The sequence below is a fragment of the Paenibacillus sp. sgz302115 genome (assembly GCF_056120445.1).
Map to the genome: position 1 here is coordinate 1 of NZ_JBVYOK010000036.1, position 49,535 is coordinate 49,535.

43 protein-coding genes, 9 tRNA genes, 1 rRNA gene and 1 riboswitch are annotated in these 49,535 nt (G+C 52.0%); of the genes, 3 read left to right on the plus strand and 50 right to left on the minus strand.

The window, feature by feature from the left end:
* Window positions 1-463: 463 nt before the first annotated feature.
* The 8 genes from rnr to AC0LWN_RS31280 all read right to left on the minus strand — a co-directional run bounded on the left by rnr (window position 464) and on the right by AC0LWN_RS31280 (window position 11,091).
* The gene (rnr, locus tag AC0LWN_RS31245; protein WP_474672358.1) at window positions 464-3,274 is read right to left on the minus strand and encodes a ribonuclease R; all 2,811 of its coding nucleotides are present in this window, start codon (window positions 3,272-3,274) and stop codon (window positions 464-466) included.
* Window positions 3,275-3,504: 230 nt separating this feature from the next.
* A complete protein-coding gene (gene secG / locus AC0LWN_RS31250; RefSeq protein WP_019914346.1) occupies window positions 3,505-3,738 on the minus strand; it encodes a preprotein translocase subunit SecG in 234 nt (77 codons plus the stop codon).
* Between the two features lie 197 nt (window positions 3,739-3,935).
* Window positions 3,936-5,222 carry a phosphopyruvate hydratase gene (eno, locus tag AC0LWN_RS31255; protein WP_474672281.1) on the minus strand — a complete coding sequence of 429 codons (1,287 nt, stop codon included), beginning with the start codon at window positions 5,220-5,222 and terminating at the stop codon, window positions 3,936-3,938.
* A 59-nt stretch (window positions 5,223-5,281) separates the two neighbouring features.
* Complete coding sequence (gene gpmI / locus AC0LWN_RS31260; RefSeq protein ID WP_474672283.1) at window positions 5,282-6,826, minus strand: 2,3-bisphosphoglycerate-independent phosphoglycerate mutase; 1,545 nt, start codon at window positions 6,824-6,826, stop codon at window positions 5,282-5,284.
* A 2-nt stretch (window positions 6,827-6,828) separates the two neighbouring features.
* A complete protein-coding gene (gene tpiA, locus AC0LWN_RS31265; RefSeq protein ID WP_474672285.1) occupies window positions 6,829-7,584 on the minus strand; it encodes a triose-phosphate isomerase in 756 nt (251 codons plus the stop codon).
* Window positions 7,585-7,617: 33 nt separating this feature from the next.
* Complete coding sequence (locus AC0LWN_RS31270; RefSeq protein WP_474672287.1) at window positions 7,618-8,799, minus strand: phosphoglycerate kinase; 1,182 nt, start codon at window positions 8,797-8,799, stop codon at window positions 7,618-7,620.
* A 112-nt stretch (window positions 8,800-8,911) separates the two neighbouring features.
* Window positions 8,912-9,922: a type I glyceraldehyde-3-phosphate dehydrogenase gene (gene gap, locus AC0LWN_RS31275; RefSeq protein ID WP_458967110.1), complete on the minus strand. Its 1,011-nt coding sequence runs from the start codon at window positions 9,920-9,922 to the stop codon at window positions 8,912-8,914.
* A gap of 116 nt (window positions 9,923-10,038) precedes the next feature.
* The gene (locus AC0LWN_RS31280) at window positions 10,039-11,091 is read right to left on the minus strand and encodes a sugar-binding transcriptional regulator (protein WP_474672290.1); all 1,053 of its coding nucleotides are present in this window, start codon (window positions 11,089-11,091) and stop codon (window positions 10,039-10,041) included.
* A gap of 279 nt (window positions 11,092-11,370) precedes the next feature.
* Between AC0LWN_RS31280 and AC0LWN_RS31285 the strand changes: the two genes are divergently transcribed.
* Together AC0LWN_RS31285 and clpP are read left to right on the plus strand one after the other, a co-directional pair.
* Window positions 11,371-11,445 (plus strand) — tRNA-Arg (locus tag AC0LWN_RS31285).
* Window positions 11,446-11,605: 160 nt separating this feature from the next.
* Window positions 11,606-12,202 carry an ATP-dependent Clp endopeptidase proteolytic subunit ClpP gene (clpP, locus tag AC0LWN_RS31290; protein ID WP_458967108.1) on the plus strand — a complete coding sequence of 199 codons (597 nt, stop codon included), beginning with the start codon at window positions 11,606-11,608 and terminating at the stop codon, window positions 12,200-12,202.
* A 93-nt stretch (window positions 12,203-12,295) separates the two neighbouring features.
* Here clpP and AC0LWN_RS31295 read toward each other — a convergent pair whose 3' ends face one another.
* The 25 genes from AC0LWN_RS31295 to AC0LWN_RS31415 form a co-directional block, all read right to left on the minus strand.
* The gene (locus AC0LWN_RS31295; RefSeq protein ID WP_474672292.1) at window positions 12,296-12,934 is read right to left on the minus strand and encodes a GDSL-type esterase/lipase family protein; all 639 of its coding nucleotides are present in this window, start codon (window positions 12,932-12,934) and stop codon (window positions 12,296-12,298) included.
* 103 nt (window positions 12,935-13,037) lie between these two features.
* Complete coding sequence (locus AC0LWN_RS31300; RefSeq protein ID WP_474672294.1) at window positions 13,038-14,138, minus strand: PdaC/SigV domain-containing protein; 1,101 nt, start codon at window positions 14,136-14,138, stop codon at window positions 13,038-13,040.
* Window positions 14,139-14,387: 249 nt separating this feature from the next.
* Entirely contained in the window at window positions 14,388-15,143 is a 756-nt protein-coding gene (locus AC0LWN_RS31305) for an SIMPL domain-containing protein (RefSeq protein ID WP_474672296.1), read from the minus strand.
* A 133-nt stretch (window positions 15,144-15,276) separates the two neighbouring features.
* The gene (locus AC0LWN_RS31310) at window positions 15,277-16,233 is read right to left on the minus strand and encodes an aldo/keto reductase (protein WP_474672298.1); all 957 of its coding nucleotides are present in this window, start codon (window positions 16,231-16,233) and stop codon (window positions 15,277-15,279) included.
* Window positions 16,234-16,290: 57 nt separating this feature from the next.
* Window positions 16,291-16,668: a MerR family transcriptional regulator gene (locus AC0LWN_RS31315; RefSeq protein WP_474672301.1), complete on the minus strand. Its 378-nt coding sequence runs from the start codon at window positions 16,666-16,668 to the stop codon at window positions 16,291-16,293.
* A gap of 195 nt (window positions 16,669-16,863) precedes the next feature.
* The gene (locus AC0LWN_RS31320) at window positions 16,864-17,133 is read right to left on the minus strand and encodes an HPr family phosphocarrier protein (RefSeq protein WP_020425593.1); all 270 of its coding nucleotides are present in this window, start codon (window positions 17,131-17,133) and stop codon (window positions 16,864-16,866) included.
* Between the two features lie 97 nt (window positions 17,134-17,230).
* Entirely contained in the window at window positions 17,231-18,160 is a 930-nt protein-coding gene (gene whiA, locus AC0LWN_RS31325; protein ID WP_458967102.1) for a DNA-binding protein WhiA, read from the minus strand.
* 60 nt (window positions 18,161-18,220) lie between these two features.
* Window positions 18,221-19,156, minus strand: a complete 936-nt coding sequence (locus tag AC0LWN_RS31330; RefSeq protein WP_474672360.1) for a gluconeogenesis factor YvcK family protein — start codon at window positions 19,154-19,156, stop codon at window positions 18,221-18,223.
* Window positions 19,157-19,212: 56 nt separating this feature from the next.
* Entirely contained in the window at window positions 19,213-20,112 is a 900-nt protein-coding gene (gene rapZ / locus AC0LWN_RS31335; RefSeq protein WP_019914361.1) for an RNase adapter RapZ, read from the minus strand.
* Between the two features lie 46 nt (window positions 20,113-20,158).
* Window positions 20,159-21,109, minus strand: a complete 951-nt coding sequence (locus AC0LWN_RS31340) for an ROK family glucokinase (protein WP_474672304.1) — start codon at window positions 21,107-21,109, stop codon at window positions 20,159-20,161.
* 212 nt (window positions 21,110-21,321) lie between these two features.
* Window positions 21,322-22,581 carry a DUF438 domain-containing protein gene (locus AC0LWN_RS31345; protein WP_474672306.1) on the minus strand — a complete coding sequence of 420 codons (1,260 nt, stop codon included), beginning with the start codon at window positions 22,579-22,581 and terminating at the stop codon, window positions 21,322-21,324.
* A gap of 39 nt (window positions 22,582-22,620) precedes the next feature.
* Window positions 22,621-22,848: a DUF1858 domain-containing protein gene (locus AC0LWN_RS31350; protein WP_474672308.1), complete on the minus strand. Its 228-nt coding sequence runs from the start codon at window positions 22,846-22,848 to the stop codon at window positions 22,621-22,623.
* Window positions 22,849-23,135: 287 nt separating this feature from the next.
* Window positions 23,136-24,815 carry a phosphomethylpyrimidine synthase ThiC gene (gene thiC / locus AC0LWN_RS31355; protein WP_474672312.1) on the minus strand — a complete coding sequence of 560 codons (1,680 nt, stop codon included), beginning with the start codon at window positions 24,813-24,815 and terminating at the stop codon, window positions 23,136-23,138.
* 116 nt (window positions 24,816-24,931) lie between these two features.
* Window positions 24,932-25,038: riboswitch (TPP riboswitch) on the minus strand.
* 64 nt (window positions 25,039-25,102) lie between these two features.
* A complete protein-coding gene (gene trxB / locus AC0LWN_RS31360; RefSeq protein WP_474672316.1) occupies window positions 25,103-26,056 on the minus strand; it encodes a thioredoxin-disulfide reductase in 954 nt (317 codons plus the stop codon).
* Window positions 26,057-26,154: 98 nt separating this feature from the next.
* Complete coding sequence (locus AC0LWN_RS31365; protein WP_474672318.1) at window positions 26,155-27,888, minus strand: tetratricopeptide repeat protein; 1,734 nt, start codon at window positions 27,886-27,888, stop codon at window positions 26,155-26,157.
* Between the two features lie 228 nt (window positions 27,889-28,116).
* Window positions 28,117-29,067 carry a ribose-phosphate diphosphokinase gene (locus AC0LWN_RS31370; RefSeq protein ID WP_458967095.1) on the minus strand — a complete coding sequence of 317 codons (951 nt, stop codon included), beginning with the start codon at window positions 29,065-29,067 and terminating at the stop codon, window positions 28,117-28,119.
* Window positions 29,068-29,091: 24 nt separating this feature from the next.
* On the minus strand, window positions 29,092-29,919 hold the full coding sequence (gene hisJ, locus AC0LWN_RS31375; protein ID WP_474672321.1) for a histidinol-phosphatase HisJ: 828 nt from the start codon (window positions 29,917-29,919) through the stop codon (window positions 29,092-29,094).
* A 14-nt stretch (window positions 29,920-29,933) separates the two neighbouring features.
* Window positions 29,934-30,632 carry a bifunctional phosphoribosyl-AMP cyclohydrolase/phosphoribosyl-ATP diphosphatase HisIE gene (gene hisIE, locus AC0LWN_RS31380; RefSeq protein WP_474672324.1) on the minus strand — a complete coding sequence of 233 codons (699 nt, stop codon included), beginning with the start codon at window positions 30,630-30,632 and terminating at the stop codon, window positions 29,934-29,936.
* A complete protein-coding gene (gene hisF, locus AC0LWN_RS31385; RefSeq protein WP_474672326.1) occupies window positions 30,629-31,387 on the minus strand; it encodes an imidazole glycerol phosphate synthase subunit HisF in 759 nt (252 codons plus the stop codon). The genes hisIE and hisF overlap by 4 nt, the downstream gene beginning before the upstream one ends.
* 1,035 nt (window positions 31,388-32,422) lie before the next feature.
* Entirely contained in the window at window positions 32,423-33,160 is a 738-nt protein-coding gene (hisA, locus tag AC0LWN_RS31390) for a 1-(5-phosphoribosyl)-5-[(5-phosphoribosylamino)methylideneamino]imidazole-4-carboxamide isomerase (protein WP_474672328.1), read from the minus strand.
* Between the two features lie 93 nt (window positions 33,161-33,253).
* A complete protein-coding gene (gene hisH, locus AC0LWN_RS31395) occupies window positions 33,254-33,862 on the minus strand; it encodes an imidazole glycerol phosphate synthase subunit HisH (protein WP_474672331.1) in 609 nt (202 codons plus the stop codon).
* Between the two features lies 1 nt (window position 33,863).
* Window positions 33,864-34,475: an imidazoleglycerol-phosphate dehydratase HisB gene (hisB, locus tag AC0LWN_RS31400; RefSeq protein ID WP_474672333.1), complete on the minus strand. Its 612-nt coding sequence runs from the start codon at window positions 34,473-34,475 to the stop codon at window positions 33,864-33,866.
* Window positions 34,465-35,772 carry a histidinol dehydrogenase gene (gene hisD, locus AC0LWN_RS31405; protein ID WP_474672336.1) on the minus strand — a complete coding sequence of 436 codons (1,308 nt, stop codon included), beginning with the start codon at window positions 35,770-35,772 and terminating at the stop codon, window positions 34,465-34,467. Before hisD ends, hisB begins: the two co-directional genes overlap by 11 nt.
* A gap of 23 nt (window positions 35,773-35,795) precedes the next feature.
* Window positions 35,796-36,437, minus strand: coding sequence for an ATP phosphoribosyltransferase (hisG, locus tag AC0LWN_RS31410; protein WP_474672338.1), 642 nt, complete (start codon window positions 36,435-36,437; stop codon window positions 35,796-35,798).
* 2 nt (window positions 36,438-36,439) lie between these two features.
* A complete protein-coding gene (locus AC0LWN_RS31415; protein ID WP_474672340.1) occupies window positions 36,440-37,684 on the minus strand; it encodes an ATP phosphoribosyltransferase regulatory subunit in 1,245 nt (414 codons plus the stop codon).
* A gap of 322 nt (window positions 37,685-38,006) precedes the next feature.
* On the opposite strand from AC0LWN_RS31415, the gene gntK reads away from it, so the two are divergent.
* Window positions 38,007-39,536 (plus strand): gluconokinase, encoded by a 1,530-nt coding sequence (gene gntK / locus AC0LWN_RS31420; RefSeq protein WP_474672362.1) that lies wholly within the window; start codon window positions 38,007-38,009, stop codon window positions 39,534-39,536.
* A 108-nt stretch (window positions 39,537-39,644) separates the two neighbouring features.
* On the opposite strand, the gene AC0LWN_RS31425 is transcribed toward gntK, so the two are convergent.
* The 17 genes from AC0LWN_RS31425 to AC0LWN_RS31505 form a co-directional block, all read right to left on the minus strand.
* Window positions 39,645-40,796: an acyltransferase gene (locus AC0LWN_RS31425; RefSeq protein WP_474672342.1), complete on the minus strand. Its 1,152-nt coding sequence runs from the start codon at window positions 40,794-40,796 to the stop codon at window positions 39,645-39,647.
* Window positions 40,797-41,080: 284 nt separating this feature from the next.
* Complete coding sequence (locus tag AC0LWN_RS31430) at window positions 41,081-42,310, minus strand: acyltransferase (protein ID WP_474672344.1); 1,230 nt, start codon at window positions 42,308-42,310, stop codon at window positions 41,081-41,083.
* A gap of 310 nt (window positions 42,311-42,620) precedes the next feature.
* Window positions 42,621-43,133 carry an acyltransferase gene (locus AC0LWN_RS31435; protein ID WP_474672346.1) on the minus strand — a complete coding sequence of 171 codons (513 nt, stop codon included), beginning with the start codon at window positions 43,131-43,133 and terminating at the stop codon, window positions 42,621-42,623.
* Entirely contained in the window at window positions 43,130-43,783 is a 654-nt protein-coding gene (ppaX, locus tag AC0LWN_RS31440) for a pyrophosphatase PpaX (RefSeq protein WP_474672348.1), read from the minus strand. Before ppaX ends, AC0LWN_RS31435 begins: the two co-directional genes overlap by 4 nt.
* A gap of 8 nt (window positions 43,784-43,791) precedes the next feature.
* Complete coding sequence (gene lgt / locus AC0LWN_RS31445; protein WP_474672350.1) at window positions 43,792-44,835, minus strand: prolipoprotein diacylglyceryl transferase; 1,044 nt, start codon at window positions 44,833-44,835, stop codon at window positions 43,792-43,794.
* Between the two features lie 12 nt (window positions 44,836-44,847).
* Complete coding sequence (hprK, locus tag AC0LWN_RS31450) at window positions 44,848-45,786, minus strand: HPr(Ser) kinase/phosphatase (RefSeq protein ID WP_028531056.1); 939 nt, start codon at window positions 45,784-45,786, stop codon at window positions 44,848-44,850.
* A gap of 225 nt (window positions 45,787-46,011) precedes the next feature.
* Window positions 46,012-47,133, minus strand: a complete 1,122-nt coding sequence (locus AC0LWN_RS31455) for an ABC transporter ATP-binding protein (protein ID WP_474672355.1) — start codon at window positions 47,131-47,133, stop codon at window positions 46,012-46,014.
* Window positions 47,134-47,241: 108 nt separating this feature from the next.
* Complete coding sequence (locus AC0LWN_RS31460) at window positions 47,242-48,336, minus strand: PucR family transcriptional regulator (protein WP_474672356.1); 1,095 nt, start codon at window positions 48,334-48,336, stop codon at window positions 47,242-47,244.
* Window positions 48,337-48,491: 155 nt separating this feature from the next.
* Window positions 48,492-48,564, minus strand: a tRNA-Lys gene (locus AC0LWN_RS31465).
* Window positions 48,565-48,571: 7 nt separating this feature from the next.
* Window positions 48,572-48,657, minus strand: a tRNA-Tyr gene (locus AC0LWN_RS31470).
* 5 nt (window positions 48,658-48,662) lie between these two features.
* A tRNA-Phe gene (locus AC0LWN_RS31475) sits at window positions 48,663-48,738 on the minus strand.
* A 133-nt stretch (window positions 48,739-48,871) separates the two neighbouring features.
* Window positions 48,872-48,949: transfer RNA gene (locus AC0LWN_RS31480), tRNA-Asp, on the minus strand.
* A 14-nt stretch (window positions 48,950-48,963) separates the two neighbouring features.
* Window positions 48,964-49,039: transfer RNA gene (locus AC0LWN_RS31485), tRNA-Thr, on the minus strand.
* 33 nt (window positions 49,040-49,072) lie between these two features.
* Window positions 49,073-49,148, minus strand: a tRNA-Val gene (locus AC0LWN_RS31490).
* Between the two features lie 7 nt (window positions 49,149-49,155).
* Window positions 49,156-49,232 (minus strand) — tRNA-Met (locus AC0LWN_RS31495).
* 31 nt (window positions 49,233-49,263) lie between these two features.
* A tRNA-Ser gene (locus AC0LWN_RS31500) sits at window positions 49,264-49,355 on the minus strand.
* 80 nt (window positions 49,356-49,435) lie between these two features.
* Window positions 49,436-49,535 (minus strand): 23S ribosomal RNA (locus AC0LWN_RS31505); the annotation flags it as partial.

Here is a 49,535-nt window from a genome sequence, read left to right on the forward strand (position 1 = left end):
AAGGAGGCCCATGTTCTCCGTTTGTATATGAGTACCTGTGAAATTCATCTCATTGGACGCCGTTTGGATTTCCATTTAGCTTTTGCAGCTTAGAAATGGACTTTCTCAACAGTCTGAATTTCTCCACTTCATTCCGCTGAGTGACTCCTCCCCCGGATGGTTAGCAGGAAAAACTCCACTTATTTCCTTATAAAATCACTGAATGGATGGAAATGGAGAGAATTAAGTCTACTTTCTCCATCTAATCACCAAAAAATCAGTGAAATTCGCAGATTAGGTTTCCTTTTTCCACTTCTTCCAATCTCGTGATTCATTTCGTAAGCGATTGCTCTGAGATCCTCCCCTGCGCTGAGCAATTTTAACGATCATACAAGGGAGGCTATGATGACACAAGCGTTACTAATCATTTTCAAAAAAAGCGCTGCTCCCTCACAAAGGAAACAACGCTCTTATCGCATTCTGCTTATTCTTTCGTTTTTTTCTTCTTCTTGCGGCGGCCGCTGCCCTCAGAATTGCCGCTCTTGTCGCTCCGCTCGATGTTGCCTGGCGTCACGGAAGGGCTGATGAAGACGCCGCCCTTCTTCTTCTTTTTGCGGCGGCTCTTGTCTCCGCCGCCGCCCGCCTTTGCCCCGCTGCCGAGATCCTCGCGGCTGCGGAACCGCGTGCTGGCGTCTACGCCGCGTAGCTCGCTGCCCTCTGCTCCGCCTGTAGGGGCGCCGTAGCCGCCCTTGCCGGAGCCAAAGCCGAAGCTGATGCCGCGTCCCCCGGCACCGCCTCCGGCCTCACCGCCGCGGCTTCGCCCGCCGCTGCGGTCCCGGTCGCGCGCGCTGCCGCCGCCGCGCTCCACGGCCGCGAAGGCCCGGCGCGCTGCCTCTGCCGGGCCGCCGCCCCCGCGCTTGCCGCGCCCGCCAGCCGATGCACCGCCGCTGGCCTCTGCCGCTGCGCGCGGCTCTTCCCAGGCGCGTGCCCCCGCGCCGGACTTGCCTTTGCCCGCTGCTGCGCTGCCGGGCTTGCCCTTACCGCCGGCGCGGCCCTTGCCGCCGGCTTTGCCGAACGGCTTGGCGAAGCCGCCGTTACCCCCACGGCCGCCCTTGCCGGGGCGGCCGCCGTAGCTGCGGTGCTCGCCAGCCGCGCGCGGCTTCATGTCGACCAGCTCGAAGTCAATCGTGTAGTCGTCCATGTTGACCTTGGCGACGCGAATCTTCACCTCGTCGCCAATGCGGAACACCTTGGACGTGCGCTCGCCAATGAGCGCCATGTGGGCTTCGTCGAAGTGGTAATAATCATCGGTCAGCGCGCTGAGACGGATCAGGCCTTCGACGGTATTATCCAGCTCAATGAACATGCCGAAGTTGGTTACACTGCTGACCATGGCGTCGAATTCTTCGCCTACCTTGTCCTGCATATACTCAGCCTTCTTCAACTGCTCCGTATCACGCTCCGCCTCCACCGCCACACGCTCGCGTTCCGAGGACTGCTGGGCAATGTCAGGCATCCGGCTGGCGAGATATTCATGACGCTTTTCCGTCAGCGCTCCGCCGCTCTCCATGACCTCACGCATTACACGGTGAATGACCAAGTCGGGGTAACGGCGGATCGGCGAGGTGAAATGCGAGTAGAATTCCGCTGCCAGACCGAAGTGGCCCGTGTTCTCCGCATCATATTTCGCCTGCTTCATGGAGCGCAGCATCATGGTGCTGATTACCGTCTGTTCCTTCGTGCCTTGAATCTGCTCCAGTAAATCCTGCAGGGCGCGCGGATGCACCGAGTTGCCCCGGCCTTTGACATGATAGCCAAAGTTAGCCGCGAAGGCCATGAAGTTCTGCAGCTTCTCCGGGTCCGGATCTTCGTGAATCCGGTATAGGAAAGGCACCTTCAGCCAGTGGAAATGCTCCGCCACCGTCTCATTTGCCGCCAGCATGAATTCCTCGATAATCTGCTCCGCCACCGAGCGCTCACGTTTTACGATATCAACTGCTTTGCCGGTCTCGTCGACGATGATTTTGCTCTCCTCGAAGTCAAAATCAACCGCACCGCGCCGCATCCGTGCATCGCGAAGCTTCATAGCGAGCTCTTTCATCAGGCGGAAGTCCTCAATCAGCGGGCTGTAGCGTTCCAGCAGCTCGGGATCTTCATCTTCAACGATTTTGCGGACATCGGAGTATGTCATTCTTTCTTTGGTACGAATTACACTCGTAAAAACATCATGCTTCACGACCTTCATATGCTCGTCGAATTCCATCTCACAGGACATCGTCAGCCGGTCCACCTTAGGATTTAAGCTGCAAATGCCGTTCGACAGGCGATGCGGGAGCATCGGGATAACCCGGTCCACCAAATATACGCTGCAGCCGCGGTCATAAGCTTCCTTGTCCAGCTCAGAGCCTTCACGAACGTAATAGCCGACGTCGGCAATATGCACGCCCAGCTTGTAGTGCCCGTTCTCCAGACGCTGCACATTTACCGCATCATCCAGGTCCTTGGCATCCGCGCCGTCAATCGTGACAATGTTCAGCCCGCGCAGATCGCGGCGTCCCTGCTGGATGATTTCTTCCTCCGTAATCGAATCCGGCGCCTGCTCCGCTTCACGCATGACTTCAGCCGGAAAAGCCTCCGGAAGCTGGTGTTTGCGGATCACCGACAAAATGTCCACCCCAGGATCATCCTTATGCCCGAGAATCTCGATAATTTCCCCTTCCGCCGCTGCCCGGCCTTCCGGGTAGCTCACAATCCGTACGACAACCTTCTCGCCGTCAACTGCTCCCTTGAAGGACTGCTTAGGGATAAAAATATCGCGGTTAATCCGCTTATCATCCGGCAGCACAAAGCCGTAAGTCTCCAGGCTTTGGAACACGCCGACCGTTTGCAGCACCCCTCTTTTAACAATCCGTACGACTTCGCCTTCCATACGCCCGCCAGACCAGCTTCGCGACGTTATGCGCACCAGTACAATGTCGCCGTTCATTGCGCCCTTCAGATCATTGGCATTAATGTAAATATCGGGATGATCGCGGTCATCAGGAATCAGAAAAGCAAAACCCTTCGCATGTGCCTGCACGCGCCCGCGCAGCATATCCATCCGCTCCGGCACACCGTAGCGGCCATTGCGCGTCAGTATCATCCTTCCGTCCTGCTCCAATCCAAGCAGCAGTTCCTCGAAGGCTTTGAACGATTCACTATCCTCTATCGCGAAATGGCTCACCAGTTCATCGTACGTGAGCGGTTTATAAGCGGTCTCCCGCATGAACTCCAGTAATTGCTCTTGTGTTATCAACTTCGTCACCTCGGCCCTCCGCAGCATTGTTCATGCCGCTGGCATATATGTATGTCTTGTCCTATACTGCCTGTACTCATTCAAGTAAATTTTACCTCTATATACCTCATACCCTAGTATACACGAAATCAATCTCAAGCATCCCTGTTAAGATCAAGGACCTCAGGTTATAACAAAAAAGCCCCTGCCCCATTCCATTCAGAATAGAGCAAAGGCTTACTGTAAGCAATTTAGTCAACCAGAACAGCCACAAGAATCGACATAATAAAGAATCCTGCCGCTAATCCAACCGTAACACGCTGCAGTACGAGCTCCATACCGCGTGCTTTGGTTTTACCGAAGAGATGCTCAGCACCGCCGGAGATGGCACCGGAGAGACCTGCGCTTTTCCCTTTTTGCAGAAGAACGACCGCAATCAGACCGACGGAAAAAATCAGGAGCACTATTTTCAAAAAGATATCCATTCACTTCCACCTCCTACGTCCAAGCATCACTATCTATGCTAAATTAGGTTTCACGTCTCATAAACAGCATTTTTATTTTATCATAGCCCTGATACGAATACAACCTTCCACCTGGTAGAATAGAGTTTTCTTAATAGGTATATGTAAAAAAAGCCTGCCGGATTCGGCAGGCCTCGTGCAGCTTATCTCAAAAGCAATTATCTTTTGAGGTTGTAGAAGGATTTCAGGCCGTTGTATTGAGCCAGTTCACCCAGTTCGTCTTCGATGCGAAGCAATTGGTTGTACTTAGCGATACGGTCTGTACGGGAAGGAGCACCTGTTTTGATCTGGCCGGCATTGGTTGCCACAGCGATATCAGCGATGGTGCTGTCTTCGGATTCACCGGAACGGTGAGATACAACTGCAGTGTAGCCTGCACGTTTTGCCATTTCGATTGCATCGAAGGTTTCAGTCAAAGTACCGATTTGGTTAACTTTGATCAGGATGGAGTTACCAATGCCTTCTTCGATACCTTTGCTCAGACGCTCAGTGTTGGTTACGAACAGGTCATCACCAACGAGCTGGATTTTGTTGCCCAATTTTTCAGTGAGCAATTTCCAGCCTTCCCAGTCATCTTCGGAGCAGCCATCTTCGATAGTGATGATTGGGTATTTATCAACCCAGGAAGACAGCAGGTCAACGAATTCAGCAGGAGTGAAGGATTTTCCTTCGCCTTCCAGGTGGTATTTACCGTCTTTGAAGAACTCGGTGGAAGCAACGTCCATACCCAGGAATACGTCAACGCCTGGTTTGTAACCGGCTTTTACGATAGCTTCCATGATGGAGGACAGTGCATCTTCGTTGGAAGTGAAGTTAGGAGCGAATCCGCCTTCGTCGCCAACTGCAGTGTTCAGGCCTTTGCCTTTAAGTACGGATTTTAGAGCGTGGAAGATTTCCGCGCCTGTACGAAGAGCTTCTTTGAAGCTAGGTGCGCCAACTGGCAGAACCATGAACTCTTGTACGTCAACGTTGTTGTCGGCATGTGCGCCGCCGTTAACGATGTTCATCATTGGAACTGGAAGTTGCTTAGCGTTGAATCCGCCCAGGTATACATACAAAGGAACGTCCAGAGCAGCAGCAGCAGCGCGGGCAACAGCCATCGACACAGCCAGGATTGCGTTAGCGCCGAGTTTGCCTTTGTTGTGAGTTCCGTCCAGAGCGATCATCGCTTTGTCGATACCCAGCTGGTCAAGAGCGTCCATACCGATAACTTCTGGAGCGATGATTTCGTTCACGTTCTCAACAGCTTTCAGAACGCCTTTGCCCAGGTAACGGTTTTTGTCTTCGTCACGAAGCTCTACAGCTTCATGAGCGCCAGTGGAAGCGCCGGAAGGAACGATAGCGCGGCCTTTAGCGCCGGATTCCAGATAAACATCAACCTCTACAGTAGGGTTACCGCGGGAGTCGAGGACTTCGCGAGCGTACACATCAGAAATAATAGTCATGTAAGTTAATCTCCTTTTAACATTGGTTTTTAGTGTTGCAGGTATTGCCGGGGTTCATCTTATTTGCGGCTGGCAATCATGGATTGTCCGGTCATTTCCGCTGGCTGCGGAAGTCCCATCAGATCTAAGATTGTCGGAGCCACATCTGCGAGAATACCGGATTCGCGCAGTACAACATGCTCACTAGTCACGATGAAAGGAACCGGGTTGGTGGTATGAGCCGTGAACGGACGTCCCTGCTCGTCAAACACCATATCGGCATTACCGTGGTCGGCAATGATGATCGCAACGCCGCCTTTAGCAACTACTGCATCCACAACCTTGCCCACACATTCATCCGTTACTTCAACCGCCTTGATGGTTGGCTCCAGCATGCCGGAGTGTCCTACCATGTCAGGGTTCGCAAAGTTAAGGATAATGGCATCCTGTCTATCTGCTTCGATTTCTGCTACGCAGGCCGCCGCCACTTCGTATGCGCTCATCTCAGGCTTAAGGTCATAGGTTGCCACTTTTGGCGAGTTGATCAGGATGCGGGTTTCGCCTGGAAGCTCCTCATCGCGTCCGCCGCTGAAGAAGAAGGTTACGTGCGGATACTTTTCGGTTTCCGCGATACGCAGCTGCTTCTTGTTCTGCTGTACAAGCACTTCACCCAGCGTATTGTCCAGGTTCTTCGGTGAATAAGCTACATAACCTTGAACCGTTTCACTGAAGGTGGTCAGACATACAAAATGCAGGCCTTGCGGGAACAAAGGACCACGGTCGAAGCCGCGGAAATCCGAGTTGGTGAATACTTGCGACAACTGAATCGCACGGTCAGGACGGAAATTGAGGAACACGACGGAATCGCCGCTCTCTACTGTCGCTGTCGGTTTGCCTTCGCTGTCCACAATGACACTTGGCTCAACAAATTCATCATACACGGAATTCTTGTAGGATTCAGTGATCGCTTGCAGCGCATCGGTATATTTCGGGCCTTCACCGTAGACCATTGCACGGTAAGCCTTCTCTACGCGTTCCCAGCGCTTGTCACGGTCCATTGCGAAATAACGCCCGGATACCGTAGCAATCTTGCCTACGCCTACTTCCTCAATCTTGGCGATCAGATCCCGGACGAACTTTTGTCCGCTGTCGGGAGGTACGTCGCGTCCATCCATGAAAGCGTGGATATACACTTCGTGCATATCTTCTTTCTTGGCCAGATCAAGCATTGCGAACAGGTGATTGATATGGCTGTGCACCCCTCCGTCGGATACCAGCGCATACAGGTGAAGCTTCTTGCCGGTTGATTTGGCGCTTCTTACAGCAGCAACCAGCGTTTCATTCTCGAAGAATTCCCCTTCACGAATCGACTTGTCGATACGGGTCAGGTCCTGATATACAATCCGGCCGGCGCCGATGTTAAGGTGACCCACTTCGGAGTTCCCCATCTGGCCTTCCGGCAGGCCTACAGCTTCACCGCTAGCGGTAAGCGTAGTGTTCGGATACTGTTTCAGGTAACGGTCATAGTTCGGCTTGTTGGCTTGGGCAACAGCGTTGCCTTCAGTCGTGTTACGCAAACCGAAACCATCCATGATGATCAATGCTACAGGTTTTGGTGCTGACATCCTTACTTCGCCCCCTCAACCAATGAAACGAAGGAAGCAGGCTGCAAACTGGCACCGCCGACGAGTGCGCCGTCGATGTCGCTTTGACTCATGTACTCCGTTACATTCTCAGGCTTCACGCTGCCGCCGTATTGGATACGCACAGCTTCAGCAGTCGCTCCATCGTACAGATCTTTTACAAGAGTACGGATGTAGGCGATAACCTCGTTGGCGTCCTGTGAAGTGGAGGATTTGCCTGTACCGATAGCCCAGATAGGCTCGTAGGCAATGACTACACTTGCTGCCTGCTCAGCGCTAAGGCCGGCAAATGCGCCTTCTGTTTGAACCTTGCAGACAGCTTTCGTCTGGTCTGCTTCACGCTCTTCGAGCTTTTCGCCAACGCAGACAATTGGAGTGATGCCGTGGCGGAATGCCGCATGCATCTTTTTGTTCACGATTTCGTCCGTTTCGCCAAAATAAGCACGGCGCTCGGAGTGTCCGATGATAACATAGTCTACGCCAAGCTCCTTCAGCATTACGCCGCTGATTTCGCCTGTGTAAGCACCGTTATCTTCAAAGTGCAGGTTTTGTGCTCCGATTTTGATGCTGGTGCCTTTAACCGCTGCAACCAGGGCAGGCAGGTTCGTGAATGGAGCGCAGATAACAGTTTCTACGCCTTCCACCTCTGCTTTGCCTTTAACTTCAGCAACGAAGCTTTCAGCTTCCGGAACGGTTTTGAACATCTTCCAGTTACCGGCGATAATAGGTGTTCTGCTCATAGTAATGAATTGCCTCCTTCTACCTTCTACGTCTTACTTGTCGTTCAGTGCTTCTACGCCAGGAAGCGCCTTGCCTTCCATGAACTCGAGCGATGCGCCGCCGCCAGTGGAGATGTGGTCCATTTGGTCAGCCAGGTGGAATTTTTCTGCTGCAGCCGCGGAATCACCGCCGCCGATTACAGTGTAGCCTTCAGTTGTTGCACAAGCCTGTGCTACAGCCTTTGTACCTTCAGCGAAGATGTCGATTTCGAACACGCCCATCGGCCCGTTCCAGACAACCAGCTTGGAGTTCTTGATGATGTCGGCATAAATTTCACGTGTCTTTGGACCGATGTCCAGACCTTCCCAGCCCGCTGGGATCTCAGTCACATCAACTACTTGGGTGTTGGCATCTGCACCGAACTTGTCGGCTACAACTACGTCAACCGGAAGCACGAAGTTTTTGCCCAGTGCTTTGGCTTTCTCCATAAATCCGAGAGCCGCATCGATTTTGTCGTTGTCTACCAGGGAATTTCCGATTTCGAAGCCTTGAGCTTTGGTGAACGTGTAGGAAAGGCCGCCGCCAATCAGAACGTTGTCAGCCAGAGTCAGCAGGTTGTCGATAACGTCAATTTTATCTTTAACTTTGGAACCGCCGATGATGGCAGTGAAAGGACGCTCTGGATTCGAGAGAGCTTTGCCCAGTACAGACAATTCTTTCTCCATCAGAAGACCGGATACCGCAGGCAGGAAATGAGCGATACCTTCTGTCGAAGCATGTGCACGGTGAGCCGCGCCGAATGCATCGTTGACGAACAGGTCAGCCAGTTCTGCGAACTGCTTAGCCAGTTCAGGATCGTTCTTTTCTTCGCCCGGATAGAAACGGACATTCTCAAGCACAAGCACATCACCATTGTTCAGCTCAGCAATTTTCGCTTTGACTGCATCGCCGACAGCTTCATCAGCCTTGGCTACCGGTTTGCCGAGCAGCTCGGACAGACGGACAGCAGCAACGGTAAGACGCATGGAATCAACGAATTGACCTTTAGGACGGCCCATGTGGCTGGCCAGAATGACCTTTGCACCGTTCTCAATCAGGTATTTAATCGTTGGAAGGGTTTCGCGGATACGGGTATCATCAGTGATCTTGCCGTCTTCCACTGGCACGTTGAAATCTACGCGTACAAATACGCGTTTGCCTGTTACTTCTACATCACGGACACTTTTTTTGTTCATGATTATTTTTCCTCCACACCCAAAATTGGTTCCATCACGAATCCATTTAGAAAGAGCGGAAACAAGGAACTTCTGTTTCCGCTCTATAGATGCTGCTTATATTAATCGGGTCTTACTTAGCAAGCTTAGCGAAGTGTTCCAAAGTGCGAACGAGCTGTGCAGTGTAGGACATTTCGTTGTCGTACCAAGCAACAGTTTTAACCAGTTGTTTGTCGCCAACAGTCATAACTTTAGTCTGCGTAGCATCGAACAGGGAACCGAAAGTCATACCCTTGATGTCGGAAGATACGAGTTCATCTTCAGTGTAGCCGTAAGTTTCTGGATCGGAAGCTGCTTTCATAGCTGCGTTCAGTTCTTCAACAGTAACTTTCTTTTCAAGAACAGTAACCAGCTCAGTCAGGGAACCAGTAGCTACAGGTACACGTTGTGCTGCGCCGTCAAGTTTGCCTTTCAGTTCTGGAATTACCAGACCGATAGCCTTAGCAGCACCGGTAGTGTTAGGAACGATGTTCTCAGCAGCAGCGCGGGCGCGTCTGAAGTCGCCTTTAGCATGTGGAGCATCAAGTGTGTTCTGGTCGCCAGTGTAAGCGTGGATAGTAGTCATCAGGCCTTCAACAACTCCGAACTTGTCGTTCAGAACTTTTGCCATTGGAGCCAGGCAGTTAGTTGTGCAAGATGCGCCGGAGATTACTGTTTCAGTACCATCCAGGATGTCATGGTTAACGTTGTATACAACAGTCTTCATGTCACCTGTAGCTGGAGCGGAGATTACTACTTTTTTAGCTCCGCCTTTAAGGTGCTTCTCAGCAGCTTCTTTAGTTGTGAAGAAGCCTGTGCATTCCAGAACGATGTCAACGCCGAGCTCGCCCCAAGGAAGTTCTTCAGGGTTGCGGTTAGCCAGAACCTTAACGTCTTTGCCGTTCACTTTGAAGAAGCCGTCATGTACTTCAACGTCTCCTTGGAATTTACCTTGAGTTGTATCATATTTAAGCAAATGAGCAAGCATCTTAGCGTCAGTCAAGTCGTTGATTGCTACCACTTCGATACCTTCTACATTTTGAATACGGCGGAATGCAAGGCGTCCAATACGTCCAAAACCGTTAATACCAACTTTTACACTCATTGAATAGTTCCTCCTAGATTTCATTTTATTTATTCAAGACAGGCGGTTAAGCTTGTCAAGACAACAATGTTAAGTATAATGCAAAATAACTTCGCATGCCTCCCATATTTCGGGAATTACCCCACCGGCTGCATTTGTTTGTCGATTTCTTTGCCGATTTCGATAGCAGCAGCCTCATCTGTAACGAGAATATCCTCTTGCCCGAACCGCAGCATCGCATGTATTGCCTTAGCCTTGCGTTTGCCGCCGGCAATACCTACTACAACTTCTGTGCGGATGATATCCTCCAGACGCAATCCCATCGTCAGCATGGTGTGGACAACCTGGCCCTCTTCATTGAAATAATAGCCGAACGATTCGGCAACCGCTCCTTCGCCTTGAATCTCCGAGACTGTAGCCTCATCCAGCTTGCGGCGGCGGGTCATTTCAATGGCATCGCCAATCCCATGCACAATAATACGCGATCTGCGGATGATTTGCACGATCTCTCCAATATTTGCGTCAAGCGCCAGTGACTGATATGCATCTTCACTAAGCAGATCGGGCACATGCAGCAGACGGTAATTGGCGCCAATCCGCTTGGCCATCGTTGAGGCGATGGTGTTAGCCTGAATCTCCATGCTCTCTCCCAAGCCTCCGCGCGCCGGCACAAACCAAGCGTTCTTATAGGAAAGGGATAATGGGGGTGGCAGCTGATCCGCCATCTCAGCCAGCGTTGAACCGCCGGTGACGGCAATGGTATCATCGGAACGCAGCACACCGAGCAATGCCTTGGCTCCTGCGCGCCCCAGCTCACGCTTCGTGAACGGTGACGTTTCGCAATCGCCAGGTACAACAATCACTTTGTTCAGACCATACGTTGTACGAATTTTCTCTTCCAGATCATCCAGGCCAAACAGGCTCTTGGCGATCGGCTCCAGCAAGTCAAGCAGTCTGCGTCCGGCATCGCTTATACGCATGCCTACGCTCTCGATCTCAATGAGCCCTTGCGATTTCAGAAGATCCGTCTCGGCGCGGAGCACCCGCTCGGTCATATCAAGCGAAGCCGCAAGTGTTCTACGCCCAATAATATCGGACAGCATGATCTGATGTAGAATCGTGTAACGTCTCTTAAGGGTATCCATGAGATCAGGCAAAAGCTGCTTTTGGATTTCTAATAAATTACGCATGCCTTCACTCCTGCAACTTCGTCTTCCTCTTATTCCCTCGTTCATGGTCTCAAAATGTCCCGGGTTAACTTTTTAAGTCCCACCAATATTCTACCCAAAACTCACGCGGAGTGCAAGTCTTCGCAGAGTATAATTCTCAACCTCTTTTCATCTTATACATCTCACGCCTCATGGAAGGTCGTTAGAAACCCGGGGGTATGGAGCCGGATGAAGAAGTTTTGACAGCGCTGTGATTTTCCGTTGCATTTAATAAATAAATATATTATAATAATTTCTGTTGCGCCCGTGGTCCAATGGATATGACGTAGGCCTCCGAAGCCTGAGATCCAAGTTCGATTCTTGGCGGGCGCGCCATCCATATAGTAATTAACCAAAGAGCCGCTTGCTGGCTCTTTTTTTATAAACTAAGTTTGACTTTCTTTGACTTTTTGTTTGAATTTGTTTATCATGTGGTTAATACGGTAACAGTAAAAAATGAACACATTCGAAGAACCAATTCAAGGAGGTTTTCCACGTGAGTTATATTCCTATGGTAGTAGAACAGAGCAACCGCGGTGAGCGCGCTTATGACATCTATTCCCGCCTGCTGAAGGACCGCATCATTTTCCTCGGAACGGAGGTTAATGACGTGGTAGCCAACTCCATCATCGCACAAATGCTGTTCCTGGCTGCCGAAGACCCGGAAAAGGATATTCACCTGTATGTGAACAGCCCTGGCGGTTCTATTACAGCCGGAATGGCTATATTTGATACAATGCAATACATCAAGCCGGATGTTTCCACCATCTGTGTGGGCATGGCCGCTTCCATGGGAGCGTTCCTGCTGAACGCCGGTGCCAAAGGCAAACGCTTTGCGCTGCCAAACAGCGAAATTATGATTCACCAGCCGCTGGGCGGCGCTCAAGGTCAGGCGACGGACATCGAAATCCGTGCCCGCCGCATCCTTAAGATGCGCGACAAGCTGAACCGCATTCTGGCTGACCGTACCGGTCAACCGCTGGAGAAGATCGAGAAGGACACAGACCGCGACTACTTCATGAGCGCCACCGAAGCGGCTGAATACGGTCTTGTTGATAAAGTTATCGAGAAGACGCTTCCTGCAGGCGTGTAATCCGGATCAGACACACAATAAAAAAAGAGGAGGCTTCAGACCCTGACGGGTTCGAAGCCTCCTCTTTTTTGGCATAACAGCAACAGATTTGATTTACCTAAGCCTTCCATAGCCCAGAGCATCCAGCTTCCCGGCGATAACGCGGTAGCCTCTTCCGTTAGGATGCAGATGATCTAGTGACAGCAGGCTCCGCTCGTTGCCGGCAAACTCATAATAAATAGAAGCAAAGCCGCATACACTGCTGCTGTATCCCGCAGCATAGCGGTTGAACTGCCGCACCCAGTCCGTAGCCTCCATTAGCTGAGGATAGGGGTTGTATAATCCAACGACCCGAATGATATAGGGATTAGGACTTCTTGCCTTCAACTGCCAAAGCAAGCCCATAATATCGCTGAAATTTCTTTTACATTCGCGAAGGGACTTCTGCAACACGGGAGACAGATCGCCCGGACGAAGCGCTGTCGATTTGGCCGCTTTAATCAAATCATTGCCACCGATGGATAACGTGATAATATCAGCATTTCGAACATTCTGGCGGAATATCGAATCACTCCGCAGCCGCCCCTCCATTCCCTCCGTTGTCAGACCATTTATACCTAAATTGGCCGCATTGATTGGCACACGCAGCCGTCTCTCCGCCAATCTGCGGTAGACTGGCACGAATCCATTGCCCGGAAGTGCCCCGAACCCGGTAGTCAAGGAGTCGCCAATTGCTGTGTACTGATAGCTCATAACTCTCCCTCCCCGCATATAAGCTAGTTCCTCCTTTAGCTTATGAATGACGGAGCGGTCAGGCAACGGAGAGGTGTCCATACAGGGCACTCGCGGAGAGCGCCTATTTCAGCGCCGCAAACGGGCTGCTTCCATCCGGCAGCAGTTCTTTGAAGGTAAACTCATAAGTCGGGAACCCGGCAGCGTAGGCGGTATATTCGTAGAGCTGGAAGAAGACTACCAATTTGCCATCCTTAACATAAAAGTTCTTCTCGGTGTTAAGTCCGGTGAACCCGCCGAGGTAGCCGCCTTCTGCCTTAATCAGCTTGGACAGCTTGGCGTTAAGTTCTTTTTTATAATTAGGATTCGCCTTAAGCAGATCACCGATCAGGAGACGTTTGCCGTCCTTTAGAGAGAAGGTAAGAGCATTACGGTAAGTTGACCCGTGAGCGCCGCCAAGATAGCTGTACTGGTTCGTGATCAGACTGAGGATGCCATCCTGGTTGTAGGTGATCACATACCCTCCGTCGAACTCATACGGCCGGTCATTCTCCATTTTATTCGCAATCTCTTTCTCAGCGTCGGCTGCGAACTGGGTAAAGATTTGTTTGACCGTGTTATTGATCTTCTGCTGCGCCTCTGCATTCGCCAGCCCGCTGAACTGCGGGTAACTCAGCTTGATCGGAGCGTCCTTCCGGTCCTTGATAATGCTCTCCGTCTTGACGGTAATTGCATTCTGAGGTTTGCTCACGACATTCAGCCGGCTGGTAGCCGCACTCCAGTCTCCCTTATATCCCAGGAAATCGCTGAGCAGATCAAACGGTACAAAAATCCGGTTATTGATGCTCTTCGCTTCATACTGGCTGATATAGAAATCATTGACCGAGATGGAGATTTCATAATCGTATACCGAAAGCTTAACCTGCGTCGTTCCTTTGCCAATCGTATAAGTCTTCTCCGCCTTATCATAGGTCAGCGGCATGCCCAGAGCATCACGCATAAAAGTCACCGGAACCCATACCTTGCCTTCGCGGACAATGCCGGTCTGTTGGGCGATCTTCCCATTTACCTTCAATACAACCTGAGAATTTGCAGTTTTTGACTGAGCTGTGGATGCTGCGGCCTGACCTGTCTCTGCCGGTAAGAGCCCTCCGCTTAGCAGAATGCCTGCCGCCAAAATACCTGCCCCCCATTTACGGGCCTGTTGCTTCGATATGTAATTCATAATTATTCCCCTTCCATTGGTTCTGTAGCGGGACAACTGCTGTCCCCCATTCACTCTTACTATTATAGAGAAATCAGGAACTGCGGTTGTTACAATGCACTTTACAGTTTCTTAAGCTTTTCGGATGATTCCAAGGCTCCTTATTACATTTCTTTAAACAAAATGAGAGATTTCAATTCAGCTCCGCGAAAAAAAGAAAGGCCCCACCTCTGCCGTACAGCAGAAGAAGCGCCTCTCAAGCTCTGTTGCCTATTTCAGTTCATACACGACGCTAAGCTGTGTCGATACCTTTACTTCTCCCGGTTCAACAGAGGTTCCGCCAGCGGCATCTGCTGCGACTTTGGACATGGCTGCATTCTCCATGTAAACCACCGGGTTATTGCCGTCATCATTCTGCGTAACCGTGACTACCTGGCCCAGGCTGCGCTTGGCTGCTTTGGCAATAGCTGCTGCCTTTACATCGGCATTGGCCATCGCTTTCTCGATGACCTGTGTTTCAAATGCCGAAGGATCTTCAATGGCAAATTGAGCATTGCCAATGTTGTTCGCTCCAGCTGCGGACGCGGCATCCAGCAATGCGCCAACCTTAGTCAGGTCACGGTAGGTTACCTGCAGCGTGTGATGGGCATTGTACCCTTTAACCTGCTGGCCGTCTTTTTCACTGTAGCTGTAGTTCGGCTGTACGCTGAACTGGGTGCTCTGAATATCCTTGTCGGCAATGCTCCAGGTGCCCTTCAGCAGCGCGGTAATCTTCGCGATCTTGGCTCCGTTCGTTTTCTGCGCCTCTTCTGCTGTAGCAGCCGAGGTGGTGACACCGATAGACAGATAAACAACGTCCGGCTTAATTGCGAGTTCTCCTTTGCCTGTTACACTTACGATATTTCTCTGCACATCCTCGGCGTAAGCCTTCTCAGGAGCTTGAAACGCTCCACTGAGTGCAGAACCCCCAATCATCAAGCTTCCCGCCAGCAGCACTGTTCCAAGTGTTTTACCCCATGCCTTCACGTTTGCCATCCCCTTTCATTGTTCATTAAGTGTTGGTATCCACTAGACGGAATAGCTTGGCAAAAGTTGCATAACCTCGGGGAGATTTACGAATTTTTTTAACATCAGGTTTCGATCGGGAACCGCCATAAGCTTAAGCTTTAGTTAAACGGTCCAGTTGGTCCGGCGTCAGCCGAATGTGCAGCGAGCCCAGGTTCTCCTGCAATTGCGCCTTGCTGCTGACAGCAATCAGAGGTATCACCGCAGGTGCGCTTTGCATAAGCCACGCCAGCACGACTTGATTCGGCGTCCTTCCGATCTCAGCCGCAACTTCCCTTAATACACTGAGCCTCACTCGCGCAGCAGGCCCTTCGTATTGATCCGGCAAGGAACCGTCCTGTCTCGTGTAGGCGCCATTGAGCAGCGGCGAGTAAGCCAGAAGCGCAAAGTCATCCCGGCTCCGGCAATAGCTCAGCAGTTCATCATCCGCACTCACCTGAATCCCGAAATCCGCTCCCGGCTGCGGATGGAGAAACGTGTGCCGCTGTTGGATGCAGGCGTATCCGGTCCACCCGCGGGCCTCACAAATAGTTTGTGCCTCAATTACTCTCGGCATGCGATAATTGCTGCAGCCGATGGCTCTGACCTTCCCCGCACGAACCAGCCCGTCCAGCGTCTCCAGCGTCTCTTCCAACGGTATCTTTGTGTCATCAATGTGAGCATAATACAAATCGACATAATCCGTTCCGAGCCGCAACAGACTCTCATCCAGGGCCTGTTCAATTGCTTTACGGCTTAGCCCCTCTATGTTCTCAAAGCCCCCGCCCGGGAAGGTCGGCTTGGCCCCTACCTTGGTTGCCACAACCATCCGGTTCCGGTTCCCGCGTTCCTTCATCCACTGTCCAAGCAGCAATTCACTCTCCCCGCCGACGCATCCCTCGTTCCAGAAGGCATAGTTGTTGGATGTGTCCAGAAACGTCCCTCCCGCCCCCTCATATGCATCGAGCAAACCATAGGACGTCTCCCGATCATCTCTGGAGCCAAAGTTCAAGCATCCCAAAGCCATGACACTTACTTGCATTCCCGTGCTGCTTAGCGGTATTTGACGCATTGAAATGTTCCTCCTCGATAATAAATTCCCAGCTTCATCCGGGAGCACCCTCCTACCTTACCCCTGCCCCGCTTCCCACGCCTTGTAATAGGCAATCTTGTCTTTCAGCAGAGCAAGCGTTTCCTGGAGCTCTTTCACCTGCCCGAGCAGGTCCGTCTCGTGCTCCTCCAGCAGAGCCCTTCGCTGGGTAATCCCCGCATCCCCCAAACGCATCATGTTCGCGAACCGCTGCATTTGCGCGATCGGCATTCCCGTAGTACGCAGCCGCTTAAGCAACACAATCCATTCCAGGTCTTTCAGACGGTAAGAGCGATGACCGTTTGTCGCCCGGCTTATCGGTTCCATCAGACCGATTCTTTCGTAATATCTCAGGGTGTGTACACTAAGCTCCGTTTCTGCAGCTACCTGCTGAATCGTTAATTCCATGTCAATCATGAAGAGGCCTCCTCATTGATTTCGTTCAGTTTACTAGCTAGAGCGCGCTCGAAGTCAACCCTGACCTAAAGGATTGCTGCTACATGAGTCTTGTGTTATAAGGGTATGCTGTGACTGTTACGCACATTGAAAACAAAAAAAGCCCGCAAGGGGCTTTTTGTCATACACAATTTTAAGTAAGGTCTTGCACAACAATTACTGGTTCTCAAGCTCTTCCTTGCTGACAAGACTAGTCAAAGCGGTTACAGCTTGATCCGCATCGGCGCCGTCCGCGCTGATAAAAATCTCCGTGCCGGAACTGATCGCCAGGCTCATAATACCCATGATGCTTTTAGCGTTCACTTTTTTATCGTCTTTTTCCACGAAAATCTCCGACGAAAATTTGTTAGCTTCCTGCACGAACAATGCTGCCGGCCGAGCGTGAAGCCCCGTCTTCAACCGTACAACTACCGGGTGCTTTGTCATGAAACGCTTACCCCCTATTTAAGATCTGCCCAAATATTTCACATTAATTTTATAATATTATATCATTATAAACTCAACCGCACTAGAAAAAAAATAATCAGCCGCCCCGAACCTTGTCAGCCAGCTCATCAATTTTGCGCAAACGGTGATTAACCCCTGATTTACTGACCGTACCCTTCAGCATCTCGCCGACTTCCTTAAGGTTAATATCCGGGTGTGCCAATCTGATCTCGGCAACCTCGCGCAGCTTATCCGGCAAGCTTTCAAGGCCCACCTCACGCTGCAGCAGCTTGATGTTCTCGATCTGCCGCACCGCCGCGCTTATGGTCTTGTTGAGGTTGGCCGTCTCGCAATTGACGATCCGGTTCACGGAATTGCGCATATCGCGCATAATCCGCACATCCTCGAACTTGAACAATGCTTGATGCGCACCGATCAGACTCAGGAACTCGATAATTTTTTCGCCTTCCTTAATGTAGAGGATAAAGCCTTTTTTACGCTCGATGCAGCGGGCATTCAGGTGAAATTCACCAGCCAGATCCACCAGCGCTTTGCAATGCTCCTCATACATCGAAGCGATCTCCAGATGGTACGAAGATCCTTCGGGATTGTTAACTGATCCACCGGCCATGAATGCCCCCCGCAGGTACGCGCGTTTGCAGCAGTTCTTGCTGACAATTTCGGGATCAATCCCATCCGTGAAGATGAAGCCCTCGGAGACAATCCGCAAATCCTTCAGAATTTCCTGAACGTGGCTCGGGATACGTACAATATAGACGTTATTCTTCTTCAAACGCATTTTTTTACGCACGAGCAGCTCGATATGGACCTGGTAATATTTCTTAAGCAAAGAATATACCCGCCTTGCAATCGCGGCGTTCTCTGTCGAAATGTCGAGAACTACCTTTTTGCTGGAAAGCTGCACCGAGCCGTTCATCCGAATCAGCGCGGACATCTCTGCTTTCTCGCAGCAAGGCTGGCTCTCCACCATCGTCAGCTCTTTTTTGGTAAGGGCCGCAAAAGACAAGGAGCTCACCTCTTTCATGTTCTTACAAGCAGAAACGGCTTAGCCGTTCTTAGAATAACCTTATCTGGAAATCCAATTCTGTACAAGCTGGTAAATGTGGTGACTGAGCTTATCTGTATCATGCCTCAGATAGGTCTTGAATAATACCAGCTTGTCGGCAATAACCTTGTAGCCGTTGCCGTCCACAGCATCACGGTCAAGCTGCACGGGGCGGGCACCCTTCTCTGCATACTTCACCTGGACCTGCTCGGGAATCTCACCGTCATTCACGATCACGTAATCGAACAGATGCAATCCGATGTGATCATATACCGCCTGAAGGTGGTCACTAACCGTATAGTTATCTGTTTCACCGGGCTGGGTCATCACATTGCAGACAAAAATTTTGATTGCATCCGAAGCCACAACCGCCTCAGCAAGCTTCGGCACCAGCAGGTTCGGCAGAATACTGGTGTACAGACTGCCCGGACCGCACAGGATGGCGTCGGCATTGCGGATAGCTTCCAGAGCCTCCGGCAGCGGTTCCACATCGGCCGGCTCCAGGAAGACGCGTTTGATAACACCACCGGCTTCCGGGATTTTGGACTCACCGGTAATAATACTGCCGTCCGACATCTCAGCATGCAGCACCACAGCCTCACCGGCCGCAGGCAGCACACGGCCGCGCACGGCGAATAACCGGCTCAGCTCCCGGACCGCGGTGACAAAATCACCGGAGATATCCGTAAGCGCCGCCAGAATCAGATTGCCGAGGCTATGCCCGGCCAAGCCTTCACCGCTGCTGAAGCGGTATCTCATGATCTGGGCCATGAGCGGTTCTACATCAGCCATCGCAGTCAGTACATTGCGGATATCGCCGGGGGGCGGCATTTGCAGCTCACTGCGCAGAATCCCGGAGCTGCCCCCGTCATCGGCCACAGTGACTATTGCTGTAATATCAAGCGGCTTTTCCTTCAAACCGCGAAGCATAACAGACAACCCCGTACCCCCGCCCATAACGACGATACGCGGGCGCTGTCCTTGTTCTTCAGCCACTATTGATCCCTTCTCTCTTAATGCCGATCACGCTCGGAATCCCGGTGGCTGACCGCTACCGATTCCGTCTCGCTAACCCCCAGCATTTTGCCCAGATATTCAGCGATTGCCACTGAGCGGTGTTTGCCGCCTGTACAGCCAATGCCGATAATGATCTGCGATTTGCCTTCCTTCCGGTATTGCGGAATCAGGAAATGAAGCATATCCAGCAGCTTGGTCAGAAATGTCTGCGTCTCGGGCCACTTCATTACATAATCATAGACTTCATTGTCCTGGCCCGTCTTTGGCCGCAAATGATCCACATAGTGTGGATTCGGCAAGAAGCGGACATCAAACACGAGGTCTGCATCTATCGGAATGCCATATTTGAAGCCAAACGAAGTAATATTGACGGAGAGTGTGCTTTTACCTAAGTGGGAAAAGCGCGATACAATCTTCTCCTTCAGTTGTGCCGGCTTCATGCTGCTGGTGTCCAGACACAAGGTGGCCGAATTCTTCAGCTCCTCCAGCATCTGGCGCTCCAGACGGATGCCGTCCAGCGGCATGCCTTGCGGCGCCAACGGATGATGCCGCCGGCTCTCCTTGTAGCGCTGTACAAGCACGGAATCCGTCGCATCCAGGAACAGAATCTCGAACCCGATCGTAGACTCGTCTTTGATATAGGCTAGCGATTCCGACAAGGCTGTGAAAAACTCCCGGCCGCGCAAATCAATAACGAGCGCTACTTTGGCGATTTTCCCTTTCGACTGCTCGATCAGCTCGGCGAATTTGGGAATCAGCACCGGCGGCAAATTATCCACGCAGAAAAATCCAAGATCCTCCAGGCTCTGCACAGCAATCGTCTTGCCTGCACCCGACATGCCCGTAATAATAATCAGGGTGGCACCACCGGTCGGTAATTGTTCCAGTTCGGTCATCGAAGCGCCCCCTCCCTATCAATAGTATATGAATAATTCCCGCTTCTTAAGAACGCAGCAAAAGACCTGCCGCACCAATAATACCCGCATCATTTCCAAGCTCGGCAGGCACAATAGTCACACCGGTCTGCAGCGGGGCAGGAGTCAGCTTGGCGAATACACGGCGAACCTCGTCAAACAGAATGTCACCGGCTTTGGAGACACCGCCGCCGACAATAAACACCTCAGGGTTAAGCACTGCTGCCACTGCTGCCATAGATTTGCCCAGATAGAACGCAGCACGGTTCACGATACGCAACGCCACTTCGTCGCCGGCTTTAGCGGCATCAAAAACCTCTTTGGCGGCAATTTTCTCAACCAGGGAGAGTGATGTGCGGTCGCCGCGTGCTACAGCATCATTAGCCATACGAATGATGCCTGTAGCGGAGGAAACGGTTTCCAAGCAGCCCATGTTGCCGCAGCCGCACTGGATGGCTTCCAGATCAGGTACTACAGAAATGTGTCCCAGCTCACCGGCCAGACCGGCAAACCCTTGGTACACCTTGCCGTTAATAATAATACCGCCGCCGACACCGGTGCCCAGTGTGTAGCATACACAATTCTCTACACCACGTCCCGCACCGCTCCAAGCTTCACCCAGCGCAGCCACATTAGCATCATTGTCTATTTTGACTGGCTTGTTCAATCGACCTTCCAGAATGGAACGGATCGGTACATCTCTGAAACCAATGTTAGGCGCGAGGATGATGATTCCTTCACGGATATTCGTAAACCCGGCCAGGCCCGCTCCTACACCGGCAAGCTGATCCCAAGAATACGGGGAGTCTTCCACAATCTGACGCACATACTTTTCGATATTATCGATGACGGCATCGACGCCATCCGCAGTTCCCGTAGGTCCCTCATAGGTATGAAGCAGGTTCCCCTCGGCATTGCAGATTCCAACCTTAATCGTGGTTCCACCTAAATCCACGCCAACGTAGATACTTTCAGACATGTAACAAGCCACCTTTTTCTATGCTAAAATAGTTATTCCTACGTACCCACTATAATAGAAGGCTTCTCTGCGGTCAAGGAAAGGCGATACACCCGGCTATATGAATACCGGAGCATTTTTGACAATAGCAGGAACTTCTTGGATTCACCAAAAAAGCCCCCTCGCGTTTCAGGCAAGGAGGCCGGGTGCGGCAAAGCTTATGATTCTTGCTGTTACTCTGATAAAATCCGTTTTTGACCCTCCAGCGCGCGGATCGGTGCAATATTCTGAGTGAATTCGAGCGTCCCCATATAGCGCCCTTCCTCATCGCGGACTGCAAAATAACGAATGTAGATAAATTTATCCTTTATATTAATCCAGAAATCCTCGGCATCCTTGCGGCCTGCCTTGAAATCCTCCAGCAGCTTTTCTACCACATGCACGCTCTGCGGCGGATGGCAGTTCTGCACTGTGCGTCCAATTACGGCTTTGGTGCGGGCGAAGATCCGTTCTTTCCCGTGTGAGAAGTAACGGACTACATCATTTTCATCAATAAATGTCAGGTCTACCGGCAGATGGTTCAGCACCGTTTCCAGCTGATGCAGCGACAAAATACCTGTCTCGAAGCGGATAAAGCCCTGCGGGGAAGCTCCCGCCTCTACCTTCTGTTCTGCAGCTCCTTCCGGCTCGGCCGCACGCTCGGGAATCCATTCCTGCTCCGGCGCAGCCAGGCAAAAGCCGATTTCATCGCTCTCACGGGCGATTTTAACCCATTCGTCTTCCGTCAGCTTCTCAAGGGCCATCGGCAGCAGAATATTTTCTTCCTTAAAGATCATTTCATTGACTTCCTGAATAATATTCGCCAGTATTGCGCTGATCTCCTCAGGTTGACCGTTGTACGGGCTGAGCGCCGCCTTGGCTTCTTTGATCATGTTCCGGATGCCGTCATCCACGCCCCACATAACCTTCGTCGGACCGTAAATACCGTATTTCTCAAGATAAGGAAACAGCAAATTCTCCTTGCGGCTATAGTGCTTGTCAAGATCAAGCAGCAGGCTCAAATCCTCCAGCAGCTTGAAGATGATCTCTTCACTGGCGTTCTTCTGAAATTTACCGGCATGCAGCTCCAGACGGAAGTTAACCAGGCGTTCGATCTCGCGGTTCTCCAGCTTGAAGGTATGCACCGGATGGCCCGGCTGCTCTTCAGGTTTGTTAGAGCGATGAATTTCCTCGATGGAGCCCTTGAAAATAGCCGTGTGCACAGAGCACAGGCGCTGCACCTCCGATACGGGGATTCCCTCCTCCGTCATCAGCGAATGCTCCATCGCGGAAATTTCCGCTACTGTGACGTCACCAACAGCCTCTGCGAAGCGCGCTTTGACCTCCTCCACACTTTTCCCGGCATGCAGCTCCTTAATGATCTCCTTAAGCATGGTCTGGCGGCGTGTCTGCTCAGGAATATTCGCTTCACGATTGTTAATCAGTTCGCTCATTGTTCTCTCTCCTTTTAACTTTGGATTTATAACTGCACTCTATTCAAGGAACTCAAAGCCGTGGCGCTCAAAAGCCAGCCGGACGGTTTCAAGATCCATTCTCTTTAATTTGACTCCTTTGGATAAGGTCATGAACCTGCCGGCCGTCTGCAGCATTCCGGGCCTCGTAATATCGTGGAAACCCAGCTCCACCATAATGTCTACGACCTCCGGATGCCGGTTCACCAACTCGAATATGGACTCCTCCAGGCTCAGCTTTTTGCTCATGTGCCCTCCTCCTCCAGCTTTGCATCTCACTAATTGATAACCTTTCTCAACAACAGCTTAGCACAGGGCATATAGGCAGATTGTGATTGTAATCACTAAGTTAAAAAAAGAGCTGCACCCAAGTAGAAACGGCTACGCCGTCCATATAAGGACGGCATCCGTTTCAGCGAGAAATATAAGAATAAAGTATAGGGTGAAACTTATACTTTTTTATATTTACAAAAAAGCTGCCTCCGTCAGCCTTTTACGGAATGGGAAACAGCCTCTGCAATATTAGAAACTTTACTTTATTTCATGGAATTTCGAATACCGTGCGAAATCCGCATGCTGCAGAATTTAGGACCGCACATGGAGCAAAAATGCGCAAGTTTAGCTCCTTCCGCAGGCAGAGTCTCATCGTGATATTCCAGTGCCCGCTCCGGGTCCAGCGACAGATGGAACTGGTCACGCCAGCGGAACTCGAACCGCGCCTTGGACAGCGCGTTGTCCCGTTCTTGCGCCCCTGGATGCCCTTTGGCCAGGTCGGCAGCATGTGCTGCGATTTTGTAGGTAATGACACCCTCGCGCACATCATTCTTGTTCGGCAGTCCCAAGTGCTCCTTGGGCGTAACGTAGCAGAGCATGGCTGTTCCGAACCAGCCGATCATCGCGGCACCGATTGCAGAGGTAATATGATCATAGCCAGGGGCAATGTCTGTGGTCAACGGACCGAGCGTGTAAAAGGGGGCCTCCTGGCAAAGCTCCAGTTGCTTATCCATGTTCTCCTTGATCTTATGCATCGGCACATGGCCCGGACCTTCTACCATTACCTGAACATCATGCTTAGAGGCCAAGGCTGTCAGTTCACCAAGCGTCTCCAGTTCAGCGAACTGGGCTTCGTCATTGGCATCGGCAATGGAACCGGGGCGCAGACCGTCCCCCAGGGAAAAGGCCACGTCGTATGTCTTCATGATCCCGCATATCTCTTCAAAATGCGTATACAGGAAATTCTCCTGCTGATGAGCAAGACACCATGCTGCCATAATCGAGCCCCCGCGCGAAACAATCCCTGTCATTCGCCCGGCAGTAAGCGGAATATAACGCAACAGCACTCCGGCATGAATGGTGAAATAATCCACACCCTGCTCCGCCTGTTCGATAAGTGTGTCCCGGTACAGTTCCCACGTCAAATCCTCGGCTATGCCGCCCACCTTTTCCAACGCCTGATAAATCGGCACAGTGCCAATGGGCACAGGAGAGTTGCGGATGATCCATTCACGGGTAGTATGAATCTGCTTGCCAGTGGAGAGATCCATAATGGTATCAGCACCCCAGCGGGTGGCCCATCTCATTTTCTCTACCTCTTCCTCAATTGAAGAAGAAACGGCGGAATTCCCGATGTTCGCGTTAATCTTCACCAGAAAATTACGGCCGATGATCATCGGTTCACTCTCCGGGTGGTTAATATTCGATGGGATGATTGCCCTCCCGGCAGCCACCTCATCCCTTACATATTCCGGCGTTGTGTTCTCACGGATTGCAATGAACTCCATTTCCGGTGTAATGATGCCCTTCCGCGCATAATGCAGTTGGGTTACATTTCTGCCTTTAGACGCTCTTAAGGGACGCCGCAGCAAACCGGAAAAGCCTTCTGCCTCCAAAAAGTCTGCCGTATTTCCGTCATCACCGGCCTGCTTCATTCGCCCTGCGTATTCCTCCGAATCCCCGCGCTCTGCAATCCAGCATAGACGGTGCGGCGGCAGTCCTCTGCGGACATCAGTTTCTACAGCAGCATCGGTATAGATCCCACTCGTGTCATAGACACGCAGCGGTGCGTTATCCTCATCACCGGCCACACCCTCGGTTCGGCTCAGGCTGATCTCACGCATTGGGACTTGAATATCCGGGCGCGAGCCCTCCACATAGACTTTACGGCTTGCAGGGAACCCCAAAAGACTTACTTCTTCCTTCTTCACTGTTTCTGACATCTCTTCTCCTCCTCCAGGCTCTGGGAGCCAAGTTGCAGACAAGAAAATGCAGCAAAAAAGCCGCTCCACCTGGAGCGGCTTTATCTATGAACAGCCAAAAAAGACTGCGCTCAATAAAAGGTCCGGCTCCACTTTCCTACGCTGGTATGATCCAGATCAGGTTCAAGGGTCCGGGAATTCAATTTTCCCGTCTCAGCCCATTCAGGCTCCCCTAGTGGGTATCTTATCTGATTACATTCAATCTACTTGCCATGGTGTTTTTTGTCAACCTCGGCGTTGCCCAGCTATTATTTATCCAGTGTTTCGCTCCAGTCATGCACCATCGTGCCTTCCAGGTACTTCTCCGCATCCATCGCAGCCATACAGCCGGTTCCCGCTGCCGAGATCGCCTGGCGGTAACGGGTATCCTGCACGTCGCCGCAAGCAAACACGCCCGGAATATTGGTTTCCGTTGTCCCCGGATTCACCACGATATATCCATTCTCGTCCGTTGTAATCTGACCGCCCAGGAAAGCCGTATTCGGCGTATGTCCGATAGCGACGAATACGCCGTCCGCTTCCACAAGCTCCTCAAGACCTGTCTCGTTGTTGCGGACCGTCAGTCCTTTAACACCGGAATCGCCGAGGGTTATTTCAAGCGGGGTCCGGTTCAGCGCCCAGGCAACCTTGCTGTTCCCGCGCGCCCGGTCCTGCATAATCTTCGAAGCGCGCAGCTCCGAACGGCGGTGGACCAGCGTTACGCTGGAAGCGAACCGTGTCAGGAAGCTGGCTTCCTCCATCGCAGAGTCGCCGCCGCCGACTACGATAATCTTTTTGCCGCGGAAGAAGAAGCCGTCACAGGTTGCACAAGTGCTGACACCGCGTCCGACGTTCTCCTGTTCCCCCGGTATGCCTAGATATCTAGCCGACGCACCGGTCGAAATAATAACCGTTTCCGCCTCCAGTACGCCCAGGCCATCCACGGTGATTTTGAAAGGACGCTGCGAGAAATCGACGGATTCCACCCAGCCGTTCTTAAATTCAGCACCAAAGCGCTCCGCCTGCTTGCGCATATTGTCCATCAGATCCGGACCCATAATCCCTTCGGGAAAGCCCGGAAAGTTCTCCACCTCTGTCGTCGTTGTCAGCTGTCCTCCCGGCTGCAAACCCTCAATTACCAGCGGGTTAAGATTCGCACGCGCCAGATAAATCGCGGCAGTCAGACCGGCAGGACCTGTTCCGATTACAATTGTTTTGTACATTAGTGTGGCCTCCTCACAAGCGGATTTAATTTAAGAAGCAATGGTCTTACTGGCTCCACCAAAGCGGGTGGACCCTCTGCGGGCAACTGGAGCTATTCTCAGATATTTTCGGTAAAAGGGGGTAAAATACCCGCCTCCGGTCCATCATCCCCGATGCCGCATTCGCTTTGGATCCGCCGCGCATAGCGGCTTACCATAGAGACGGAAACCCCGTAACGCTGGGCGGCTTCACGGTAGGTGACAGGACGGCCGTGCAGCTTCGCAATCAGATACTCCAATGCCGCGCACCAGCCTCCGTCATGCCGGAACAAAGGTACATCCGGGTACAAGCTGCCTATGAACTGGCGCCAAAGGAGCTCGGCAGCCTTCTTCTGAACGGCATCATATCTCCGGTCCATCATGGCTACTGTATGATCAATAATCTGCTGCCAGTCCTCTTTCCACTCTGGGGGGCCTTTATGGCTTGGTGCAGCAGTGTGCTGTACCCCCTTGGATGCCGGGTTCTCGTCCGGGCTGCCGCCAATCAGCCGCTGCAGGTTTATGAGAGCGTCCTCCTGCAGCGGCTCTTGCCCAAGCCCGCCCTGCAGAGCGCCGGAGATTTCTTCGTCCTCGATCCAGCGGAGCGCCTCCGTTACTTGAAGCTTCGTGTTCGCGTCGCCGTAGCGCAGCGCCCAGAAGAACGAAGCCCGCAGCAGCGGATTATTCCGTACTTCCTCGGTGAATTTATCTGTGTTGTCCTTCCACTGCTTAAGCTGCTCCTGAAAAGGCAACTGATAATTGTAGCTGACAGGAGCCATAGGCCGGCCTTCAGCCTGTGCCAGCTGCAGCTGTGACAGGAAAAATTTCGGCACAGCCGATTCCGGGTCCAGCTTGGCAGCCTGACGCCAGCAGCGTACAGCTTCACTGTACAGGCCGCTGTTGCTAGCCGCCGCCGCACAGTAATGATACAGGCCGGCATCTCCACCGACCTCCTCGTCCTTCAGCAGGCGGCGGAAATGACCGTAGGCTGTTCTATGCTTACCCAGAATCCCCATCGTCGTAGCCATTTTAAACACATGCTCCTGATGAAAAGGCACTGTGGCTTCAAGCATGCGCAGCAGAGCGGCGAGCTGGTCCTTGTCACCTGCATACTGCAGAAAAATTGCCATATTGCAGAGCGCATGCAGATTGCCCGGATCCTGCTCCAGCACCTCGGCCAGGCATTCCTTGGCTTTCATAAACCTGCCCATATAAAAATAGGCAAGAGCCAGATTGTTACGCGCCGCCAGAAAATCCGGGGTGTTCTCGACAATTTCTTCAAGCAGCTTAACCGCTTGCGGAAACTTTCCTTCTTCCAGGAGGCTCCGGGCCCGGTCGTGCTCCACTAAGCCTTCCCGGCTGCGGATACGGACAAGCGGCGCAGGACGGTTCAGCTCATACTGCAGCAGCTCCATCAGCTCTTCGGACTCAGCCAGAAACTCCCCGCGGGCATCCTCCTCCAGATACGTCATAAGACTGCGTTCCGCCTCTTCAAAGTTTTCCATATTAGCAAAGTTATTAGCCATATAGAAATGGCATTCTGTCATTGCAGGATCAATCTTTTCCAGCACATGGGTCAAAATGTCGTTGGACGCCTCATAATTCCCCATCTCAGATAATATACCCGCCATATTGCAATGATTCACCGGGTTCTCCGGCTCATATTCAACAGCTTTGCGGAAATTCTTTAATGCCTTATCATATTGAAAGCGGTCCAATGACCGTACAGCTCTCTCAAAGAAAAAATTGGCATCCAGAGTGACGGGAATAACATTTCCGTTCCCCGCATCATTCTCTGAAGTTCTCTCTATCATGGAAGCAAGGCACCTCCCTTTATAAGCTTCCTAATTCTCACGAAAAATAGGAGAGCAGCGGCAAACGGCCTGCCCAGGCTCCTATTTACGCCCCTTCGTTTCCATTTCTGGTCTCGACTGTCTTCACACAGTATACCACATGTTCCATGGGGATTCTCAAGATCAAAGGCAACTCTTCGGGAGGAAAAAGCTTGAAAGACCCGGCTTCCGACAGAAAAGACGCAGAAATTAAATTTCTGCGTCTCTGAACAGCTTATCTATAGAACCGCCTTCGATGATAATACGTGTGGCCTCTGCCAGCATAGGGGCTACGGACAATACGGTGAAGCGGCTGGAATGATCATCCGGCAGCGCGATAGAATCGGTAACAATCACTTCATCTATATTGGGATGATCCATACGGACAATAGCGTCCCCGGAAAATAATCCATGCGTGGCGCAAACAATGCTGTTCTTAGCCCCCCGCTCCTTCAAGCCTTCGACCACATTTACAATCGTTGTTCCCGTATCAATCAGATCCTCAATGATGATAGGGGTCCGCCCCTCTACATCACCGATCACATGGGTGATGACCGATTCGTTATGCGCCGGACGTTTCTTGATCATAATCGCGAACGGGGAATCGAGGCGGCTGGCCAGCTTCTCGGCCATAGAGGCGCGGCCGGCATCTGGAGAAACGACAACCAGATCCGTCAGCCCTTTCACCTTCAGATATCCGCTGATCAGATCCAGCGCCGTCAGATGATCCACCGGAATGTTAAAAAAGCCTTGAATGGCCGCCGCGTGCAGATCAATCGTTATCACGCGGGAAGCTCCTGCAGTGGTAAGCACATCGGCAACCATCTTGGCCGATATCGGCTCACGCGGCGCGGATTTGCGTTCCTGCCGGGCATAGCCGTAATAAGGAACAATAATATTTACAGTTCTTGCTGATGCGCGTTTGGCGGCATCAATCATAACCAGCAGCTCAACGAACAACTCATTAATGGGATGCGCGAGGGATTGCACCAAAAATACGTCACAGTTCCGGATGCTTTCTTCATAATGCACATAAATCTCGCCGCTCTTGAAGCGGGTCAGCTTAATCTGGCCCAGCGGGGCACCCAGACGCTCCGCAATATCTGCGGCCAGCTTCGGATTCGACGAACCGGAAAAAATACGCAATTGATGATGATGCATTATTACCCTCCTGAGGATCAAAATTTATAGTTCAAACGGAACAGTTGTACGAAGACGGCCCTCAAACACCGCCAATTCACGGAAGCCTGTGCGCCATAGCAGGCTCCGCGCTTCCTGCAGGCCGTCTCCCAGCTTCATTGGATCATGGGCGTCAGACCCCAAGGTGAGCGGAATATTCAGCGCCAGCGCCTGCTGCAGCACATGCTCCGCCGGAAACATCTCGGCGCAGGGCTTCGTCAGCCCGGAAGCATTAAGCTCCATGGCAATCCCGCTGCTTGCTATTGCCTTCAGCGCATCCAGCTCCAGCTCTCTTACCTCGGCTCTGTCTTCCGGGGTCTGCGGACCGTAGCCGAACCGTTTGATAACATCCATATGTCCTATAATATCATACAATCCCGATAACGCCGACTTTCGTACTGCATCATAATAACGACGATAGACCTCCATCACATCCTGGCCTTCCCAGCCATGAGTCTGCCGGTAGTCCGTAATGTCCCATTCCCCCAGAAAATGAACTGAGCCGATCAGATAGTCCCAGGGATACGGTGACAAAAGCTCGCGGATCTGCTCCTCATAGCCTTCGATATAATCCGCTTCCAGCCCCACCCGCAGCTCAATGCTTCCGCGATAGCGCTCCTTCAGCGTCAAGCATTCCTCCACATAGCGGGGAAGCTCGGAGAGCGGCATGGCCATCTCCGGGTAGTAGCTCTCCGGGTCCACATGAATCAGCGGCAGGTGGTCCGACAATCCAAGCTGCTGCAGGCCAAGCTCAATCCCGCGCTGCACATACTCTTCAAGCTTGCCTACTGCATGGCCGCAGCGTTCATGATGGGTATGGTAGTCAATACGCATGCTGAGGCTCCCTCCTAATCGCGGCGTGGCCGTTCATGGCGGGCGCTAAGCTCATCCATAATTTCATCCAGCGGGAGCTTGCGCTCCTGCAGCAGCACCAGCAGATGGTAGATCAGATCGCTGACCTCAAGGCGCAGCTCGGCATTATCTTTATTTTTGGCGGCGATGATCGTTTCGGAGGCTTCTTCGCCCACCTTCTTGAGAATCTTATCAACACCTTTGTCGAACAGATAGGTCGTATATGCACCTTCCGGACGCTCGGTTTCACGCTCGGCAATAACCCGCTCCAGTTCGCCTAATACGGCAAAACGTTCACTGTCTGCGGCTTTGGTTCCGCTCACTGCTGGCGGGGTGCTCAGCGGAAGCTCGCGGAAGAAGCAGGAGGTTTCTCCTGTATGGCAAGCCGGTCCTTCCGGCACAACCTTCACCAGCAGCGTATCGCTGTCACAATCATAGTGAATCGAGGTAATCGCCTGGGTGTTGCCCGAGGTTCCCCCTTTATGCCACAGTTCACCGCGCGAGCGGCTCCAGAACCAGGTCTGTCCGCTCTCCAGCGAGAGCTTCAGCGACTCCTTGTTCATATAAGCAAACATCAACACTTCCAGACTGTCCGCATCCTGCACCACGGCAGGCAGCAGTCCGGCTTCATTCCAACGGATGCCATCCAGCACTTCTTGCTGGCTCAAGGCTTTATTTTGCTCATTTTCACTCATCGGATCTCCACCCCTTTTTGCTTCAAATCTGCCTTCAAATCATGAATCGCAATCTCTTTATAGTGAAAAATCGTCGCCGCCAGTCCCGCATCGGCCTTGCCTTCGGTGAACACATCGTAAAAATGCTCCGTCTTCCCCGCTCCCCCGGAAGCAATCACAGGAATGGTGAGCAGGTCGCTGACCGCTGCGGTCAGCTTCAAATCGAAGCCGTCCTTGGTGCCGTCGGCATCCATACTGGTCAGCAGAATCTCGCCCGCCCCCAGACTCTCGGCCTCCTTAGCCCAGGCCAGCGCACGGATACCGGTGGGCTTACGCCCGCCGTGCGTGTATACCTCCCACTCGCCCCATGCCTCATTATATTTGGCATCCATCGCAACCACAATGCACTGGGCGCCGAAACGGCGCGCCCCTTCCAGAATAAGCTGCGGATTGTTGACCGCCGCTGTATTGATGCCGATTTTATCCGCACCGGCGCGCAGGATGCGCTTCATATCCTCTGGCGTGGAGATGCCGCCGCCCACTGTGAAGGGGATGGCGATTTCGCCTGCGGTCTGCCGCACCACCTCAACCATTGTAGCCCGGCCCTCCACGGAGGCGGAAATGTCCAGGAACACAAGCTCATCCGCACCTTCCCGGTCATACAGCGCCGCCAGCTCCACCGGATCGCCGGCATCACGCAGATTCACAAAATTCACGCCTTTAACTACCCTTCCGTCTTTTACATCCAGACAGGGAATGATGCGTTTGGCTAACATGAAATTACCCCTTTCCATGAGTTTTCGAGTGAAAACCTTTTTTCGATCCCGCTAGGGATTTCGATCCCCCTAAATCCCCCTTAGCCAAGGGGGACCCCAAGGGCCCCGGCCCTCTGGACACCCGGATGGCTGGCGTGGGCAGGGGGCTGTATGCTCCTGGGCTGCTGTGTGCTAGGAGCGCTAACCCCTGCGGGGCCGCTTGTAAGGTAGAGCGACTGCAAGGGCAACACCCTAACCTTCGTGTTCCACGGTTGCCCCTGGCGGGTTGGCGGCTTCGCACCGCCTGCAAGAAGATAAACCGCGCAGAGGCGAACTGGATGGCAATAGTTAAACTTCGCAGGGACTACATATATGGCAATAGATAAACCGTGCGTGGGCTACCTATGTAGGCAGTACACTAACATTATCTGCGGCTTGAGCGCAACCTCAACATGACTGTACTTTTTACAACAGATGACCGCCAAATCAACCGAAAACCCGAATCTATTGCACGAATTACAGCAGAAGACGATTCAACGCATAACAACTAGATTTCTATTGCAGAAAGTGCAATCACTTAAAAAGTCTCTATAGTTGACCAACATGACCTTGAGCTCTAATTGCATAACGTGCAGTTATTTGCTCGTTTTTTTGACAATAGAGGCGCTTAAATGTATTTCGTACAATTAAACTTGGGCGTTTTCGTACTAAAGGGCGAAATCCCCATTTATAGCTGTATGAAATGCAATTAAAGAGCATATCCTGCGCTTTAGGCTGAGAATAGTTGTACGAAGTACAGTTAAGCATCTGGATAGTTTCGACCGTATGTACTCCCTACCTAGATCGTTACCCGTTACGTTCGTAAAAGGATGACAGCAATGCATATTGAGCGGTTCATTGAAGATGTCCGCGCAAAATTTCAACGTCCCATACCGGGTTGGTGGATGGCCACAACCTTCCAAAGACTCCATCAGCATGCACCAATGTTCATCTACTCCCAGCCAGCGCAGCACTCGTTACGGTCCAGCTGCTATACGCCGGCGTAACGAATCTTCCCTACTTCCCGCCCAGCGCCCGCAGCGCTTCCACAAGATTAATATTGCCGGTGTACAGCGCTTTGCCGACTATCGCACCGCCAATACCGCTACCGCTATGCGCGCTCAGCCGCAGCAGATCATCCAGACTGGTGACACCACCTGAGGCAATGACTGTTTTGCCGCTGGTAGCGGCCATCGACAGGATACCCTCAATATTCGGCCCCTGCATCATACCGTCGCGGGAAATATCAGTGTAAATGAACGTTTCCGCACCTTTTGCCGCAAGCTCCTTCGCCAGATCCTCGGCGCGCACCTCGGAGGTGTTCAGCCAGCCGTGCGTAGCCACGTATCCATTACGGGCATCAATACCAATGGCGACCTTGTCGCCGTATTTAGCCAGCACCGCCTCTGTGAAGGCATGATCGTTAATGGCGGCTGTGCCAATAATGACCCGGCTGACCCCAAGGCCCAGCAGCTTCTCCACATCGGCAAGTGTGCGCAGCCCGCCTCCAACCTGAACGGGAACACCCGCATTTTTGGCGATAGCGCCTATGATCGCATCATTTACAGGATGGCCGGCCTTCGCTCCGTCCAGGTCCACGAGATGAATAAATTGCCCGCCCTGCTCTTCCCACGATTTGGCTACCGTCAGCGGGCTATCGTTATAGATGGTTTCCTGATTGTAATCACCCTGCTGCAGTCTGACGCATTTTCCATCCCGGATATCAATCGCCGGATATACGATAAAAGAAGACATGTGACGCTCCCCGCTTTCGTTACAATATAGTGATAGCGGGCTTACGCCCGCTCTCCCGTCAGCTCAAGTAGAAACGGCTGCGCCGTTACTTTCTTATATTTTCAAAAAATTGCCCAGCAGTTTGATTCCCAGCTCCCCGCTTTTCTCCGGGTGAAACTGCATGCCGAATACCTGATCCCGGCCAACAATCGACGTTACCGGATGCCCATAATCCGTGACAGCCAGCAGATCGCTCTCTTTTGCCACAGTGGCATGGAAGGAATGGACGAAATAGACATGCCCCTCTTCAAGCCCGGCAAACAGCGGACTCTGCGGCTGGAGGAATTCCAGCCTGTTCCAGCCCATATGCGGCACCTTGTAGCCCTCGCGGGGTTCAAAGCGCACGACCGAGCCGGGAAGAAGATTCAAGCCCTCGTGGGTGCCGTACTCTTCACTGCTGCTGAACAGCAGTTGCATCCCGAGGCATATGCCCAGCAGCGGTTGGCCTGAGGCGGCGGCTTTTTTGACTACAGCATCCAGCCCACTGCTCCGCAGATGCTCCATTGCATCGCCAAACGCACCGACTCCCGGCAAAATGACGCTATCGGCCGACAGAATCTCCCCGGCATCACCCGTCACAAGACTCTTATAACCAAGTCGTTCCACCGCCTTGCTGACACTATGCAGATTGCCCATGCCGTAATCGACGATTGCAACGGTCATCCTACAGCACTCCCTTCGTGGAAGGCACACCCTTTACGCGCGGGTCAATCAGAGTTGCTTCGTCCAGCGCCCGTCCCAGGGCCTTGAATATCGCTTCAATCATGTGGTGCGTATTCGAACCATAATGTACGATCACATGCAGCGTAATCCGGGCTTCGAGCGCAAACTTCCAGAGAAATTCATGCACCAGCTCCGTTGAAAAGCTTCCAACCTGCTGCGATGGATACGTAGCCCGGTATTCAAAATGCGGACGGTTGCTGATGTCAATCACAACCTGAGCCAGCGCCTCGTCCATTGGAATGAAGACATTGGCGTAGCGTTTGATGCCTTTTTTGTCGCCGAGCGCTTCACGCAGTGCCTGTCCGAGACAGATCCCGATATCCTCCACCGTATGGTGGTCGTCAATGTCGATGTCACCCCGAGCCTGCACGGACAAATCAAACTGGCCGTGCTTCGTGAATAAATCCAGCATATGATTCAGAAACGGCACATCCGTCTCCAGCTCCGAAATCCCGCTGCCATCCACGGCCAGGGAGAGCTTAATGTCCGTCTCGTTGGTTTTGCGGCTGAGTCCGGCTTGACGGACTGCCTGAGCCTCATTGTTATTTTCCATTCCCGTCTCCACCCTTCGCTTCGTTCTCTAGTCTGATCTCTATCGCCCGGGCATGACCCTCAAGCCCTTCACGGCGGGCCAGCTCGATAATCGTCGGTCCATCCTTCAGCAGCGCTTCCTTGCTGTAATAGATCAGGCTTGATTTCTTGATGAAATCATCCACATCCACCGGCGACGAGAAACGTGCTGTGCCGTTGGTTGGAATAATATGATTCGGCCCGGCAAAATAATCGCCGACCGGCTCCGAGCTGTACGGCCCCAGGAAGATCGCTCCGGCATTCTCGATGCTGCCGAGCAGGCCCATCGGGTCCGCTGTCACAATCTCCAGATGCTCCGGCGCCAGCCGGTTCACAACGGAGACCCCTTCCTCCAGCGACTCCACAACGATGATCGCGCCGTAGTTGTCCACGGACGCGCGCGCGATAGCCTCGCGCGGAAGCTCCTTAAGCTGCCGCTCCACTTCGGCAGCAACAGCCTCCGCGAGGCGCTGCGATGGCGTGACCAGGATGGCCGAGGCCATCTCGTCGTGCTCGGCCTGCGAGAGCAGGTCGGCCGCGACGCTGGCGGCCTCGGCGGTATCGTCGGCGAGCACGACGATCTCGCTCGGTCCGGCGATGCTGTCGATATCGACAGCGCCGTAGACCTCGCGCTTAGCCAGGGCCACGTAGATGTTCCCTGGCCCGCAGATCTTATCGACCGGCGCGATGGTCGCCGTGCCGAAGGCCAGTGCGGCGATCGCCTGCGCGCCGCCCACGCGGTAAATCTCGTTTACGCCGGCTTCGGCGGCGGCAACGAGAATGTAAGGATCGATGCCCTCCGTGCCGCCAGTCGACGGCGGAGTGACCATCACGATCTCCGGGACACCGGCGATCTGGGCCGGAATAACGTTCATCAGCACCGAGGACGGATATGCCGCCTTGCCGCCGGGAACATAGACGCCCACGCGCTTCAGTGGGCGGATGATCTGGCCGAGGATCGTGCCGTCCGGCTGCAGATCCATCCAGGAATTGCGTTTCTGCCGGGCATGGAAGGCCCGGATATTGGCCGCGGCGGCACGGATCGCCGTAACGAAGGACTCCTCTACCCGGTCGTAGGCGGCCTGAAGCTCTTCCTCCGTCACCCGCAGCTGCGCTGCCGTAAGCGAAGTGCCGTCGAAACGCTCGGTATAGCGGAGAAGCGCCGCGTCGCCTTCTTTTTTGATATCGGCCACAATTTCCTTCACGGCCTTATTCTGCTCCGGCGTTCCGTACTCCACTTCCCGCTGCAGCTTAAACTCCTTGCTAGATTGCACCTTCACCGCTGCTTCCCCCTTTTCCATCCTTAGCGTTTAATTCCCGGTTCCGTAATAACCGCCTGCAGGCGGTCACACAGCTCTTGAATCTCCTCATTCTTCATCCGGTAGCTCACACGGTTCGCCACAAGGCGGCTTGTGATCTCAAAGATGCTCTTCATCTCCACCAGCCCGTTGTCCTTGAGCGTCTGCCCGGTCTCCACCATATCCACGATCCGGTCAGCAAGGCCGATCAGCGGTGCAAGCTCGATGGAGCCGTTCAGCTTCACAACCTCCACCTGCTGACCCTGTTCGCGGAAATACCGCGAGGCCACATTCGGATATTTCGTCGCCACCCGCTGCTGAATACCCGGCTGCCAGTTCGGCAGGCCGATAATCGACATCCGGCAGCGCGCAATCCCCAGATCCAGCAGCTCGTAGACATCACGATTCTCTTCCAGCAGCACATCCTTGCCGACGATTCCGATATCCGCCACGCCATACTCCACATAGGTAGGCACATCGACCGGCTTCGCCAGAATAAATTCCATTCCCGCTTCCGGCAGCGAGACCACCAGCTTCCGCGACTCTTCGCCGTCCGGCGGAATCGGCAGGCCAGCCTGACGGAACAGCTCCGCCGCCTTATTGTAGATCCGCCCTTTCGGCATGGCCACCTTCAGTATCTGCGCCATAGTCATTGCCCCCCGCTCTCTGTTCCGTCCTTGCTTATATCAGTTGAACCAGATACTAGCGTATAAACTTCCGCATACTGAACGCCATCCGCTTCACACTTATCCGCGCCAAGCCGTTCCACAGGCTTAAAATCACCAGGCTCCGCTGCCAGCCGGGTCACAACAACATGACCTTCGGCCCGCAGACGCGAAGCCTCTTCAAGACCTTCTGTACGCCGCCCGGCATCATACTGGATAAGAATCGGCAGCTCTTCCGCTTCCGGCACACCGGATACGCCGTCCAGAATGCGGTTTGTCTTCAAAGAGAAGCCCGTAGAAGGAACAGCCCGCCCGAACTGCTGAAGCAGATTATCGTACCGCCCTCCGCTGCATACCGGGAACCCAAGCTCCGAAGCATAGCCTTCAAAAGTCATGCCCGTATAATACGAGAAGTCACCGATCATCGTCAGATCAATCAGCACATGCCGGGAGACCCCATACGACACCAGCACCTCCCACACCTTGCATAGATGCTCAATGGAGGCACGTGCAAGCGGATGGCTGCTGAGCTCCAGCGCCTGACCGCAGATTTCCTTGCCGCCCCGCAGGCGCAGCAGCCCGTCCAACTCATTCTTCTGCGCCTCGGACAGCTCAAGCCGCCGCAGTGTCTCGCGGAAAGCCACATAATCCCGGTTCAGCAGATGGCTCTTAAGCTCCTCCTGTGCTTCAGGAAGACCAGCTACCGCCTCTTGAAACAGCCCGTCGAGGAAGCCGACATGACCCATCGCGATTTTGAAAGACTTCACACCTGCGGCCTGCAGCGAAGAAATTGCCAGCGCTACAACCTCGGCATCCGCCTCCGGTGAATCGTCACCAACAAGCTCGACCCCAGTCTGGAAGAATTCTGCTTCCCGTCCCGCTTCCTCTTCAATCGCCCGGAATACGTTGGCGTGATAGGACAGGCGTAGCGGCAGCGGCTCATCTTTTAGCAGAGAAGAAACCACACGCGCCACCGGCGCCGTCATCTCCGAGCGCAGCACCAGTGCCTGACCGCGGTTGTTAAGCAATTTATAGAGCTTCTGGTCCGATGTGGAGCTGGCCACGCCGACCGTGTCGTAATATTCCAATGTAGGTGTAATCATCTGCCGGTATCCCCATCGGCTCATGCAATGCAGCACATCATTCTCTATCTTGCGCAGCTTGGCTACTGCACGCGGAAGATAGTCACGCACGCCGGCCGGCTTCTCGAATCCCTTCGGTTTGGACATCTTTACCTAGTCACCTCGCCAGATATCATCAATATTATGAACAAACACTTTACTATGGTACAGTGGTAGCAAATTAAAGTAATGGCAATATCGTATCACGGACTATCCTTTTACGTCAACCAAACCATTGTTATCTTGAGTGATCTCAAGGTTAAAATATACTATAAGATTAAATATACCTTTCTCCATAGCCAACGTACAGCGCTCCCGCATAAATCTAAACCGCTTGCATTTTACTCTTTACTAATTCCTGATTATAGGAGTAAGATTGCCTTTGAACTTTCCAAATAGAAAGAAGGTCTGGATATTGACTGCATCCTATATGATCGGCGTTGATATTGGAACCACAAGCACGAAGGCCGTCCTCTTTGAGAAAAATGGCAAAATCGCTGCTCAAGCGAACCAGGGGTACCCGCTGCACACTCCGTCACCGTCCGTAGCAGAACAGGACCCGGAGCAAATCCTGCAGGCCGTGATACATACCATTGCAAAAGTGATGCAGGACAGCGCAATCCCCCCGGAAGCTCTGCTCTTTCTTTCGTTCAGCTCAGCCATGCACAGTGTGATCGCCGTTGACAGAACTGGCAGCCCTCTTACCGCATGTATTACCTGGGCAGATAACCGCAGCGCCGCCTGCGCCGCCCGCCTGCGAGACGAGCTGGGAGGGCATGAGCTGTACCTGCGGACAGGAACGCCAATCCATCCCATGTCTCCGATTACCAAGCTAATGTGGCTGAGGGAGGAACAGCCGGAGCTTTTCCGGCAGACCCACAAATTCATTTCCATTAAAGAATACATTTTTGCCAAGCTGTTCGGGGAATATGTCATTGACCACTCCATTGCCTCTTCCACAGGCATGTTCAATCTGGAGAATCTCGATTGGGATATGGAAGCTCTGCGCATTGCGGGCATTACTTCGGATCGGCTCTCTAAGCCTGTTCCTACCACACAGATTATGCAGGGACTGCTTCCTGGACTGACAGAGAAGCTGAGGGTACTGCCATCAACCCCCTTTATCGTCGGAGCCAGCGACGGTGTTCTCTCCAATCTTGGCGTTGGCGCCATTCAGCCGGGTGTTGTCGCCGCTACCATCGGAACCAGTGGAGCCATCCGTACAGTGGTTGACCGGCCGCTTACCGATCCGAAAGGCCGGATCTTCTGTTATGCCCTGACAGAGAAGCACTGGGTTATCGGCGGCCCGGTGAACAACGGCGGGATGCTCTTCCGCTGGGTACGGGACGAGTTCGCCGCTTCCGAGGTAGAGACTGCCAAGCGCCTCGGCATTGATCCCTATGAGGTGCTGACACGCATTGCCGAGCAGGTGCCGCCAGGAAGCGGCGGGCTGCTGTTTCATCCCTATCTGACCGGAGAACGTGCGCCGCTGTGGAATCCCGATGCCCGGGGCTCTTTTTTCGGGCTTACGATGAATCATCATAAGGAGCATATGATCCGTTCAGTGCTGGAAGGTGTCATTTTTAACATGTACACTGTGCTGCTGGCTATGGAGGAGCAAATCGGACAGCCCAGCAAAATCCTCGCCACCGGCGGCTTCGCCCGCTCCGCGCTGTGGCGGCAGATGATGGCGGATATTTTCGGCCAGGAGGTTGTCATCCCGGAGAGCTTCGAAAGCTCCTGTCTCGGTGCGGTTGTGCTGGGGCTGTATGCAACCGGACTGACGGACTCCTTGGATATTGTGTTCCAGATGATCGGCTCTACCCATCAGCATCACCCGGTCAAGGAGCATACCAAGGTCTACAAACAACTGCTGCCGATATACATTTCCGTATACCGCAGTCTGGAGGACCAGTATCAAGCCATCGCCGAGTTTCAGCGTGGACAGGCAGACGAATAAGCCGCATTCCAGCATACCCGAAGCCAATTACAGCACAAAGCGCCGACCGTCCGCATCTTGCGGGCCGTTCGGCGCTTTTATAAATTCTAAGTTATGATTTCTCTACGTTTACATGGATGCTTTCACCGGCGGCTTCTGCGGTGCAGAGCCGAACAGAACCCATGCCGGCTTCATATAGCGGAAGAACAGAGCAACTACGAGCCATGAACCCAGCGTAGCTGCCAGCCACCCGCCGGCAATTGCAGCCGTGTACGCGAGGGAGCCCCCGTGGAAGGGCAGCTTTCTATAAAAGTAAAGCACTGCCGGATGCAGCAGATAAATGCCGAATGAACAGGCGCCAACGGAGAGCAGCATTCTCGTCAGCAGGCTGCGTCCGGCACCGTACAGCAGGAAAGACATCTGCAGCAGAACAAGACAGGAGAACAGCGCATGAAGATTGGAGAAGCCTTCGTACCACAGACTGTTGATCACAGCTTTTTTAGTATAACTATTAAACCACAGCTCAACATGAACAATCCCTGCAGCAGCCCATAACAGCCACAGCGCAATCCACCCGGCCCCTTTACCGGAACGCCAGCCTTCGCGGGAAGGAACCAGCCACTTTTTCAAAGAGCGGTAATAGACAGCAATCGCCGCCCCGAGCAGGAAATAAGAGAAATAAGTAATGGCCAGACTTCCCTTGGTCAAATGCCAATAGCCATGATTCGTCATGTATTTATTCAGGACCACGAAGCCCCATTGCAGCAAAAGCCCGATCACCGGGGCCCACGCAGCAAGACGCCGAACCTTTTGCAAGCACCACAATATAAGAGGGAACAGTACATAGAACTGGATAATTATAATGATATAGTAGAGGTGCGTATACGCCGTGCCGGTCAGCAGATATTTGGCGATTTTACGCGCCATCTCATCCGCAGGCATTCCCCAAGTATGGCCGGAGGTCATCTTCAAGATAAAGTACAGTATTGAAAATATAACATAAGGCACCAGAATGTAGAGCAGCCTTCTGCTGTAGAACTTCCCTAGTGTTTTTCCGCTCATCGGACGGTCAATATAGTTATAGAACAACACAAAGCCGCTCAAAAATACAAAGGAAGGCACAGCGAATTGGCTGAACTTGTTAATGAACAGAAACGGATGGAACATCGAGGTGTCCAGTGTTTCTGAGAGTGTGCGTGAAGTGGCATGAATAGCAATTACCGCAAAAATCGCAATCGCCCGAAATATATCAAGCTGCGGAATTCTTTCCTTTTGTCCCATTCAAATTCCTCCTGTTATGCTCCATAGCAGAGGTGCTTGTATCTATATAAGTTCAACTTCAAGTTCTCATATTGGGGTCTGGTCGTAACTGCGGGCAATGTTTGGACTTCCGGCCGCTGCCCGTCTGCAGATTTCTTGATTATTACCGCTCTTAGCGGATGAAATCCGCAGACAAAGGCGAACGCGTTCGCTCCTTCAGTTCCAAACTTCCCCTCCGCACTTCTACCCTTTTTATGTTTTTTTAAGTTCAACCTATCTAATACTCCATTCTCACGTTGCCTGTATTAACCTTTATAAACCCCCTGCTCCTGCCTTTCCTCGCGAGCCTGTCTGCCGCCTCCCCCGGATGTATGGCCGGTCTTCCCCTTCACCGGAGAGCTAAGCGAGCGTGGAATGCTGCCGAAAACAATCCATGACTGACGAAAACGGCGGAACGCAAACTGCGTGATCATCCAGCTCCCGCCCAGCGCGGCCAGCAGCCCTCCGTATATCCAAAACACATATAGCAAGGAATCTGTCCGGAGTATACCCGGAAATTCGCGATACACCGCCAGCAGCAGGGGATGGACCAGATAAATCGCAAATGACAGCTCACCCAGCCGGGTTAAAATAACTACAATTCTCCGGGGCGCACTACGGTAGATGACAAAAGCCGCATACAGCAGCACAAGCGCCGAGAACATCGTATGCACATTCCATAGCAGTTCATACCATAGCGAGTCTATCCAAATACCAAAATGGCGGGCTTTATACCAGAGCTGAACATGCGCAAAGGCTGCCGCTAACCATATTGCAATCAGCAACACTGTAAACCGTCTGTGCTTATCCGACAGCTCACTCCAGGGCTTTATCAGCCAAGGCTTGATCTGCTCATAATGAATAGCAATCCAGGCGCCCATCAAATAATAAGCCAAGTAGGAAATCGCCAAGCTGCCTTTTTCTATGAAATGTAGCTGATATTTATTCCAGAGAACAAATCCCCACTGCAGCGCCAGCCCAAGCGGAAATGCCCACCTTACCCAGACACGGAAGCTTTGCAGCAGCTTCAGCAGCAGCGGAAACAGCAGGTAGAACTGGATGCTGATATATACAAAATACAAATGCGCATAAGCCGAACCCGAGAATAAAGCCCCCATGAAGCTAGACAGATTCTCCCCCGGATGCAGCGTCAACTGGCCGTTCGCATACAAGGTCAGCCCATAGTAGCCTATCGAAGCCAGCAAATAAGGCAGCAAAATATACTTCAGTCTGCGCCTGTAGAAGCTTCCAATTAGGCTGCGGGTAACCGGACGGCTGTAATAGTTATAGAAGAGCACGAAGCTGCTGAGAAAAATAAAAGATGGCGTACCGAATTTAAAAAAGATGTTGATCCAATTTAGCCAGTAATAATAAGGCGAAGCTAGTGCCTGCTCTCCAGCCGCAAACGATGAAGAATGTACATGCAGTACGCCGAGAATCGCCAGGGCGCGGTAAATATCAAGCTGGGGCAGTCTGTCCTGTTTGGCAACATTCACTGTAGGCTTCCTCTTCTCTGCTATGATCGTTCATAGAGACGCTAAGCGGAAATCGGGTGAAGCTGTACATATCAGGAAGTCTGTCTTGGCTGCCGGAATACAATCTGATATTTGCCGACATTGTCTTACGCAGGCTCACGCCTATTATCTAGTATATAGCTTCCTTCCCCTTGCTGAATACTTAAAACTTACTGAGAACTCACCTAATACCTGAAGCCCCGGAACCCAAGCCATGTTTTCAAAAAAAACCCCCGCAGCTCCTGCGCCAATGCGCGCAATATGTAACTGCAGGGTAAGCACATGCTGATCATTATTGTTCCATATGTCCTTCATTTTCCACTGAAGACGGACGCAGCTCCCGCAGCGGGTTGCCCCCGACAAAGGAACCGGCCGCCACATCCTTATGCACTACAGAGCCGGCTGCTACAACTGCCCCATCTCCTATCGTCACACCGGGGAGAATCGTAGTATTGGCGCCGATCAGCACATTTTCACCAATAACTACTTCGCCAAGCCGATACTCTTTGATCAGGTATTCATGGGCGAGAATCGTCGTGTTGTAACCGATCACAGAATTTTCACCGACCGTAATCTTCTCCGGAAAAAACACATCGACCATCGCCATCAGTCCAAATGCCGTATGCTTCCCAACCTTCATGCCAAGGACCCGGCGGTAAATCCAGTTCTTCAGCGGCAGGATCGGACAATAACGGGCAATCTGAATAAAAATAAAATTGCGTACACCCTTCCACGGGCTGACCGTACGGTAAATGTACCAGAGCGAGTTATGCCCTTCCACCGGATAACGGGTTACTTTTCTCACGGCTTATTCGTCCCTTGCTCCACAATCTCATACAAATCCATCATATCGTGGATGATATAGTCCGGCTCATATTTACGGAGTGTTTCTTCGCCTTTAAGCGACCATGCAACTGCTGCCACACGCACACCGGCTGCTTTGGCCGATTGAATATCAACGATACTGTCACCGACCATCAACGTTTTATCAGGATCAACGCCTAAATTACGGATCGCCGTTAGAACCGGCTCCGGGTGAGGCTTCGGCTGAACTACATCATTTACTGTTACAATCGTCTCCATATATTTCAGCAGATCGAACATCTCCAGCGCCCTGACCGTTGTCGGGCGGATCTTAGTCGTCACAATACCCAGTCTGATCCCGCGACGCAACAGTTCCTCCATCGTCTCATTCACATGGGGAAAAGAAGCGATCAGCTCATCATGATGCGCATAATTGTAGGAGCGGTAGGACTGCTCAAGTACGCTGGTATCCTCAAGACCGGAGAACGCAATCATCTGCTGCTGGAGCGTTGTCCCCATATGGGGAATAATCTGCTCCCGGGTTAACGGGGGCAGATTATTCTCCTGCAGTGCATGCATGAACGAGCGGATAATCAGCTCATTGGTATTCACAATTGTTCCATCAAGATCAAACAGCACACATTCTATCATTAGTTCTGCTACTCCTTCGGTACTTCATCCTGGGTCTTCTCCGGCTCTGGCTGTCTAACCTGAGGGGCAGTATTTGGAGCAACCTGCGGCGTATTTGCCGCACTTTCCGGAACTACAGAGTCCGTAGCCACAGCTTTAGTGCTAACAATAGGATCGGAATAATGAGCCTTAGATTGACCGGTCACCCGGCGGATGACGATCAACAGAATAGCGGCTAAGATCAGTAGCAATGCAAGCAGCTGCGAACTGCGAACATTGCCATAAGCCGGATCGAGATAACCTTGCTCAAAGCCCAGCCATTTCATCGGACTCCATAATCCGTTCAGGAACGAGGCCAATCCGCCGCTTCCCTTAAAGGCCAGACTGTCTGTACGCAGCGCTTCAATGAAAAATCGGCCGATGGAATACCAGATGAAATAGGATAGGAATATTTCACCCGAACGGACAAACTTCTGGCGGCGCAGGACCATGAGCAGCAGAATGCCCAAGAGGCTCCAGAGTGATTCATACAGGAAAGTTGGATGATGAAAGGCATCTCCTATATACATCTGGTTCACAATGAAATCAGGGAGATGTAGCTTGTTACGCAGGAATGATTCCTCGACAACGCCGCCGTAGGCCTCCTGGTTAACAAAGTTCCCCCAGCGTCCAATCATCTGTCCTGCGAGCAATCCAGGTGCGCAAATATCAGCAATCCGCCAGAACGAATATCCTTTGTAACGGAAATAGATAATCCCGCAAATAATCGCCCCGATTAGAGCGCCATAGATGGCAATCCCGCCGTTCCAGATCTTGAATACATCTATGAAGTTATCTTTATAATCTTCCCATTTAAAAGCTACAAAATAAATCCGCGCGCCAATAATAGCGGACGGTACGCCAAGCAGCAGCATATCCATGAAGAATTCCTGCGGAATGTTGAAGCGTTTACCCTCTTGGATCGCCAGAAATAATCCGGCCAGTGCGCCAACACCGAGAATTAAGCCATACCAATGCACCGGCAATGACCCGATGGAGAAGACAATCGGATTAATGGCTAATGAAAAAAACATGTTCTCACACTCCTAGTCTAAATCATCCATGTCTTCAGATATGGTAGCAGTAAGCTTATTGGTAAACTGCAAAGCTGCGTTGAAGCCCATCTGCTTCAAGCGGTAGTTCATCGCCGCAACCTCAATAATTACTGCAAGGTTACGTCCAGGTCGTACAGGAATCGTTACAAGCGGCACATCCGTATCAATAATCCGCGTTGTTTCCTCGTCCAGTCCAAGCCGGTCATATTGCTTGTCCTGCTGCCAGGCCTCCAGTCTTACCACCAGCGTAATCCGCTTATGATTACGGATAGCCCCTGCACCAAACAGCGTCATTACATTAATGATCCCGACACCGCGGATTTCCAGCAGGTGGCGGATCAGCTCCGGTGCAGTACCATGCAGCTGATTATCCGAGGTCTGACGGATTTCCACCGCATCATCGGCAATCAAACGGTGTCCGCGTTTCACAAGCTCAAGCGCAGTTTCACTTTTACCGATACCGCTGCTGCCTGTAATCAGCATACCTACGCCGTACACATCACAAAGAACGCCGTGAATTGTCGCTGTAGGCGCTAGCCGTCCTTCCAGAAAACTGGTCAATCTGCTGGAAAATATCGTCGTAGCCATCGAGCTGCGCAGCACAGGCAGCCCTTTTTCGTTGCTTATATCAATAAGCTCCTGTGGCACCTCCAATGCTCTCGTAATAACGATACACGGTGTATTATCATTACAGATCCCGCGAATCCGGCTCTTGCGCTCTCCGTCCGGAAGCATGGAGAAAAAAGCCAGCTCGGTTTTGCCCAGCAGTTGAACACGCTCTTCCGGATAATATTCGAAATAACCGGCCATTTCCAGCCCGGGGCGATTCAGGTCATCCACTGTAATCGGCCGTTTCAAGCCCTCATGTCCGGAAACAACCTCTAATTGAAAATGCTGTACCAATTCCGATACCTTTACCTTCTTAGCCATGTGTGTCCGTCCTTTCGTAACCTGCGGTTTATCCGCTTGCCCGCATTTGGTTAACAACTATTTCCATCCCAGCTGCAGGTAATTCTCCTGCTATCTTAATGGATAACGCCTATGAATGCAATCTTAATACCCGCTCTTTGTCCAGTATGTACACCGAAACAATTAATTTATTTTACTAAAAAAGCCGCCTTTTCAGGCGGCTTTCTTCAATCAAATCTTGCGATCTTATCCGAGCAGAACATTAAGTTCGGATTCTTTATCGAAGATGTGAATTTTATTCATATCAATAGCCAATTTTGGCTTGCTGCCTTCACGGGTAGTAGAACGTCCGTCTACACGGGCAATTACAGTGCTATTGCCAACGCCGCTCAAGTAGAGGAGCATTTCATGACCCAGGTTTTCAGTAACATCAACCATTGAAGTGAAGATTGTGTTCGGCGAAGCTTCCAGGAATACTGGCTCTTCGTGAATATCTTCTGGACGAAGTCCCATTACTACTTCTTTGCCGATGTAGCCTTTGTTGCGCAGCAGTGTTGCTTTGCCGCCTGGAACTTCAACATCAAGGTTATCTGCGCGGAAGCGTACGGCGCCGCCAACTTCAGTCAGGGTACCATTGATAAAGTTCATTGTAGGGGAACCGATAAATCCGGCTACGAACAGGTTAGTTGGCTCATTGTATAGCTCTTCAGGAGAAGCGGCTTGTTGAATGATACCATCATACATAACTACGATACGGTCACCCATCGTCATAGCTTCTGTCTGGTCATGTGTTACATAGATACAAGTGGTTTCAAGACGTTTAACCAGTTTAGTGATTTCAGCGCGCATTTGACCACGGAGTTTAGCATCCAAGTTGGACAGAGGTTCGTCCATCAGGAAGACTTGCGGATCACGGACGATAGCGCGGCCCAGAGCGACACGTTGGCGTTGACCACCGGACAATGCTTTAGGCTTGCGGTCAAGCAAGTGCTCGATGTCGAGAATCTTTGCAGCTTCGCGAACTTTTTTGTCGATTTCTTCTTTTTTCACTTTACGCAGTTTCAAACCAAACGCCATGTTTTGGTATACGCTCATGTGCGGATACAGGGCGTAGGATTGGAATACCATCGCGATATCGCGGTCTTTAGGAGCTACGTCGTTGACTACACGGTCACCAATGTACATTTTACCTTCAGAGATTTCTTCCAGACCGGCGATCATGCGCAGGGTTGTGGATTTACCGCAACCGGAAGGTCCAACCAGTACCAAGAATTCCTTATCTTTAATATCAAGATTGATATCGATTACTGTCGCTTTATCGGAACCCGGGTATTTTTTGAAAATGTGCTCTAAACGTACGCCTGCCATTGTATTTCCCCCTCGAGTCAATTATTGGATTAAAAATAAATCGCTTTCTTATACATTTATCTTACCCCAGAGATGCCATGCTGGCTATTTGTAACGTTCACAAAAAACCTATTTTCTTTTCGTCACTTTATACAATAACATGGCTAACTTCACAATTGCGGCATCTCCGAAGCTCCGAACGTCCGCTCCTGTCTCCTGTTTGATCTTATCCAGCCTGTACAGCAGCGTATTTCGGTGAATATACAGCTTTTTGGCCGTCTCACTGACATTGCAGTCCATCTCAAAAAATGTCTCCAGCGTCATGAGCATCTCTTTATCCGCCAGCACTGAAGTATAGTCCCCGATCTGCGCAAGCAGTTGTCTGCGGCGATCATCCGGTATACTGTTAACCAGACGCTCCATATGGAGTTCCCAAGGCAAATGAATGTAGTCTCCCACCTGGAAAACCCGGCCCAGAATAATCGTTTCCCGCAGCAGAGCCACCGAGCCTGTTAAGCCCTTCACAGGAACGATTGCCGGCGCTACCGCCAGATGGAATACGCCCACCCACTCGCTGGCAATCAGTTCATGCAGTCCCATGCAGGTCTGCGCCAGCAGATCATCAGCACTCTCTTCCTCATCTTCCTTATCATCCCCCCCGGTGAGCAGCTCCTTGCGGGCCAAAATTAACCATTCTTTCTCCTGCAGGGGGATTAGCAGAATTTCATTCTCAAAATAACTACGCAGCAGCTTCATTAGAGAACGGTACGTTACCTGTGGATTATGGACATTTTCGCTGACCAGCAGGAAAGGAATCATTTCCCCGACCAGTCGGCCCTTTAAAGTTATTTCATCAGGGATTTCCGCATCATTCTTCTCCTGCTCCAATTGCGCATTCAGCCAAGTGCTAAGTTGACGAGCCTCAATTTCCCCTTCTTCCTTCAGTCCTGTCGCTTTGAGGGCAACGGCGAAATTTCGCGCTGCGTAATCGACTAAATGCACCTCCATTGAAGACAAGCCTTCTATCTCCAACCAGACTGCCGTTATCCGTCCATCATTTTCATACAAAGGCACCCACAGATGCCCCTCGTGGAACACCGGCTGTTCCTGTTCTTCCACTCCTATGCCAAAAAGGGAAGCTGAATGCTGCCTCCCAAGCTGTTTGATTCCGGTTCTCTTTCCGGTGAGCTGTTCCAATTTTTTACGTAAAAACTCACTATCCATTGTCACCATACTCCACCACTTTTGCTCTTTTTGCCTATTCTATCATATTTCTCGGCAATATGCGTCTTGCGCTCCCTGAGGCATTAACGGTGACTTCTGCAAATGAAGAAAAGCAAAAAAGCCACCACCCGAAGGTGATGACTTTCTGATTGGAATGAGCCATGAAGGACTCGAACCTTCGACACCCTGATTAAAAGTCAGGTGCTCTACCAACTGAGCTAATGGCTCATAAAACTGGTGGAGGCTGATGGATTCGAACCACCGAACACGTACGTGAGCAGATTTACAGTCTGATGCGTTTGGCCACTTCGCTAAGCCTCCATATATGGTGGCGCGGGAGGGAATCGAACCCCCGACACAAGGATTTTCAGTCCTTTGCTCTACCGACTGAGCTACCGAGCCATAAAAACAAACATTAAAAATGGCGGAACCGACGGGATACTCTTCGCTTCGCTACGAGATTGCGATGTATTGCTAACGAAGCTTATGCTCCAACGAACCCAAAATGGATTCTCATCCCTGAAGCAATAAAAAATGGCGGAACCGACGGGATTCGAACCCGCGATCTCCTGCGTGACAGGCAGGCATGTTAGGCCAACTACACCACGGTTCCGCATTTTGTAAAAATGGTGCCGGCGAGAGGACTTGAACCCCCAACCTACTGATTACAAGTCAGTTGCTCTACCAATTGAGCTACACCGGCACAGTGTAAAAAAGTAATCCTAGAAAATACATATGGTGGAGGCTGAGGGGTTCGAACCCCCGACCCTCTGCTTGTAAGGCAGATGCTCTCCCAGCTGAGCTAAGCCTCCGTATGTATGGTAGCGGCAGAGGGGATCGAACCCCCGACCTCACGGGTATGAACCGTACGCTCTAGCCAGCTGAGCTACGCCGCCACATTAATAAGGAAATACATTGGATTTGGAATGGCGGAGAGAGAGGGATTCGAACCCTCGCACCGCTTACGCAGTCTAACCCCTTAGCAGAGGGTCCCCTTATAGCCACTTGGGTATCTCTCCAATAGATCTAGCCATGTAAATCCACACAGGAACTTGATTCCTGAAAACTGAATCCGAAACGAAATCTGCGTTATAGTTGTTTGGATAAGCCCTCGACCGATTAGTATTGGTCAGCTCCACACGTTACCGTGCTTCCACCTCCAACCTATCTACCTCGTCGTCTTCAAGGGGTCTTACATG

Bases quoted from the DNA above. Each gene is read 5' to 3' on its own strand.
- AC0LWN_RS31460 (WP_474672356.1), bottom strand. From the start codon at position 48,336: ATGGATAGTGAGTTTTTACGTAAAAAATTGGAACAGCTCACCGGAAAG.
- gap (WP_458967110.1), bottom strand. From the start codon at position 9,922: ATGAGTGTAAAAGTTGGTATTAACGGTTTTGGACGTATTGGACGCCTT.
- AC0LWN_RS31270 (WP_474672287.1), bottom strand. From the start codon at position 8,799: ATGAACAAAAAAAGTGTCCGTGATGTAGAAGTAACAGGCAAACGCGTA.
- trxB (WP_474672316.1), bottom strand. From the start codon at position 26,056: ATGTACAAAACAATTGTAATCGGAACAGGTCCTGCCGGTCTGACTGCC.
- AC0LWN_RS31340 (WP_474672304.1), bottom strand. From the start codon at position 21,109: ATGTCTGAAAGTATCTACGTTGGCGTGGATTTAGGTGGAACCACGATT.
- AC0LWN_RS31295 (WP_474672292.1), bottom strand. From the start codon at position 12,934: ATGAGCTATCAGTACACAGCAATTGGCGACTCCTTGACTACCGGGTTC.
- hisIE (WP_474672324.1), bottom strand. From the start codon at position 30,632: ATGAGTGAAAATGAGCAAAATAAAGCCTTGAGCCAGCAAGAAGTGCTG.
- AC0LWN_RS31280 (WP_474672290.1), bottom strand. From the start codon at position 11,091: ATGCGTAATTTATTAGAAATCCAAAAGCAGCTTTTGCCTGATCTCATG.
- AC0LWN_RS31315 (WP_474672301.1), bottom strand. From the start codon at position 16,668: ATGATTGACATGGAATTAACGATTCAGCAGGTAGCTGCAGAAACGGAG.
- secG (WP_019914346.1), bottom strand. From the start codon at position 3,738: ATGGATATCTTTTTGAAAATAGTGCTCCTGATTTTTTCCGTCGGTCTG.
- tpiA (WP_474672285.1), bottom strand. From the start codon at position 7,584: ATGAGCAGAACACCTATTATCGCCGGTAACTGGAAGATGTTCAAAACC.
- AC0LWN_RS31350 (WP_474672308.1), bottom strand. From the start codon at position 22,848: ATGAGCAAAAAGCTGAGCCTGGAGGAGTCCATATTCGAGTTGGTGAAC.
- eno (WP_474672281.1), bottom strand. From the start codon at position 5,222: ATGACTATTATTTCTGATGTGTACGCTCGCGAAGTCCTCGACTCCCGC.
- hprK (WP_028531056.1), bottom strand. From the start codon at position 45,786: ATGGCTAAGAAGGTAAAGGTATCGGAATTGGTACAGCATTTTCAATTA.
- thiC (WP_474672312.1), bottom strand. From the start codon at position 24,815: ATGTCAGAAACAGTGAAGAAGGAAGAAGTAAGTCTTTTGGGGTTCCCT.
- rapZ (WP_019914361.1), bottom strand. From the start codon at position 20,112: ATGACCGAACTGGAACAATTACCGACCGGTGGTGCCACCCTGATTATT.
- ppaX (WP_474672348.1), bottom strand. From the start codon at position 43,783: ATGATAGAATGTGTGCTGTTTGATCTTGATGGAACAATTGTGAATACC.
- gpmI (WP_474672283.1), bottom strand. From the start codon at position 6,826: ATGTCAGCACCAAAACCTGTAGCATTGATCATCATGGATGGTTTCGGT.
- gntK (WP_474672362.1), top strand. From the start codon at position 38,007: ATGATCGGCGTTGATATTGGAACCACAAGCACGAAGGCCGTCCTCTTT.
- AC0LWN_RS31370 (WP_458967095.1), bottom strand. From the start codon at position 29,067: ATGCATCATCATCAATTGCGTATTTTTTCCGGTTCGTCGAATCCGAAG.
- hisG (WP_474672338.1), bottom strand. From the start codon at position 36,437: ATGGCGCAGATACTGAAGGTGGCCATGCCGAAAGGGCGGATCTACAAT.
- AC0LWN_RS31425 (WP_474672342.1), bottom strand. From the start codon at position 40,796: ATGGGACAAAAGGAAAGAATTCCGCAGCTTGATATATTTCGGGCGATT.
- hisA (WP_474672328.1), bottom strand. From the start codon at position 33,160: ATGTCTTCTTTTATCGTATATCCGGCGATTGATATCCGGGATGGAAAA.
- AC0LWN_RS31330 (WP_474672360.1), bottom strand. From the start codon at position 19,156: ATGGGCGGGGGTACGGGGTTGTCTGTTATGCTTCGCGGTTTGAAGGAA.
- hisB (WP_474672333.1), bottom strand. From the start codon at position 34,475: ATGGAAAATAACAATGAGGCTCAGGCAGTCCGTCAAGCCGGACTCAGC.
- AC0LWN_RS31345 (WP_474672306.1), bottom strand. From the start codon at position 22,581: ATGAGCGAACTGATTAACAATCGTGAAGCGAATATTCCTGAGCAGACA.
- AC0LWN_RS31310 (WP_474672298.1), bottom strand. From the start codon at position 16,233: ATGCGTCAAATACCGCTAAGCAGCACGGGAATGCAAGTAAGTGTCATG.
- hisH (WP_474672331.1), bottom strand. From the start codon at position 33,862: ATGACCGTTGCAATCGTCGATTACGGCATGGGCAATCTGCATAGTGTC.
- AC0LWN_RS31365 (WP_474672318.1), bottom strand. From the start codon at position 27,888: ATGATAGAGAGAACTTCAGAGAATGATGCGGGGAACGGAAATGTTATT.
- hisF (WP_474672326.1), bottom strand. From the start codon at position 31,387: ATGTTAGCCAAACGCATCATTCCCTGTCTGGATGTAAAAGACGGAAGG.
- AC0LWN_RS31415 (WP_474672340.1), bottom strand. From the start codon at position 37,684: ATGTCCAAACCGAAGGGATTCGAGAAGCCGGCCGGCGTGCGTGACTAT.
- AC0LWN_RS31300 (WP_474672294.1), bottom strand. From the start codon at position 14,138: ATGAATTACATATCGAAGCAACAGGCCCGTAAATGGGGGGCAGGTATT.
- lgt (WP_474672350.1), bottom strand. From the start codon at position 44,835: ATGTTTTTTTCATTAGCCATTAATCCGATTGTCTTCTCCATCGGGTCA.
- AC0LWN_RS31455 (WP_474672355.1), bottom strand. From the start codon at position 47,133: ATGGCAGGCGTACGTTTAGAGCACATTTTCAAAAAATACCCGGGTTCC.
- AC0LWN_RS31320 (WP_020425593.1), bottom strand. From the start codon at position 17,133: ATGACAAAGCACCCGGTAGTTGTACGGTTGAAGACGGGGCTTCACGCT.
- hisJ (WP_474672321.1), bottom strand. From the start codon at position 29,919: ATGCGTATTGACTACCATACCCATCATGAACGCTGCGGCCATGCAGTA.